The 54959-nt window shown below is 60.9% G+C and carries 60 protein-coding genes, 1 tRNA gene and 2 pseudogenes (2 of these 63 only partly in view); 38 read left to right on the forward strand and 25 right to left on the reverse strand.

The features are described 5' to 3' along the window. On the forward strand, positions 1–102 hold the 3' portion of the coding sequence (locus NKI69_RS02180) for a biotin/lipoyl-containing protein (RefSeq protein WP_352719841.1). Its footprint begins 156 nt before the window's first position; only the last 102 of its 258 coding nucleotides appear in the window; its start codon lies off the left edge, out of view; the stop codon is at positions 100–102. Positions 103–156: 54 nt separating this feature from the next. Continuing rightward, on the forward strand, positions 157–543 hold the full coding sequence (locus NKI69_RS02185; protein ID WP_352719843.1) for a translational machinery protein: 387 nt from the start codon (positions 157–159) through the stop codon (positions 541–543). Positions 544–673: 130 nt separating this feature from the next. On the opposite strand, the gene NKI69_RS02190 is transcribed toward NKI69_RS02185, so the two are convergent. Both NKI69_RS02190 and NKI69_RS02195 read right to left on the reverse strand, forming a co-directional pair. Continuing rightward, the gene (locus NKI69_RS02190; protein ID WP_352720103.1) at positions 674–949 is read right to left on the reverse strand and encodes a c-type cytochrome; all 276 of its coding nucleotides are present in this window, start codon (positions 947–949) and stop codon (positions 674–676) included. A 137-nt stretch (positions 950–1086) separates the two neighbouring features. Continuing rightward, on the reverse strand, positions 1087–1428 hold the full coding sequence (locus NKI69_RS02195) for a phasin family protein (protein WP_352719845.1): 342 nt from the start codon (positions 1426–1428) through the stop codon (positions 1087–1089). On the opposite strand from NKI69_RS02195, the gene NKI69_RS02200 reads away from it, so the two are divergent. From NKI69_RS02200 to hemA, 3 genes are all read left to right on the forward strand, one after another. Then, a complete protein-coding gene (locus NKI69_RS02200) occupies positions 1427–1564 on the forward strand; it encodes a hypothetical protein (RefSeq protein WP_352719846.1) in 138 nt (45 codons plus the stop codon). The two genes, NKI69_RS02195 and NKI69_RS02200, sit on opposite strands and share 2 nt — an antisense overlap. A gap of 80 nt (positions 1565–1644) precedes the next feature. Further along, positions 1645–2469 (forward strand): universal stress protein, encoded by an 825-nt coding sequence (locus tag NKI69_RS02205; RefSeq protein WP_352719848.1) that lies wholly within the window; start codon positions 1645–1647, stop codon positions 2467–2469. 254 nt (positions 2470–2723) lie between these two features. Continuing rightward, positions 2724–4001 carry a 5-aminolevulinate synthase gene (hemA, locus tag NKI69_RS02210; RefSeq protein WP_352719850.1) on the forward strand — a complete coding sequence of 426 codons (1278 nt, stop codon included), beginning with the start codon at positions 2724–2726 and terminating at the stop codon, positions 3999–4001. 59 nt (positions 4002–4060) lie between these two features. Here hemA and NKI69_RS02215 read toward each other — a convergent pair whose 3' ends face one another. After that, positions 4061–4183: a hypothetical protein gene (locus NKI69_RS02215; protein WP_352719853.1), complete on the reverse strand. Its 123-nt coding sequence runs from the start codon at positions 4181–4183 to the stop codon at positions 4061–4063. Here NKI69_RS02215 and NKI69_RS02220 point away from each other — a divergent pair. The 3 genes from NKI69_RS02220 to NKI69_RS02230 are packed head-to-tail and all read left to right on the forward strand — an operon-like array spanning position 4182 to position 5812. Beyond that, positions 4182–4616, forward strand: a complete 435-nt coding sequence (locus NKI69_RS02220; RefSeq protein ID WP_352719855.1) for a DUF2267 domain-containing protein — start codon at positions 4182–4184, stop codon at positions 4614–4616. The genes NKI69_RS02215 and NKI69_RS02220 overlap by 2 nt on opposite strands. 3 nt (positions 4617–4619) lie before the next feature. Further along, a complete protein-coding gene (locus tag NKI69_RS02225) occupies positions 4620–5354 on the forward strand; it encodes a phosphoribosyltransferase (protein ID WP_352719857.1) in 735 nt (244 codons plus the stop codon). A gap of 11 nt (positions 5355–5365) precedes the next feature. After that, the gene (locus NKI69_RS02230; RefSeq protein ID WP_352719860.1) at positions 5366–5812 is read left to right on the forward strand and encodes a pyridoxamine 5'-phosphate oxidase family protein; all 447 of its coding nucleotides are present in this window, start codon (positions 5366–5368) and stop codon (positions 5810–5812) included. Between the two features lie 81 nt (positions 5813–5893). Here NKI69_RS02230 and NKI69_RS02235 read toward each other — a convergent pair whose 3' ends face one another. Beyond that, positions 5894–6730, reverse strand: coding sequence for a universal stress protein (locus tag NKI69_RS02235; RefSeq protein ID WP_352719862.1), 837 nt, complete (start codon positions 6728–6730; stop codon positions 5894–5896). Between the two features lie 107 nt (positions 6731–6837). Between NKI69_RS02235 and NKI69_RS02240 the strand changes: the two genes are divergently transcribed. Both NKI69_RS02240 and NKI69_RS02245 read left to right on the forward strand, forming a co-directional pair. After that, complete coding sequence (locus NKI69_RS02240) at positions 6838–7302, forward strand: c-type cytochrome (protein WP_502900144.1); 465 nt, start codon at positions 6838–6840, stop codon at positions 7300–7302. Between the two features lie 53 nt (positions 7303–7355). Next, positions 7356–8909, forward strand: coding sequence for a bifunctional aminoglycoside phosphotransferase/ATP-binding protein (locus tag NKI69_RS02245; protein ID WP_352719864.1), 1554 nt, complete (start codon positions 7356–7358; stop codon positions 8907–8909). Between the two features lie 23 nt (positions 8910–8932). Here the strand turns inward: NKI69_RS02245 and NKI69_RS02250 are convergent, their stop codons facing one another. Then, on the reverse strand, positions 8933–11614 hold the full coding sequence (locus tag NKI69_RS02250) for a bifunctional acetate--CoA ligase family protein/GNAT family N-acetyltransferase (protein ID WP_352719866.1): 2682 nt from the start codon (positions 11612–11614) through the stop codon (positions 8933–8935). A gap of 166 nt (positions 11615–11780) precedes the next feature. On the opposite strand from NKI69_RS02250, the gene NKI69_RS02255 reads away from it, so the two are divergent. From NKI69_RS02255 to NKI69_RS02270, 4 genes and pseudogenes are all read left to right on the forward strand, one after another. Beyond that, entirely contained in the window at positions 11781–13634 is a 1854-nt protein-coding gene (locus tag NKI69_RS02255) for a heavy metal translocating P-type ATPase (RefSeq protein WP_352720106.1), read from the forward strand. Between the two features lie 26 nt (positions 13635–13660). Beyond that, positions 13661–14110: a thioredoxin TrxC gene (trxC, locus tag NKI69_RS02260; protein WP_352719868.1), complete on the forward strand. Its 450-nt coding sequence runs from the start codon at positions 13661–13663 to the stop codon at positions 14108–14110. After that, a pseudogene (locus NKI69_RS02265) lies at positions 14074–14289 on the forward strand (hypothetical protein); the annotation flags it as partial. The gene trxC and the pseudogene NKI69_RS02265, both read left to right, overlap by 37 nt. A gap of 87 nt (positions 14290–14376) precedes the next feature. Further along, positions 14377–14763, forward strand: a complete 387-nt coding sequence (locus NKI69_RS02270; RefSeq protein WP_352719870.1) for a hypothetical protein — start codon at positions 14377–14379, stop codon at positions 14761–14763. A 123-nt stretch (positions 14764–14886) separates the two neighbouring features. Here the strand turns inward: NKI69_RS02270 and NKI69_RS02275 are convergent, their stop codons facing one another. Together NKI69_RS02275 and NKI69_RS02280 are read right to left on the reverse strand one after the other, a co-directional pair. Then, on the reverse strand, positions 14887–15363 hold the full coding sequence (locus tag NKI69_RS02275; RefSeq protein WP_352719872.1) for a plastocyanin/azurin family copper-binding protein: 477 nt from the start codon (positions 15361–15363) through the stop codon (positions 14887–14889). A 172-nt stretch (positions 15364–15535) separates the two neighbouring features. Continuing rightward, positions 15536–16033 (reverse strand): sulfocyanin-like copper-binding protein, encoded by a 498-nt coding sequence (locus NKI69_RS02280; protein WP_352719873.1) that lies wholly within the window; start codon positions 16031–16033, stop codon positions 15536–15538. A 257-nt stretch (positions 16034–16290) separates the two neighbouring features. Between NKI69_RS02280 and NKI69_RS02285 the strand changes: the two genes are divergently transcribed. From NKI69_RS02285 to arcC, 6 genes are all read left to right on the forward strand, one after another. Next, positions 16291–16569, forward strand: coding sequence for a PepSY domain-containing protein (locus NKI69_RS02285; protein ID WP_352719875.1), 279 nt, complete (start codon positions 16291–16293; stop codon positions 16567–16569). A gap of 43 nt (positions 16570–16612) precedes the next feature. Then, on the forward strand, positions 16613–17143 hold the full coding sequence (locus tag NKI69_RS02290) for a cytochrome b/b6 domain-containing protein (protein ID WP_352720108.1): 531 nt from the start codon (positions 16613–16615) through the stop codon (positions 17141–17143). A gap of 234 nt (positions 17144–17377) precedes the next feature. Further along, positions 17378–18844: an arginine-ornithine antiporter gene (gene arcD / locus NKI69_RS02295; protein WP_352719877.1), complete on the forward strand. Its 1467-nt coding sequence runs from the start codon at positions 17378–17380 to the stop codon at positions 18842–18844. 14 nt (positions 18845–18858) lie between these two features. Then, on the forward strand, positions 18859–20073 hold the full coding sequence (locus NKI69_RS02300) for an arginine deiminase (protein WP_352719880.1): 1215 nt from the start codon (positions 18859–18861) through the stop codon (positions 20071–20073). A 17-nt stretch (positions 20074–20090) separates the two neighbouring features. Continuing rightward, complete coding sequence (argF, locus tag NKI69_RS02305; protein ID WP_352719883.1) at positions 20091–21092, forward strand: ornithine carbamoyltransferase; 1002 nt, start codon at positions 20091–20093, stop codon at positions 21090–21092. A 1-nt stretch (position 21093) separates the two neighbouring features. Further along, on the forward strand, positions 21094–22056 hold the full coding sequence (gene arcC, locus NKI69_RS02310; protein WP_352719885.1) for a carbamate kinase: 963 nt from the start codon (positions 21094–21096) through the stop codon (positions 22054–22056). On the opposite strand, the gene NKI69_RS02315 is transcribed toward arcC, so the two are convergent. After that, positions 22011–22532: an SRPBCC family protein gene (locus tag NKI69_RS02315; RefSeq protein ID WP_352719887.1), complete on the reverse strand. Its 522-nt coding sequence runs from the start codon at positions 22530–22532 to the stop codon at positions 22011–22013. The genes arcC and NKI69_RS02315 overlap by 46 nt on opposite strands. 77 nt (positions 22533–22609) lie before the next feature. Between NKI69_RS02315 and NKI69_RS02320 the strand changes: the two genes are divergently transcribed. The 10 genes and pseudogenes from NKI69_RS02320 (at position 22610) to NKI69_RS02365 (ending at position 31118) form a co-directional block, all read left to right on the forward strand. After that, positions 22610–23086, forward strand: coding sequence for a hypothetical protein (locus NKI69_RS02320; protein ID WP_352719889.1), 477 nt, complete (start codon positions 22610–22612; stop codon positions 23084–23086). A 19-nt stretch (positions 23087–23105) separates the two neighbouring features. Further along, the gene (gene copM, locus NKI69_RS02325; RefSeq protein WP_352719891.1) at positions 23106–23840 is read left to right on the forward strand and encodes a CopM family metallochaperone; all 735 of its coding nucleotides are present in this window, start codon (positions 23106–23108) and stop codon (positions 23838–23840) included. Between the two features lie 12 nt (positions 23841–23852). Beyond that, positions 23853–24131 carry a DUF5676 family membrane protein gene (locus NKI69_RS02330; protein ID WP_352719893.1) on the forward strand — a complete coding sequence of 93 codons (279 nt, stop codon included), beginning with the start codon at positions 23853–23855 and terminating at the stop codon, positions 24129–24131. 257 nt (positions 24132–24388) lie between these two features. Continuing rightward, positions 24389–24691 carry a DUF2933 domain-containing protein gene (locus NKI69_RS02335; protein WP_502900145.1) on the forward strand — a complete coding sequence of 101 codons (303 nt, stop codon included), beginning with the start codon at positions 24389–24391 and terminating at the stop codon, positions 24689–24691. 2 nt (positions 24692–24693) lie between these two features. After that, positions 24694–25361, forward strand: a pseudogene (locus NKI69_RS02340) (methyltransferase family protein). 46 nt (positions 25362–25407) lie between these two features. Then, positions 25408–26838, forward strand: coding sequence for a multicopper oxidase family protein (locus NKI69_RS02345; protein ID WP_352720112.1), 1431 nt, complete (start codon positions 25408–25410; stop codon positions 26836–26838). A 52-nt stretch (positions 26839–26890) separates the two neighbouring features. Further along, positions 26891–29329, forward strand: coding sequence for a heavy metal translocating P-type ATPase (locus tag NKI69_RS02350; RefSeq protein ID WP_352719895.1), 2439 nt, complete (start codon positions 26891–26893; stop codon positions 29327–29329). 134 nt (positions 29330–29463) lie between these two features. Continuing rightward, the gene (locus NKI69_RS02355; protein ID WP_352719897.1) at positions 29464–29766 is read left to right on the forward strand and encodes an amino acid kinase family protein; all 303 of its coding nucleotides are present in this window, start codon (positions 29464–29466) and stop codon (positions 29764–29766) included. A 131-nt stretch (positions 29767–29897) separates the two neighbouring features. Next, on the forward strand, positions 29898–30536 hold the full coding sequence (locus tag NKI69_RS02360) for a helix-turn-helix domain-containing protein (RefSeq protein WP_352720114.1): 639 nt from the start codon (positions 29898–29900) through the stop codon (positions 30534–30536). A gap of 66 nt (positions 30537–30602) precedes the next feature. After that, positions 30603–31118, forward strand: a complete 516-nt coding sequence (locus NKI69_RS02365; RefSeq protein ID WP_352719899.1) for a GNAT family N-acetyltransferase — start codon at positions 30603–30605, stop codon at positions 31116–31118. Between the two features lie 32 nt (positions 31119–31150). Here the strand turns inward: NKI69_RS02365 and NKI69_RS02370 are convergent, their stop codons facing one another. Further along, the gene (locus NKI69_RS02370) at positions 31151–32317 is read right to left on the reverse strand and encodes an acetate/propionate family kinase (RefSeq protein WP_352719901.1); all 1167 of its coding nucleotides are present in this window, start codon (positions 32315–32317) and stop codon (positions 31151–31153) included. A 71-nt stretch (positions 32318–32388) separates the two neighbouring features. Beyond that, a complete protein-coding gene (locus NKI69_RS02375; protein WP_352719903.1) occupies positions 32389–34782 on the reverse strand; it encodes a phosphoketolase family protein in 2394 nt (797 codons plus the stop codon). 583 nt (positions 34783–35365) lie between these two features. Between NKI69_RS02375 and NKI69_RS02380 the strand changes: the two genes are divergently transcribed. Then, positions 35366–36826 carry an ABC transporter transmembrane domain-containing protein gene (locus NKI69_RS02380; RefSeq protein ID WP_352720116.1) on the forward strand — a complete coding sequence of 487 codons (1461 nt, stop codon included), beginning with the start codon at positions 35366–35368 and terminating at the stop codon, positions 36824–36826. Then, positions 36823–38457, forward strand: coding sequence for an ATP-binding cassette domain-containing protein (locus tag NKI69_RS02385; protein WP_352719905.1), 1635 nt, complete (start codon positions 36823–36825; stop codon positions 38455–38457). The genes NKI69_RS02380 and NKI69_RS02385 overlap by 4 nt, the downstream gene beginning before the upstream one ends. Before the next feature lie 462 nt (positions 38458–38919). Here the strand turns inward: NKI69_RS02385 and NKI69_RS02390 are convergent, their stop codons facing one another. From NKI69_RS02390 to NKI69_RS02420, 7 genes are all read right to left on the reverse strand, one after another. Continuing rightward, positions 38920–40014, reverse strand: a complete 1095-nt coding sequence (locus NKI69_RS02390; RefSeq protein WP_352719907.1) for a hypothetical protein — start codon at positions 40012–40014, stop codon at positions 38920–38922. A 6-nt stretch (positions 40015–40020) separates the two neighbouring features. Then, the gene (locus tag NKI69_RS02395) at positions 40021–40542 is read right to left on the reverse strand and encodes a ubiquitination-like system serine protease family protein (RefSeq protein WP_352719909.1); all 522 of its coding nucleotides are present in this window, start codon (positions 40540–40542) and stop codon (positions 40021–40023) included. An 18-nt stretch (positions 40543–40560) separates the two neighbouring features. After that, entirely contained in the window at positions 40561–42042 is a 1482-nt protein-coding gene (locus NKI69_RS02400; protein ID WP_352719911.1) for a phosphotransferase, read from the reverse strand. Positions 42043–42052: 10 nt separating this feature from the next. Continuing rightward, positions 42053–43408: a ThiF family adenylyltransferase gene (locus tag NKI69_RS02405; RefSeq protein ID WP_352719913.1), complete on the reverse strand. Its 1356-nt coding sequence runs from the start codon at positions 43406–43408 to the stop codon at positions 42053–42055. Continuing rightward, positions 43405–43782: an E2/UBC family protein gene (locus NKI69_RS02410; protein WP_031245464.1), complete on the reverse strand. Its 378-nt coding sequence runs from the start codon at positions 43780–43782 to the stop codon at positions 43405–43407. The genes NKI69_RS02405 and NKI69_RS02410 overlap by 4 nt, the downstream gene beginning before the upstream one ends. After that, positions 43782–44018 (reverse strand): multiubiquitin domain-containing protein, encoded by a 237-nt coding sequence (locus NKI69_RS02415; RefSeq protein ID WP_023750596.1) that lies wholly within the window; start codon positions 44016–44018, stop codon positions 43782–43784. The genes NKI69_RS02410 and NKI69_RS02415 overlap by 1 nt, the downstream gene beginning before the upstream one ends. Before the next feature lie 308 nt (positions 44019–44326). After that, a complete protein-coding gene (locus NKI69_RS02420; RefSeq protein WP_352719917.1) occupies positions 44327–45172 on the reverse strand; it encodes a hypothetical protein in 846 nt (281 codons plus the stop codon). A 356-nt stretch (positions 45173–45528) separates the two neighbouring features. Between NKI69_RS02420 and NKI69_RS02425 the strand changes: the two genes are divergently transcribed. Both NKI69_RS02425 and NKI69_RS02430 read left to right on the forward strand, forming a co-directional pair. Further along, complete coding sequence (locus tag NKI69_RS02425; RefSeq protein WP_352719919.1) at positions 45529–46215, forward strand: hypothetical protein; 687 nt, start codon at positions 45529–45531, stop codon at positions 46213–46215. Next, positions 46212–46559: a hypothetical protein gene (locus NKI69_RS02430; protein ID WP_352719921.1), complete on the forward strand. Its 348-nt coding sequence runs from the start codon at positions 46212–46214 to the stop codon at positions 46557–46559. The genes NKI69_RS02425 and NKI69_RS02430 overlap by 4 nt, the downstream gene beginning before the upstream one ends. 258 nt (positions 46560–46817) lie before the next feature. Here NKI69_RS02430 and NKI69_RS02435 read toward each other — a convergent pair whose 3' ends face one another. Both NKI69_RS02435 and NKI69_RS02440 read right to left on the reverse strand, forming a co-directional pair. Beyond that, a complete protein-coding gene (locus NKI69_RS02435) occupies positions 46818–47564 on the reverse strand; it encodes a metallophosphoesterase (RefSeq protein WP_352719922.1) in 747 nt (248 codons plus the stop codon). 97 nt (positions 47565–47661) lie between these two features. Then, positions 47662–48189 carry a M41 family metallopeptidase gene (locus tag NKI69_RS02440; protein ID WP_352719924.1) on the reverse strand — a complete coding sequence of 176 codons (528 nt, stop codon included), beginning with the start codon at positions 48187–48189 and terminating at the stop codon, positions 47662–47664. On the opposite strand from NKI69_RS02440, the gene NKI69_RS02445 reads away from it, so the two are divergent. Further along, positions 48176–48448 carry a hypothetical protein gene (locus NKI69_RS02445; RefSeq protein ID WP_352720128.1) on the forward strand — a complete coding sequence of 91 codons (273 nt, stop codon included), beginning with the start codon at positions 48176–48178 and terminating at the stop codon, positions 48446–48448. The genes NKI69_RS02440 and NKI69_RS02445 overlap by 14 nt on opposite strands. On the opposite strand, the gene NKI69_RS02450 is transcribed toward NKI69_RS02445, so the two are convergent. From NKI69_RS02450 to NKI69_RS02460, 3 genes are all read right to left on the reverse strand, one after another. Continuing rightward, positions 48443–48661 (reverse strand): hypothetical protein, encoded by a 219-nt coding sequence (locus tag NKI69_RS02450; RefSeq protein WP_352719926.1) that lies wholly within the window; start codon positions 48659–48661, stop codon positions 48443–48445. The genes NKI69_RS02445 and NKI69_RS02450 overlap by 6 nt on opposite strands. A 333-nt stretch (positions 48662–48994) precedes the next feature. Then, positions 48995–50584: an AAA family ATPase gene (locus tag NKI69_RS02455; protein ID WP_352719928.1), complete on the reverse strand. Its 1590-nt coding sequence runs from the start codon at positions 50582–50584 to the stop codon at positions 48995–48997. Further along, complete coding sequence (locus NKI69_RS02460; protein WP_352719930.1) at positions 50553–50894, reverse strand: DUF6634 family protein; 342 nt, start codon at positions 50892–50894, stop codon at positions 50553–50555. The genes NKI69_RS02455 and NKI69_RS02460 overlap by 32 nt, the downstream gene beginning before the upstream one ends. 195 nt (positions 50895–51089) lie before the next feature. Between NKI69_RS02460 and NKI69_RS02465 the strand changes: the two genes are divergently transcribed. Then, positions 51090–51350: a helix-turn-helix domain-containing protein gene (locus tag NKI69_RS02465; protein ID WP_352720118.1), complete on the forward strand. Its 261-nt coding sequence runs from the start codon at positions 51090–51092 to the stop codon at positions 51348–51350. Between the two features lie 326 nt (positions 51351–51676). After that, positions 51677–51895 carry a hypothetical protein gene (locus tag NKI69_RS02470; RefSeq protein ID WP_352719932.1) on the forward strand — a complete coding sequence of 73 codons (219 nt, stop codon included), beginning with the start codon at positions 51677–51679 and terminating at the stop codon, positions 51893–51895. Positions 51896–52327: 432 nt separating this feature from the next. On the opposite strand, the gene NKI69_RS02475 is transcribed toward NKI69_RS02470, so the two are convergent. After that, positions 52328–52412, reverse strand: a tRNA-Tyr gene (locus NKI69_RS02475). 198 nt (positions 52413–52610) lie between these two features. On the opposite strand from NKI69_RS02475, the gene rlmB reads away from it, so the two are divergent. Next, positions 52611–53459, forward strand: a complete 849-nt coding sequence (gene rlmB / locus NKI69_RS02480) for a 23S rRNA (guanosine(2251)-2'-O)-methyltransferase RlmB (RefSeq protein ID WP_023812090.1) — start codon at positions 52611–52613, stop codon at positions 53457–53459. Between the two features lie 107 nt (positions 53460–53566). Here the strand turns inward: rlmB and NKI69_RS02485 are convergent, their stop codons facing one another. Both NKI69_RS02485 and otnI read right to left on the reverse strand, forming a co-directional pair. Continuing rightward, complete coding sequence (locus tag NKI69_RS02485) at positions 53567–54484, reverse strand: 2-hydroxy-3-oxopropionate reductase (RefSeq protein WP_352719936.1); 918 nt, start codon at positions 54482–54484, stop codon at positions 53567–53569. Positions 54485–54528: 44 nt separating this feature from the next. Then, a protein-coding gene (gene otnI, locus NKI69_RS02490; protein ID WP_352719938.1) for a 2-oxo-tetronate isomerase crosses the window boundary here: on the reverse strand, positions 54529–54959 show its 3' portion. 367 nt of this gene lie beyond the right edge of the window; only the last 431 of its 798 coding nucleotides appear in the window; its start codon lies beyond the right edge, outside the window — the gene reads right to left on this strand; its stop codon occupies positions 54529–54531.

Raw genomic sequence — 54959 nt, forward strand, 5'->3', positions numbered from 1 at the left:
CCGGCAGGTGGTCGCGCGACGATTGTCGCCACAACGAATGCCCGTCATCGAACCCGGCTCGATCCTGGCGACTCTGGATTTGCAATCATCGTAAAGGCTTGACGTCTCAGCGGGCGGTCGCATCCATTTCAACAACAACTTCAAGGACATATTGCTTTGCACACCCAACACGCTGTCGTCTGGCTGGATCATCTTGAAGCCAAGGTGTTTTTCTTCAGCCGCGACTCCGCCGAGGGTATCAAGCTCACCACCAGCCTGGCGCATCATCAGACGCACAACAAGTCGGGAACCAGCGACGGCAAACGCGCACCTGAAAACCAGTCCTTCTACCAAGAAATCGTCAGCGCATTGCGGCCGTCGCAGGAATGGCTGATCGTCGGGCCGGGGTCAGCAAAGGATGAGCTGGTCAAGCATATACACACCAACCACCGCCACTTGAAGGAACGCATCGTTGGTGTCGAAAAGGTTGATCACCCCACCGAAGCGCAGATGATCGCGCATGCGCGCACATTCTTCCGTGCTGCCGACCGCATGTTGCCATAGCTCATTTGGTGGCTGCTTTTGCTTGCCTCGACCGACCTGAGGTCGATTGCCTGTCTCGATGCCGCCACCAACATGAAGTCGGATCGTGCAACGGTCCGGACCCAGCCGCCGGCCGTGCCTGTGGGATCGTTCACGGCTGTTGCAGGCTGCTGATATAGGCGATGATCGCGTCAATCTGATCGGGGCTCGCGACCCACTGCGGCATGTCCGGATGGCCAGTCGAGATGCCTTCGGCGAGCGCTTCCTCAAGGTCGGTAATCGGATAGCGCTTTGACAAGGTGCGGAAGGCTGGCGCGTCTGGATGAGTGCTCTTGTCGGTTTTGCCGACAGCGTGACAGCGTGCGCAATTCAGCTCGACCAATGCCTTGCCATGGTCCGTCAACGCATCGGCCAGCGCTGGCACCATGGAACCGAACAAGGCCGCGGCGACGATGAAAACGCCTGCGTGGCGACATCTGCAATCGTCATTGTCGATAAGGACCTTCATGACCGTGCGCCTCCGCCCTTTGATCTACGCCACTGTCTTTGCAGCTACGTCCTCGATTACGGTTTTGGCTTCCTGCGTGCACACTTGGCCGTTTCCGGCGCGAGCGTCGAGGTCAGTGCCACGACCTTGGCGGCTTCACTGGTATAATCCGATGTCGCATTCTGCACGAAAACGCTGAAAACGTCGAAGGCGTCATTGAATTCGAAGCCGGCGATGAGATCGTCGGCCAACCTCACATCCTGCTTGATTCGATTTTTCAGAAACTCGAGCGTTTCGATCTGATAGCGCATCATTGCCTTGAAAGACCGCGCCTGACTAGACGCCGCGGCGAGCATGACCCTTTGGCCGCTTTCCGCCATCGAGACGCCGAAATGCGATCGATCGAGATGGATTTGCATGATCGGTTACTCCATTGTGAGCGGCTCAGGCAAAATGTCCGCAGGCAAGGCTATCGCTATTCGCCGTCGGGTCGTTGATCAGGATCAACATGAAGCCATGACCTTTGCCGAATACGCTCAAGACCGCGCCATTTGATCTCGTTGCGTTTGATGCGCATCAAGGCCTTGGCTCGATCTTTGTGGCCAGCTCGCTTCACCGGAAGAAGGGCAGCATCGATGGCTTTCAAGACGATCATGGGTCAACTGGACGTGGATTCCATCGCCGCGCCGCGCACCGCGATCGCGTGGGATCTCGCGCAACGGCACGAAGCAGATCTGATCGGCTTTTGTGCAGCCGAGCCGCATTTTGTCATGCCAACCGGGACCGACGACTGCGCCGCGGCAAGGGCAATCTGGGCTCAAGTGGAGGAGTTGGAAGGCCGCCTCAACTGCTTGGAAGAGGAATTTCTAAGCACCGTCAACGGCAGCAACCGCGCCTCCTGGCGCGGCGAAATCGGAAATCCCAGCCGGCAGCTGGCGATCAACGCACGCGCTGCCGACCTGATCATAACTGGCCCGCCGATCGGTAATCTGGTTTTCGACCGTCATCGCACCCTGGACACGGCAAGTGTCATCCTTGCTGCCGGCCGCCCGGTTCTCGTTGCCGCGAAAGGCACCGCCCCGATCAAGGCTGATAGCATCTTGATTGCGTGGAATGATACACGCGAGGCGCGACGCGCCGTCGCCGATGCCATGCCTCTCCTGATTCATGCCCGAGATGTTGTGATCGCCACCGTGGACCGAGGGAGCCCCACGCATTCGGGAACCACCGCGGACGTCGAGCATTTTTTGGCACGTCACGGCGTGAAAGCGCGATCGGAAGTGTTGGATGCTCGTTGCTGCGAGCCCGCGGACGTTCTGGGTCGAATTTCGCAGGAGATGGCTGCTGATCTCATCGTCCTGGGTGGTTATGGCCACAGCCGGATCCGGGAAAGAACCTTCGGTGGTGTCACGCGCTCACTTCTGCGGACCGGATCAATTCATCGGTTCATCTCGCACTGAGCACAAAGTCATCAAGAACTCTGGTGTTTGATATGAATCAAGGTCTTCAATTCCGACAAACGGTTATCTCCAATTCTTGCCATGGTGAACGCAGCCTATGACGCGAGGCGCAAGAAATCGTGGCGAACACTGTATCGCGACGCGGCATACCCTCGACGCGACAAGCCTTGGCAAGAGCCGCCTGCACGATTGGATCAAAATCCGAATGCGCAGACGTGCGGTGGCAGCTGCAATCGCTCAAAGGGAGAGCCGACATGAACTATCAGCGGTTCTTCGAGGAAGCGATCGACCAGCTCCATGCAGAGCGTCGCTACCGCGTCTTCGCCGACCTGGAGCGTATCGCAGGCAAGTTTCCGCGCGCCATCTGGCGCTCCAACGGCCGCGCCGAGGAAATCACCGTCTGGTGCTCCAACGACTATCTCGGCATGGGCCAGCATCCCGACGTCATCGCCGCGTTCCAGAATGCGGCGGGGAAGATGGGTTCGGGCGCTGGCGGCACCCGCAACATTTCCGGCACCAGCAACCCGCTGGTCGAGCTCGAGCTGGAACTTGCCGACCTGCACGACAAGGAAGCGGCACTGGTCTTCACCTCCGGCTTCGTCTCCAACGAAGCCTCGATCTCGACCATCGCGCGGCTTTTGCCCAATTGCCTGATCATCTCGGACGAACTCAACCATGCCTCGATGATCGAAGGCGTGCGCCGTTCGGGCGCCGAGAAGAAAATCTTCCGCCACAATGACGTCGCGCATCTGGAAAGCCTGCTGCAAGCGGCCGGTCGCGAACGCGCCAAGCTGATCGTTTTTGAGTCCGTCTATTCGATGGATGGCGACATCGCGCCGATCAAGCAGATCGTCGAACTCGCCGAGCGCTACAACGCCATGACCTATATCGACGAGGTCCATGCCGTCGGCATGTACGGGCCGCGCGGCGGTGGCATCACCGAGCGCGAAGGCCTGGCCGACCGCATCGATATCATCGAAGGCACGCTGGCCAAGGCGTTCGGTACGCTGGGCGGCTACATCACCGGCACCAGCGCTGTTATCGATGCCGTGCGCTCCTATGCGCCGGGCTTCATCTTCACCACGGCGCTGCCGCCGGCGATCGCCGCTGCCGCGACCACGTCGATCCGCCATCTCAAGCGCTCGCAGGCCGAGCGCGATGCGCAGCAGCAGCAGGCAAACCGAACCAAGCAGATCCTCTCCGCCGCCGGCCTGCCGGTGATGGAATCACCAACGCACATCGTGCCGCTGCTGGTCGGCGATCCGGAACTCTGCAAGATGGCGAGCGACCGCCTGCTTGGCGTGCACGGCATCTACATCCAGCCGATCAACTACCCGACCGTGCCGCGCGGCACCGAGCGGCTGCGCATCACGCCGACGCCGTTCCATTCCGACGCGCTGATCGCCGAACTGCAGGACGCGCTGGTGGAGACCTGGGATGCGCTCGGCATTCCCTATGGCTCGGCAGGACGGCCTTCGGTCGCGAAAAGCGATCGGATCGTTCCCCTGCTGGTGCAGAAATCCGGCGGCTGAAACCCGCCGTCTGCCCAAGCGGTCTTCGTCCCCTTTACCAGCCGGGGCGGCTCCTCGAGTTAATCGAGGCGACCGTTAAAAAGAAGCGGGGCAGCACACTCTTGAGCGATTTGATCCTGCTCAATGCTCAAAGCTTTTCGATGACCGAGAATGAAGTTCAAATCTTCGAGGAGCATCGCCATGGGTCATATTTCCCACACGTCCTTCGCTGACTTCACGCACGCTGGCCAGCAGGCGCAGCAGTGGGTCAAGGAGCTTGCCAAGGATCTTTGCTGGAGCGAACCGAGCGCGTGCCGCCTCCTGCGATCCGTTCTGCACACGGTGCGGGACTGGTTGTCGCCAGCGGAAATGGCCGATCTTTCGGCGCAACTGCCTGTTTTGGTTCGCGGCATCTATTTCGAAGGCTGGAACCCCTCGGTGCCTGCGCGCGAGCGCACGAAGCGCGACTTTGTTCTCAGCGTCAGAAACAGTTTCGGCTACGATGAGGAGATCGATTTCGATGTCGCGATCAACGCGGTGTTCAAGCTTCTCGACCGCCATATTTCACATGGCGAGATCGTGCAGGTCAGAAACTCGATGAAGAAGTCGCTTAGAAAATTGTGGCCGGTGGATTGACGCATGTTCCGCGACAGGGAAGACGCTGGAGTGAAGCTTGGCCTGGAACTGAGCAAGCTCCAACTGCATCAACCCATCGTACTGGCATTGCCGCGTGGCGGGGTGCCCGTCGCAGTAGAAGTGGCCAAAGCCCTCCACGCTCCTCTTGATCTGCTTATCGTCCGCAAGGTGGGCGCCCCCGGCAATGCCGAGCTGGCTGTTGCCGCAATCGTCGATGGTGACCCTGGAGAGGTCGTATTGAACCGTGAGATTGTCGAGACCTATTCACTCGACGAAGACGCGCTACGTGTCTTGATTGCCAAAGAACGTCCCGAACTGGAACGTCGGCGCATTGCCTATCGAGGTAAGAACAAACCGATGTCGATCGCGGGAAGGACCGCGATCATCGTCGATGATGGGGCCGCTACCGGTACGACCATGAAAATCGCGATCCGCGCCCTCAGGCGCCGATCACCGAGGGAAATCATCGTGGCTGTTCCTGTTTCACCGCAGGAGACGGCCGCTGAATTGGCACGAGAAGCCGATCGTGTGGTTTGCCTTGTTCAGCCAGGGCAGTTCCGTGCGCTGAGCTACCACTACTTACGCTTTCCTCAGCTTTCGGACGGCGACGTCGTCGCTGCGATGGGCGAGACTGTTCAGTCGCAAACGGCCGGGCCACACCGAAGTGGGCAACACTCCACCGGCCCTGCTTCAAAAGCAGCCACGAAATCCATGACACGGAACAACCGAGAGAAATAGGAGATCACGTCATGCTGGTCCGCGAGCTTTCTGCCTCGGAATGCACGAAAATTCTGACGGCCAATCGCGTGGGCCGCCTGGCATGCGCAAAGGATGGGCAGCCCTACGTCGTGCCCTTCCATTACGCCCATTCGGATGCTCATCTTTACGCGTTTTCAATGCCGGGAAAAAAGATCGAATGGATGCGTGCCAATCCACTGGTGTCCGTCCAGGTTGACGAACATGGCCAGGGTCGAGGATGGAGAAGCGTCGTTGTTGATGGCCGATACGAAGAACTGCCTGACCGGATCGGCCACAAGCTTGAGCGAGATCATGCCTGGTCGGTCTTGAGCAAGCACTCCGACTGGTGGGAACCTGGCGCGCTCAAGCCCGTCGTTCCACCCACAGCCGACAGTGCACCGCACGTTTTCTTTCGGATCCTGATCGAGCAGGTATCCGGACGAGAAGCGAGCGAGTAGTCGCCCCATCAAGTCTTGCGAAAAATGAAAAAAGGGCCGGCGCACAACCTGCACCGGCCCTTTTCTCCTACCGTTGATTTGCTATCGCGCCATCAAGACCGGCAGCGATTGACCCGCAAGCATCGACTTGGTGACCCCACCGAAAATCCGCTCGCGCAACCGGGAATGGCCATAGGCGCCCATGACCATCAGCTCGGCCGCAACGTCGCCGGCATGCTGGCGAAGCACGTCGGCAACCGAATGGTTTGAACTCGGCAGCCGGTCGACCGTAACCTTCACGCCGTGCCGCGCGAGATAGGCTGCGGCATCTGCACCCGGCTCTTCGCCATGATGAAACTCATTTTCAATGGGATCGACGATGACAAGGCGCACATCTTCGGCGCCTTTCAGCATATCGAGCGACTCGCGGACGGCGCGCGATGACTCAAGGCGGGCGTCCCATGCAACGAGGATGCGTTTGGGCTTCAATGTCGGACGTGAGCCCTTGGGAACGAGCAGAATGGGCTTTCCCGATGAGAACAGCGTGCCCTCGATGACTTTATCCTTCAGCGTATGGCTCGCCAGCAGATCTGGTCCGAGAATGGTCAGATCCGCGTAGCGGGCACGCCTTCCGATGACGTCGTCCGCCCATCCCATGTCCGGATAGTCGTCGCTCAGATCAGCCGATACGGGGCTCTGGGAGAGAAAGCCGGCGACGTCAGAAATTCGTTTCTCGAGCCTTTTCAACTCGGCCTGACGTTCCTCCAGCCAGGCTGGTGAGACGACGGCAGCATACTCGCCGCCTGAGGGCGGTGCGGACAATTCGAGAACGAGCACGGAGAGATGAGCACCGATCTGTTCGCACAGCGAGGCGGCTAGCTTTAGATCGCCCTCACCCTGGTTCGGCCCGGTAACCGTAAGCAGTGTCCTGAAAGTCACGGCGGCAGCTCCTGATTTCGATTGAAGGGTCAATCGTGGTTTCAGTCGTTAGCAAGAGCGCCCGGTGCGTTCATTGCGCTGAATCAAACGCCTTGGGGCGGCACCATTTGATCCGCATCAACGTGCTCGCGAACCAAGGCTGTAGCTTCAGCCAGTCAGTTGAGGAAACGCAGATGAAATTCCTGGTCGCGGTAGCTCTCGCAGGCTTAGCTTTGAATGCGGCCACCGCCCAGGAACTCGGCAACGGCAAGGCGGAATATATGAACTCATGCGCCGTCTGCCATGGTCCCGAAGGCAAGGGCGATGGCCCCTTGGGTGACGAGCTGTTGAAACGCCCGGCCGACCTGACGCGCCTCTCCAGGCGCAATGGCGGCGAATTCCCTTATTGGCGCGTCTTTGCCATGATCGACGGCCGCGCCATGGTGACGGCGCATGGCGAGCGCGACATGCCGGTCTGGGGCAGCCAGTTCCTACCCGGTGACGTGAAGAAATATGGCCCGAATGCCGGGGAAATCGTCACCAGGGAACGGATCCATGATCTGGCCGGTTATGTTGAAACGTTGCAGCAATGAAAGCAGAAGCCGCAAACAGTCTCCGCACGACGCAGGCATCGAAGAGGCCGGACATGGTGGTCGACGACCAGCAATCCGTTATCGCATTCCTGCTTGATCCCGCCTCATATGGCGCTGCCGCACCGGTAGAGGCGATCGAGACCCATATCTCGCGCATTTTTCTGACAGGCAAACGCGCCTACAAAATGAAGCGGGCGGTCAAGCTGCCCTATGTCGATTTCTCGACGCCAGCCCTCAGGCTGGCCGCTTGCGAGAAAGAGGTGGCGCTCAATTCGAAAACCGCCCCCGGCCTCTATCTGAGGGTGCGTCGCATCACGCGGGAAGCCGACGACAAATTGGCTTTTGACGGCACCGGCCAAATGGTCGAGGCGACGATCGAGATGGTTCGCTTCGACCAGTCGAAACTTCTCGATCGTATGGCAGCCGCGGGAGAATTGACGCCGGCGCTGATGACCGCCGTAGCACGCATGATCGTAGGACATCACCGCGCCGCGCCGGTAGTCCACAATGGCGCCGGCTCGTTCAATTTGACGGGCGTGCTCGACATCAACGAGGCCGGCTTTGGCAGCAGCCATGTTTTTACAAAACGGGAGATCGAGACATTTGCCTGGGCCTTTCGCACCGCGCTTGCCCGGCATGCCAGAGTGCTCGACCGTAGGGAGGCCGCGAACAAGATCCGTCGGTGCCATGGCGATCTGCACCTACGCAACATCTGCCTCTTCGATGGCGAGCCTCGCCTCTTCGATTGCATCGAATTCAACGACCAGATCGCCAGCATCGACGTTCTCTACGACCTTGCCTTCCTGCTGATGGATCTTTGGCACCGGGGTTTTCCCGAACTCGCCAACCTTGTGATGAACCGCTATCTCGACGAAGCCGACGATGAAGACGGTTTCATCCTGCTGCCTCTCTTCATGGCAGTGCGGGCTGCTGTACGCGCTCATGTCACGGCAACGCAGGTCGAGGAAGGCAGCGCCGATTCCGACAAGTTGACTGCCGAGGCCAGATCCTATTTCGACCTTGCCAGAACATTTCTCCGGGAAACATCGCCGCGGCTTGTTGCCATCGGCGGCCTCAGTGGCTCCGGCAAGACAACTGTCGCCGAGGCGCTCGCCGCCCATGTCGGAGCGCCTCCCGGCGCCCGCATTGTCGAAAGTGACCGCATCCGCAAAGCCATGCACGGTGTGCCGGCCGAAACTCGGCTGCCGGGCAAGGCTTATCGCCCGGAGGTTTCGGAGCAGGTTTATCGCGAAATGGCATGGCGGGCCGGCCTGATCCTTGCGGAGGGTGGATCGGTTGTCGCAGATGCCGTGTTTGACAGGCCTGCCGACCGCGATCGAATCGAAAAGGCGGCGAGTGACAGGGGCGTGGCTGTCGCCGGGTTCTGGCTGGAAGCGGATCCGCTTGTTCTTTGGCAACGGGTCCGCGAGCGCAAGAGTGGCCCTTCCGACGCCACCATAGATATCCTGTCGCGGCAGTTGCAGCGAAATGCCACCCAATCTACGTGGCGCAAGATCAATGCCGATCGGAAGCTTGCCGACATCGTCGCAGAGTTGAGAAGGTCCTCCGAGAGCAATGCACCCGAAACCCTGCGCACAGCCTCCTGAGTGGTGCGGCAAGGCGATAGGCCTCAAAGGAATTCGAGAGTTGCCTCGACAAGGCCGGGTTCACTTGGATGACGCCTTATCGAGAAGCCGAACTCGCGACACATGGTCAGCATCCTCGTGTTCTCGCTGAGCATTATCCCTTCGATTCGACCAATCCCATCGGCCTTCGCGTAATCGACGAGTTGCCCCAGCAATTCCCAGCCCAGACCATGACCTTGTAGATCCGTGCGCACCAGCAAGGCGTATTCGGCGACAGCGTGGTCCGGATCGCAAGACAGGCGGCTGATACCCGCCAGCGCGCCGGTGCTCGTCTCCAGTGCGACGAAAGCCATGTTGCGATCGTAGTCGAGTTGGGTGAGCCGCTTCAACATCTGGTCGGAGAAGCTTTTGCGCGGCGACAGAAAACGCAGGCGCAGATCATCAGGTGAAATCCTGGCAAGGAAATCCGGATAGAGCGCGATGTCGGCCGGCTTGATCGGCCGGATATGGTAATGCATGCCGTCGGTCGAAAACTCTTTTTCCCAACCCGACGGATAAGGCCTGATGGCAAGCGCCCGATTAGGCCCCGGCTCCTCGACGCGTTCCGGCTCGATCTCGATGCGGGCATCGACTGCGATCACGCCGGCGGCATCGGCGAGCAACGGATTAATGTCCAATGAAACAAGGCACGGAAAATCGACGATCATCTGCGACAGGCCGTTCAGCGCCGCAATGATCGCCTGCCGATCGGCCGGCTTACGATCGCGGAATCCGGCCAGCAGGCGGCCGATCCGGGTTTGCCCGATCAGGTCGCCGGCAAGAACGTCGTCGAGCGGCGGCAGCGCGATCGCGGTATCGTCCACCACCTCGACCGCGACGCCGCCAGCTCCAAACAGGATGGCCGGCCCGAAGATCGGATCCCGGTTCATGCCGAGAATGAGTTCCTGAGCCTGTTTTCGCACCACCATCGGTTGAACGGCATAGCCTTCAATATCGGCTTGCGGTGCCTGTTTGCGTACACGCGCCTCGATTGCCCGCGCGGCCTCCCCGGCGGCAGCGGCATTGCCAATATTGAGCACCACCCCGCCAATGTCCGACTTGTGTGAGATCGCCTCGGACAACAGTTTGACAACGACCTGCTCGGACGTCTTGAGGAGGCGGCCAGCCGCCGCTTCCGCTTCGGCAGGAGAATTGGCAACGATCGTTTCGGGTACCGGGATGCCGTAGGCGGAAATTGCTGCCTTGGCTTCGGGCTCGGTCAGCATTCGCCGCCCCTCCCTCGCGACCTGCCTGAATATGGCGAGCACGGCCTCCCGGTCGCTCCTGACGTCCTCGCTGCGGCTCGAAGGCGTGCGCATCAATGCCCGTTGGGCACGCGACCATTCGCCGAGATAGGAGACGGCCGTTGCCGCGTCAGCCGGCGTTTCAAAACTGGCAATGCCGGCATCCTGAAGGATTTGCCGCCCGGAGCGCGCCGTGTGCTCCCCGAGCCAGCAGGTCAGGACCGGTTTGCCGGCGATCATCCCTTCCCTTGCGAGTTCCGCAACCGCGCTTGCCGCGGCAAGCGGCGAAGCCAGCCCCGTTGGACAATTCATCACCAGGATGACGTCCGTTCCGGGGTCGGCCGCCACGGCTTCGACAGAGGCCCTGTAGCGCTCCGGCGGAGCGTCACCGATGATGTCGACCGGATTAGCGTGCGACCATGTCGGCGGCAACACGGCGTTCAGGCGTTCGATGGTGGCCGGCGAAAGCGTCGCCGATTCTCCCCTGCAGTCGATGAGCTGATCGATGGCGAGTACCCCTGCCCCGCCACCATTGGTGACGATGCCGACACGGGCTCGTTTGAGCGGAGTGAAGCGGGCGATCGTTTCAGCGGCATCAAACAGCTCGGTCAGGCCTTTGACGCGCAGGATGCCTGCACGCAGCAATGCCGCATCGACGACACGATCGGCCCCCGATAACGCACCGGTGTGGGTCGCAGCCGCTTTGGCCGATTGCTCGTGCCGGCCCGATTTTATCGCGATCACCGGCTTGATCCGCGCCGCCGCACGAGCGGCCGAGATGAATTTGCGCGGATTGGGAATGGTTTCGAGATACATTACGATGGCGCGCGTGTGCGCATCCCCCGCCAGCATGTCGAGACAATCGCCCACATCGACATCCGCCATGTCGCCGAGCGAGACGATCTGCGAGAAGCCGACATTGTTGTCAGCCGCCCAGTCGATCAGCGATGTGGCAATGGCGCCGGATTGCGACAGCAGCGCGATGTTGCCAGGCTTGGGGGCCATATGCGCAAATCCGGCATTGAGCTTCAATGGCGGGATCATCAGCCCGACTGTGTTTGGCCCGATGATCCGGAAAAGCATGGGCTTGGCAGCGTCGAGCATCGCCTGACGCAAGCCGTTTTCGCGCGTCAGCCCGGCGGTAATGACCACGGCCACTCGCGTACCCTTGTCACTGAGGTCGCGCACGATCCGGGGAACGGTCTCCGGCGGCGTGACGATAACTCCAAGGTCCGGGACGCCTGGAAGATCGGCCGCTTTCGCATAGCAGGGGCGACCGGCGACTTGCGAATATTTCGGGTTGACCGGCCAGACCGCGCCCTCGAAGCCGCCGCTGACGATGTTGTCGAAGACGACACGGCCGACGGAGCCGTCGCGCACCGACGCCCCGAAGACCGCAACCGACTTCGGGGCGAACCCATGTTCGAGATTTCGGATCGTCACCGCTAATGTCTCCTGTTCGTGGGCGATCATCGCCAGTCGACCTTGCCCGTTCGTTGCGTTGGATCAAAGCGTTCTCCGGTTATCGCGATTAGCTATTGCACGAGTTCGATGCGCCCGTCGGCGCTGGCGAAAATTGGCGAGCATCGATCAGACCGGAAGGCATCGCATGAACGAGTCCACCCTGCGGCGCGCACTGCTGGTCATTGCCATCCTGGGTCTCGCCGCTGGAATCGGAGCTTGGCGAACCGGGCTCGGTCCCCTTGAGGCCGACACGATCTGGACGGTGGCGACCTTGCCCTTGGTGGTGGCTCTCGCCATCTCCATCCTGCGCGATTTCTGGATAGGCCGCTTCGGAGTCGATGCGATTGCACTGGTGTCAATGTCGGCCGCGCTCTTGCTTGGCCAGCCTCTAGCTGCCGTAGTGGTTGCGATTATGTATGCTGGCGGCACCGTGCTCGAGGATTTTGCCCGCGGCCGCGCCGAGCGGAACCTCAAGGCATTGACCGACCGGTCGCCGCGTGTCGCGCATCGAACATCAACACTGGGGACAGAGACAATCTCCGTCGAAGACGTAGCTGTCGGCGACCAGCTTCTGGTCCGGGCCGGCGAACTGCTCCCCGTCGATGGCATCCTGCTTGATGCTTCGGCCTCTCTCGACGAGTCCGCGGTGAGCGGAGAACCCCTGCCGGAACGGCGGAGCGCAGGGGATGTGCTGCGCAGCGGCACCGTCAATGCGGGCGAGACCTTCAGCATGCGGGCCTCGGCTCTGGCGGAACAGAGCACCTATGCGGCAATCGTGCGCATGGTGGCTGCAGCGCAAACCGCGAAATCCCCGTTCATCCGCATGGCCGACCGCTTTGCCCTGTTCCTGCTGCCAGCCACTTTGCTGGTTTCCGGAACTGCCTGGTATGTTTCCGGCGACCCAATCAGAGCGCTCGCGGTGCTGGTCGTCGCGACGCCTTGCCCGCTTATCCTTGCTGCCCCCGTAGCCTTCATCGGCGGCGTGTCGCGCGCCGCGCGCGCCGGGGTCCTGATGAAAGGCTCGGCTGCGCTGGAGGCCCTTGCGCAAGTCCGGACCGCGATCTTCGACAAGACGGGCACTTTGACCATTGGCGGCGCCGAACTCATCGAAATCGAAGCGGCACCCGACCGCGACGCGAATCTTTTGCTGCAGCTGTTGGCATCCCTGGAACAGGCGTCGCACCATGTGCTCGCCGACTCGATCATCCGGGCAGCGCGTAGCCGACAGCTGATGCTGTCGCATCCGTGCAATGTTCGCGAGTATCGCGGGGCCGGACTGAACGGCGAAGTCGAGAACATCCAGATCGCGGCCGGATCGAAGACTCTCGTGCTCGCCGACAAGCCCCTCCCCAGCTGGGCCAAAGATGGCGAAGAACGATACCGGGACGAGTCGGTGCTGAGGGTCTTTGTCGCGCTCGACAAACGACTTGCCGGCGTCTTCACATTCGGCGACGCGCTGCGCGTGGACGCAGGTGAGGCATTGGGCGAACTGCGGCAGGTCGGCATCGGCCGTTTCGTCATGCTGACGGGCGATGACGGCCGGGCGGCCGAACGCATTTCCCGCTTGCTCGACCTCGATGTGACGGTCGCCAACGCTACCCCTGCCGCAAAGGTCGCGGCGGTCGAAGCCGAGAAGGCGCTGGCGCCGACGATGATGGTGGGCGATGGCATCAACGACGCGCCCGCCCTTGCCGCCGCAACGGTCGGTGTCGCCATGGGCGCACATGGTGCCACTGCCTCCTCCGAGGCAGCGGACGTCATCGTGCTGGCCGACCGGCTGCAGCCTGTCGCCGATGCGGTGCGGATTGCCCAACGCACTCGCGCGATCGCGCTGCAGAGCATCGTTGCCGGGCTGACGCTCTCGGGGATGGCGATGGCTGCCGCGGCCATGGGGCAGATCACGCCGGTGGCAGGCGCTTTGCTTCAGGAAGGGATCGACGTTGCGGTTATCCTCAACGCGCTGCGCGCCCTTGGCGACGGACGGCTCGGGCGTGCATAGTGGACGACCGCAATCGGTGAATGGCCATGGCACAGCACAATTTGGTGGTTTGCAGCAAATGCGGCGGGGTCAACCGCCTGCCGTCGGCCCGCAACGCCTTGGAGGCGAAATGCGGGAAATGTGGGGCCATGTTGTTCTCGGGACACCCGCAAGATGTCGATGCCGAGGCATTCGATCACCAGATCACGCGCAGCAGCCTTCCCGTTGTGGTCGACATCTGGGCGCCCTGGTGCGGGCCCTGCAAGATGATGGCGCCAGCGTATGAGGCGGCGGCCAACGAACTGGAGCCGCATTTTCGTCTGATCAAGCTCAATTCCGACAACGAACAGGCCGTTGCGGGAAGGCTTGGCATTCGCGGCATCCCGACGATGATCCTCTTCCATGGCGGTCGCGAAATCGCGCGCACGTCCGGCGCAATGACGTCAGGGCAGATCGTCAGATGGGTTCGCGACCGGCTGCCGACTGTCGCCGCCTGAAGGCAGCGTCAAACCATGGATCCCTCATCGCGCGGCTCTGGCTGGTCCGGGCAATTGGTCTGCTGGTCGGCCTGGAGCGTGGTTGGCGGGAGCGGGATACTCCCGATCGCAGCCGCGCGGCCGGCATTCGCACCTTGCCAATATCCGGCTTGCTAGGCCGCATTCTGGCAGCGTTAGCCCGATTTCGAGCTCTCGAAGCATCCTTTGATGCGGATCAAGGCCCTGCCTGCAGGCAGCGCTATGGAACTTCGTGAAAGGAGTTCACGATGACCAGTTCGAAGGACCTCACCCCGAAATTCCGCCACGTCCGGTTGTTGCTTGCCCGCGAGAAGGGTCACCCTGGAGGTGATCACGAAGCAGGCTATGACGTACTCGCTCCGTTGACCGGCGAAGGCCGGCTCGACGCGGAGGAGTGGAAATTGCACAAGGCCTCTTGCCGCGTCCGTCGCTTTAGCACCGGCGAGGAGGATCTGATCGGCCGGCTACGTCGGAAGCCCGGCGGGCAGTGGTATTTCGACTATGCCGAAGGCGATCGCGACGACGAGATCGGCTTTCATCTCGGCGATGAGCGGTTCGTAACCGGCGAATATGTGTCGATCGCGCGCAATGGCGCCATGCACACCTACCAGGTGGCTCGGGTCGAACGGCCGTGATGGCTTAGCTCCAGGCGGATCGCGCGAGTTGGGTTTTTCGATCGTGCGGGCGATAACGACGTAATACGAAATCAAAAAACCCGCCGCACCTTTGGCGCGGCGGGTGCTTCATCAAACCACGGCCTATTTGACCAGGATTGTCGCCCACATTCCGTTCATGAAGTGGCCGGGAATGTTGCAAAAGACGGCATAGTTTCCAGGCTTGAGATCGAGCGTCAGCGATCCGGTCTTGCCCGGATCAAGTTCAGAGACCTCGCCGAGATGGCCTGCCGCATCCTCGTTGACACGATTTTCATTTGGCACATATGGCAGAGTGGCCTTTTTGACATCGGTCACCGGCACCACAATCATCTCGTGGACCGCGTCCTTGGAGCTGTTTTGAACCTCGAAGGTCACTTTGCCCGCGGGCACGACGGTTTGATCCAGCTTGATCCTCATCGTTGCCATGCTCATGTTTGCCGGCATGCCCATGCCCATCTTTGCATCGGCGTTCACGGCGCCTTCCTTGTCCCATAGCTTGACGTTCACGGTCGTGTTGGCGAAGGCGGGTGCCGAGGCTGTCAATAGGACGAGGAAGAGGCCGGTCTGGAAAGGCTTCATGTCTAAATGCTCCTGATCGCTCGCGGCGACCCCGCAAGCGCTGGTTTGGGGAATCATTCCTGGTCGCGGCACCCGGCTAGAACAGCCAAGCTGACAACACGCTGACAGCGGAGACGGGCGGCGACCAAGGATGAGGCGGGGCCTTCATCCGAAGCGCTGCCTGCTTCATGGCCTATGGATCGACGGTGAATTCAGCCCACATACCGGCCCCATAGTGACCTGGCACGTTACAGATAAGCAGGTATTTCCCAGCCTTCAGCTCGATGGTCAATGTGCCTGATTTGCCGGGGTCAAGCTCGGAAACCTCGCCCTTGTCGCCAGCCTTATCTTCGTCGACCCGGTTCTCGGCCTCGATGTAAGGAAGCGGTTTGCCGCGATCGGCAAGGTACATCACGATCATTTCGTGGACGGTGTCCTTGGAGTCATTTTTCACATTGAATGTGACCTCCCCGGCCTTCACCGCACCAGGCAAAGCTTTGATGCCCATAGTCGCCTTGGTGAGATCGAGGCCCGGCACCGCATAGGCGAGCCCCATCGGCATCTCCGTGCTCGCGCCCTTGTCCCACAGCGAGATCTGGACAAGCGCTGCAGCTTTGACGGCACCGGCACTGCCGGCCATGAGCATTGCGGCAGCAAGCCCGAGCGCCGCTCTCCTCGATATGGTTTTCATGGCAATCCTCCTTCAGGACGGCAGCAGAAGCGCTCTACATCCCGACCGGCATCCTGCTCGCGTGGTCACCCGCCGTCCTTGCGCCAGATCAACCAACCGGGCGCGGGTGCGATCGGTGGCCGACACAGCTGTCAGCCAGTTGTCAGGTTGAGTTGGTTATGCCGCACCAATGGCGGGTGATATCGCCGTCTGACTGAAGCCGATCAAATCCCACTCACAGGCGCAACATCCGCGCCATGCCTCAGAATGGAGCCATCATGTACCGTACTCTTGTTCTAGCCGCCCTCGCGGGCTTGCTTGCAGGGCCAGCACTCGCCGCCGGCGGCAGTTGCAGCGCCGCCCCGAAGTCACAGTTCAAGCCCAAGGCGACGCTCGAGGCACAATTGACTGGCGAAGGCCTGACCGTCCGGCAGATCAAGGTCGAGAAGGGCTGCTACGAAGTCTACGCCGTCGACAAGGCCGGCAAGAAAGTGAACCAGGCCTACAATGCCGAGACCCTTGAAAAGCTCGACAATGCAGAAGCCGGCGAAAACTGATCCGAGCGTTTCGGCAGCCACGGACGCACAGCCATCGGCAGAGATGGTGCGCGTCTGGGATCGGGTCGTGCGGAGCTTCCACTGGGCGCTGGTGCTCAGCTTCGTCACGGCTTGGCTAACCTCCCACTCATCTGAGAGCATTCACCATTGGGCTGGCTACGCCGCTGCCGGGCTGGTCGCGATGCGGCTCTTGTGGGGCGTTCTGGGCACGCCCTATGCGCGCTTCTCGCAATTCGTGCACGATCCGACGACGGTGCTGCGCTATCTCTCGGCAATACTGCGCGGCCGCGAAGCCCGCTACATCGGCCATAATCCGGCTGGCGGCGCAATGGTGATCGCGCTGATTGCGGCGATGGGTTCAACCGCGCTGACCGGATGGCTGATGACGACGGACGCCTATTTCGGCGTGTCGTGGGTCGAAGCGGCGCACAGCCTGGCTGCGCACGGCCTGCTGCTGCTCGTCTTGCTCCACATTGGCGGCGTCGCGCTGGCAAGCTTTCGCCATCGCGAAAACCTGGTCCGGGCCATGATCACGGGGCGAAAACGCAAGGCCGAGCCGGCCGACAAGGCCTGACGATCTGCCGATGCAGCAGTCCAGCTCGCTCCCAACGATCAGGCGGGCGCAAGTCGACCGCCCCTTGTTCTGCTTGGTCGCGGACGCCAGCGCCCGATAGTCCGTTTGAAGACCGTTACGGCACCAGTACTGCGGCGCCGCTCAAAAAAATGGATTTGACCCTCGTCAAAGCTGCCTCCCCCTTTTTCCGGTTCATTGCCTCCCATCAGAGCCTTCAAAATTTGGGAGAGCATCATGACCACGGCCGGAATCAACATCTCTATTCCGAAAGTTACCACCACAGCCCCGACGAAGCTTCGACTGGGTTCGCTGACCGCATTGGTGATCGGTTCGATGGTCGGCTCCGGCGTGTTCAGCCTGCCGCAGAATATGGCGGCTGGCGCTGGTCCCCTCGCAATCCTGATCGGCTGGGCGATCACCGCGGTCGGCATGCTGGCGCTTGTCTTCGTTTATCAGTCGCTTGCGACCCGCAAACCCGAGCTCGACGCCGGACCCTATGCCTATGCCAAGGCAGGCTTCGGTCCCTTCATCGGCTTCAACAGCGCCTGGGGCTACTGGATCAGCGCCTGGGTCGGCAACGTCTCCTACGCGGTGATCGTGTTCAGCGCCCTGTCCTATTTCTTTCCGGCCTTCGGCGACGGAAACACTTGGCAGGCGGTGCTCGGCGCATCGATCCTGTTGTGGTTGATCCACGTCCTGGTTCTCGCCGGCATCCGTCAGGCGGCGATCATCAACCTCATTGTAACGGTGGCGAAGATCGCTCCGATCGTCTTGTTCGTCGGGGTTGTTGCCGTAGCCTTCAAACTGCAGGTCTGGTCTCTCGACTTCACCGGTCTCGGTAACGCCAGTCTCGGCTCGATCACCGCACAAGTGAAAAGCACGATGCTGGTGACCCTGTGGGTGTTCATCGGCATCGAGGGTGCCAGCGTATTTTCCGGTCGGGCCGAGCGCCGCAAGGACATTGCCACGGCGACTGTTCTCGGTTTCTTCACCTGCCTTGCGCTCTACGCCCTGGTGTCGCTGCTGTCGCTCGGCATACTCAGCCAGCCAGAGCTCGCCGCGCTGAAGAACCCCTCCATGGCGGGGGTGTTGGAGGCGGTTGTCGGCCCCTGGGGTGCTATCCTCATCAACATCGCGCTTGTGGTGTCGGTGATCGGCGCTTTCCTGAGCTGGACGCTGCTTGCGGCCGAAATTCCGCATGTCGCCGCCAAGGATGGCACGATGCCGAAATTCTTCGGCCGCGAAAGCGACCGCGGTGTGCCCTCGATCTCGCTTCTGATCACCAATCTGCTCGTCCAGGCGTTCCTGGTGATCACGCTCTTCGCCCAAAGCACTTACCAGGCGCTGTTCTACATCGCGTCGGCCGCGATCCTGGTGCCTTACATCTTTTCCGGAGCCTATGCGGCCAAGCTCGCTCTGACCGGCGAGAGCTACGAGATTGGCGAGCAGCGCACCGGTCCGCTTCTTGCGGGGTTGCTGGCGACGGTCTACGGGCTGTGGCTCGTCTACGCGGCGGGGCCGGCCTACCTGTTCATGTGCGCGATCCTTTATGCGCCGGGCATCATCTTTTATGTCTGGGCGCGCCGCGAAACCAATCAGCGCGTGTTCCATCCTGCCGAAGCAGCCCTCGCTGGAACCCTCATCGCTGTCGCCATCCTCGCCGTTTACGAGATGTGGACCGGCGCCATCAGCCCGCTGTGAGAGGATTGACAGCGATGACAAGCCTGGGTGTCCACTCCGAAGTCGGACGTCTGCGCGAGGTGATGGTCCATCGTCCGGATCTCAGCCTGCGCAGGCTGACGCCGGAGAATTGCAAGGCGCTGCTCTTCGACGACGTGCTGTGGGTCAAGCGCGCGCGCCAGGAGCATGATGTCTTCGTCGATGCGTTGCGTGAACGCGGCGTGCTGGTGCATTCCTTCGGGGAGCTCCTGGCCGAGACGATGAGCCTGACCAAGGCTCGTGACTGGCTGCTCGACCGCCGGGTTCATCCCGGTGTCGTCGGGCTCGACATGGTCGACGAGCTGCGCGGATGGCTCAACGAGATGCCGTCAGAGCTGCTTTCGTCGTACCTTGTCGGTGGCATTGCCAGGGCAGAGCTTCCTTTCGAGCCCAAGGGCCTGACCGGAAGGACGCTCGCCCCCCAGGATTTCGTGCTGCCGCCGCTGCCCAACCAGCTTTTTACCCGGGACAGCTCCTGCTGGATCTACGGCTCGGTTTCGGTCAATTCGATGTACTGGCCCGCCAGGCGTCCGGAAGCGGCCAATGTCGAAGCCGTCTACCACTTCCATCCGCGCTTTCGCGATAGTGGTATTCCTTTCGTCTCGCCAGATTTGGGCACCGGCACCAGCCTGGAAGGCGGGGATGTCATGCCGATCGGCGGCGGAACAGTACTCGTCGGCATGGGAGAGCGCACCACGCCGCAAGCCGTCGGCGACCTCGCGCGCAACCTGTTCGCGGCTGGCGAAGCGACGCGTGTGATTGCTGCCCTAATGCCAAGAGACCGCAGCTTCATGCATCTCGACACCGTCTTCACCTTCTGCGATCGCGACCTTGTCACCCTGTATCCGCCAGTGGTGGACCGGTTGCGCACCTTCTCGCTCCGCCCGGGCGATGGAGCGGCAGCAGTCGAGGTCACTGACGAGACGAAACTCTTCACGACCGTGGTTGCTGAAGCCCTTGGACTGAAGTCGCTGCGGATCATCGCCACCGGTGGCGACCGCTACGAGGCCGAGCGCGAGCAATGGGATGACGGCAACAATGTCGTGGCGGTCGAGCCCGGCGTGGTCATCGGCTACGACCGAAATGTCTACACCAACACGCTGCTGCGCCGTGCCGGAATTGAAGTGATCACGGTCGAAGGCGCTGAACTCAGCCGCGGGCGCGGCGGCGGTCACTGCATGACCTGTCCGATTGTCCGCGATCCGACTTGACCCGAAAGGAAATCCGCATGTCGATCAATCTTCATGGCCGCTCCGTACTCACCCTGGACGATCTCACGGCCGACGAGATCCGCTTTCTGCTGAAGCTCGCCGCCGATCTCAAGGCCGCCAAGCTCGCCGGTCACGAAATACCACGCCTTGTCAGAAAGAACATCGCGCTCATCTTCGAGAAAGACTCGACGCGCACGCGGACGGGGTTCGAGGTGGCAGCCTACGATCAGGGTGCCCACGTCACCTATTTCGGCCCCACCGGCAGCCATATCGGCCACAAGGAATCGATGAAGGACACCGCCCGCGTGCTCGGCCGCATGTATGACGCGATCGAGTATCGCGGCTTTGGCCAGCACCAGGCCGAACTGCTTGCCACATATGCCGGCGTGCCGGTCTACAATGGTCTTACGGACGAGGCGCATCCGACACAGATCCTCGCCGACCTCATGACCATGCGAGAATTCACCCACAAGCATCTTTCCGACATGACCGTTACATTCGTCGGTGAGGGGCGCGACAATGTCGCCTTGTCGCTGGCGCTGGGTGCGGCAAAGGTCGGCATCGACATGCGCATCGTTTCGCCGAAGGAGCTTTGGCCGGACGAGGAATTCTGCAACCACATCCGGGACCTGGCTGAACGCAGCGGCGGCCGTTTCCGGCTCGACGAAGACGTGACAGGCTGCGTTCAGGATGCCGACTTTGTCTACACCGATGTGTGGATGTCGATGGGCGAGGACAAATCCGGATGGGCTGAGCGCATTCGCCTTTTGACGCCCTACCGCGTCACCAGTGAGGTGATGGCTGCCGCTGGCAACCCCCATGTCAAATTCATGCACTGCCTGCCGGCGTTTCACGACACCGATACCGAGATCGGCTCCTTCATTTCGAAGGAATACGGCATCGACTGCATGGAGGTTTCGGACGAAGTGTTTGAATCGGCAGCGTCGATCGTCTTCGATCAAGCGGAAAACCGCATGCATACAATCAAGGCCCTGCTCGTTGCGACGATTGGAAACTGAGATGCGTATCGTCGTTGCGCTCGGCGGAAACGCGCTGCTGCGCCGCGGAGAACCGATGACGGCCGAAAACCAGCGCGCCAACATCGGGCGCGCCGCATCCGTGCTGGCGGCACTCGTCGACGAAGGGCACTCGATCGTAGTCACGCACGGTAACGGCCCACAGGTGGGCCTGCTTGCGCTGCAGGCGGCAGCCACTCCCGATGGCGGCACATTCCCCCTCGACGTGCTCGGCGCCGAGAGCGCTGGCATGATCGGCTATGTGATCGAGCAGGAACTCGGCAACCTCCTGAAGGAGAGGCTGTTCGCGACGCTGCTGACGCAAGTGAAGGTGGACCCACGCGATCCGGCGTTCGCTCTCCCGACGAAGCCGATAGGCCCGGTCTACGACGAGGCCACCGCACATCGGCTTGCCACTGAGCGCGGTTGGAAGATCGCACCCGACGGCGACAAATGGCGCCGCGTTGTCCCCTCACCCAAGCCGCTGGAAATCCTGGAAGCTTCCGTACTCTCGTTCCTGGTCGAACGTGGCGTCATCGTCATCTGCACCGGCGGTGGTGGGGTTCCGGTGATAAGCCGGGACGACGGCAGTCTGTGCGGCGTAGAAGCCGTTATCGACAAGGATCTGGCGAGTTCGCTTCTCGCGCGCCAATTGAAGGCCGACATGCTGTTGTTGCTGACCGACGTCGACGCCGTCTATGTCGACTATGGAACAGCGGCTGCTCGAGCGCTCCGGCGAGTGACCCCCAACGAGATATCCGGAAGGAATTTTCCGGCTGGCTCCATGGGGCCGAAGGTCAGCGCTGCAATCGAGTTCGCTGTGGCGACAGGCAAGCCTGCCGCAATCGGCAAGCTCGATGATGCCGTCGAAATTGTCAGGGGTGGACGCGGCACATGGTTCGGAGCCGATGCTCGCCTCGCTCAGCCTATCGAAGGGACTGCCTGCCCGCCCGCCGTCTCGAAATAACGGGCTGCGTCTTTAGCCATCCGGCCAGTGCACCAGCGCGCGTATGCGTTCGCAAAGATCAGGCCAAGCCAACGGGCCGGCGCCGCTTTCGGGAGGTCGTATTCGATGAAGACCCGAAGCCGGGACCATCTCGTCTCAGGCACTATTTCGAAACCCATGCGATACCGGCCGATTACCCAGAGATTTGGTGCTCCGATGGTCTCCCAGACCTTCAGTCTGGGAGACGTCCGGATTGCAACCACCTGTTCCGCCGCCATCGCAATGCCGAGTATTTTTCCATGGAATCCAAACTTGGAGCCGACCAAACGAGCTTCGCCCGCATCGAACTCATAGTCCATTTTCGAACCAAGCATCATCCACGACGAGGCGCTCATGTGAGCCCCTAGATGCCTGTGGTCGTCGAGATAGGCGAACACGGTCTTGGCCGCGGAGTCTATCCTCACGATAGCCTCGGTGGAACGCGACATTGCTGGCATGATCTCGTCTCCTGTTCACCCCCCATCCGTTCAAGGGAGATCTGGGAAAACATCCGATACGTCTCGGATGAGACCTGATGAACAAAGCACTCACTAGGGGTCACGACATTGATTTACGTCAAAGAGGCGATGCGCAATTGTGCCATGCTAAACAAATGAAACCAGGGCTGGCCCAACTTCGCACCTTACTTTCCGTGATCGTCCTGGTCGCGGGCAGCATCGTTGCGGTGGCTGGCTTCGCCGGGCAGAGTTCGGGCTTGGGCGCGAATTTCGGGGCCGTTGCCGACGTTGCAGCCAGTTCCATCAATGGCTCGAGCCAAGCGGCAGGCCATGTCGCAGCAACTGCCCAGCATCACCACGATGGCTGTTGCGAGCACCCTGACTGTGCGTACTCGTCCGGATCCGGCTGTTGTGCTGCATATATTTTTGCGGCCGGCGAATGTGCGGTCATCCATTGCGCGCCAAGCACCACCCGTTTCGTGGCGGGCAAGGCGTTCCTGGCAACGGGCATTGACCCCGAGGCGCTCCTGCAACCTCCCCAGATCTTCGTCTGAGATTGCGCCATCGCGGCTGTTGAACTCGGCGCCGCTCGTCAGGGTCGATTCAGCAAGAATCCGCGAAACCAAACCGGTATCGGCGATCCGGTCTGCCTTTGCGCACCCAATTCCAGATTTCGCCTGTCCGTTCCACATCAACGACAAGGAAACAGTTGTGAAAACCCACCTTCGATTGATCACGCTTGCGGTATACGTGACCGTTTCGGGCGCGGCATTTGCCCAGACCGATCCGCACCATCCGGCGGCCGATGCGCCGCAAGCCACGACAGCTGCTCCGGCCGCACAGGCGATGCCGGGCGGGTTGCCCGAGCAGTGCATGGCGATGACGTCCACGATGCAGAAGATGATGCCCATGATGGAGAAGATAGCTCCCATGATGCAGCAAATGATGCCGATGATGCAGCAGATGATGCAGGGCGGGATGATGCAGGGTCAGGGCGGCATGGCGCAGGGCGGCGGCATGACGAACATGCCGATTGACACCGGCAACATGTCCGAGGCCTCCAGAAATTATATGGAGGCGATGAAGCGAATGGACGCACCGATGATGCAGGGCCTCCAGGCCGCCGATCCCGATGTCGCTTTCGTCCAATCAATGATCCCTCACCACCAGGGCGCCATCGATATGGCACGGGCGGTCTTGCAATTCGGCAAGGATGATCAGGTCAAGGTTTGGGCCAACCAGATCATCACGGCTCAGCAGGCCGAGATCGCCGCCATGCAGGAATGGCTCAAGCAACACGCGAAGTGACAGGAGGAAGACATGGACAAACTCAGCCTCCTGTCCGTCGGCATTGCGCTGGGCGTGACGTCGGCCCTGATGAGCATGCTCTGCGCTTTGGCCGTCGCTATCTGGCCAGAGGCAACACTCGATTTCTTCGGCGCCATCATGCACGGACTTGATCTCAGCGCGGTCAGATCCACCGCGCCGATGAGCCCTGGCCGCGTTGTCTATGGTGTCGTTGGCCTTGGTTTCGTTGGGCTGCTGGCGGGTGTCGTTTACGCCTCGATCTACAATGTCGTCGCCACCGGTCGCCGCTAGGGCAAGGCGAGGTTCCGCTCATGAAAGCCTGGTAGCGCTGGCAATCACCGCGTTCCGCGCGCGCCATCCGGCCGCGCTGGCCGGTGCTCTGATCGGAGGAGCGTCGTCCATCGGCTTGATGTCGGTGGTCAACTTCACGATCGGCTCCGACTCATGTGGCCACTGTTGGCCTGCGCGCTGGTCTGGGCCGTAAGCCTCGTCGCCTATGGGCTCGAAAGCTCCCGCAATGACAATCGATGACAAAAGGAACCCATCCCATGAATACCAACGACGTTCACCGCATGTCCGATCCGCCGACTGGGTCCGAACCAGAACCTGAGGCAGGCGGATTTTGGGCCTCGAAAACCGGCTTGGTCACGATCGCCTTCCTGCTGATCGCCGCGTTTTTCCTTCTCATTGAGCACCGGGCGCATACCTTTGGTGTGCTGCCCTTTCTGTTGCTGCTCGCGTGTCCTCTGCTTCACATGTCTCACCACGGGCATCGCGGTCACGGCAGTCATACGCACAAGGAAACTAAGCCGGGAGCACAAGACGGCACCAACCACCTCAAGGGAGCATGATCATGGTAGAGCAATCTCCCGCCTACGGCCTCTGGGGCCTGGCAATAATCAATTCGGCGGTTTTCATCCTGTTCGCATTCAGCTTCTTCAAGCCGCGAACCGGTCGTGACTGGCGCTCCTTCGGTGCATTCAGCGCCTTCCTGGTGGCGCTATTTGCCGAGATGTATGGGTTCCCGTTGACGATCTACTTGTTCTCGGGGTGGCTGCAGTCACGATACCCCGGCATCGACTGGTTCTCGCATGATGCCGGTCACCTCCCGAAATGATGTTCGGCTGGCGTCTCAATCCGCATTTCGGCCCGTTTCACGTTCTCAGCTTCTTCCTGATCGGCGGCGGTTTCATGCTGATATCGACCGCGTGGCGAGTGCTTTACGATGCGCTGCATCACAATCGCCTCGCAACGGACGGTCCATATGTCTTCATCCGGCATCCGCAATATGTCGGCTTCGTCCTCGTCATGGCAGGGTTCCTCGTGCAGTGGCCGACGCTCCTGACGCTGGCGATGTTCCCCATTCTGGTCGGCATGTATGTGCGGCTTTCTTTCATCGAAGAGCGTGAAGCAAGAAAGGAATTCGGCGACGCATACGACCGTTATGCGGCCCGTGTGCCGGCCTTTTTTCCGCATTTGGCCAGGCTGTTCGGTTCCAGCCGCGAGCGCCGCGCGCCCTGAGTGTGCTGAAACAGCGAAATTCCGAAGCGAAGCGAAGGAAACCATTGTGAAACGTCGAGATATCCTGAAGGCCGCAGTTGCGGGCGCCGCAGCTTTTGCAATCCCATCAACCTTGGCCGCAGCAGCTTCCTCCAGTCAGTCGGGCGGCCAGACGCTTGGTATCTCGCGTCGCACGATCGAGGTGAACGGCAAAGCTGCAAGCGTCTTCGGCCTGCGACGCGCCGACGGCGGCCCCGGCCTGCGTTTCCGGGCGGGCGATGCCTTCAATGTCCTGCTTCGAAACGAGACTGACGAACCGACCATCATCCATTGGCACGGACTGACGCCGCCCTGGCCGAGCGACGGCGTCGCCGACGCGCCACTGCCGCTCATCGGCGCCAAGACCGATCGCAGCTTCGATTTTCCGGTCGGCGGGCCAGGCACCTTCTGGATGCACGCCCATACCTTGCAGGAGCAATTGCTGCTCGCTGCTCCGCTTATTGTCGCCGATCCTGCCGATGACGCGAAAGACGAGCAGGAGGCTGTCATCCTGCTCCACGATTTCTCGTTCTCGTCGCCTCAGGAGCTGCTGGCTGGGCTGCAGAGTAAGAACACCGGCGGCTCCATGCCGATGGACGGCATGGATATGTCGGGAGCGCAAACCGACGCCATGGCAGGAATGAAAGATGGCGGCATGGTGATGGATATCAATGACATCGAGTATAACGCCTATCTGGCCAATGACCGGTCCCTGAACGACCCCGAGATCGTGCCGGTCGAACGGGGCGGACGCGTGCGCGTGCGGATCATCAACGGCGCGACGGCGACGGCGTTTACGATGGATTTCGGGGAACTTGAAGGCGAACTGATCGCGGTCGACGGTCAGCCTATCGAACCGGTCAGGGGTCGGCGATTTCCGATGACAATGGGACAGCGCCTCGACGTGCGCGTGCAGTTGCCGCGCGACCTCAGCTCCTCCTTTCCGATCCTGGCGCTGCGCGAGGGAAGCAAGGAACGGACCGGAATTGTCCTGCGTCCGGCGGGGGCGGCGGTCGCCAAGCTCGGGCCGGCGGTGGATGTTGATGCTCCGGTTCTTGACCTGGCGCTCGAGGCACAACTTCGGGCAATGGCGCCGCTAGCATCACGCCCTGCGGAAAAGACGTTCGAAATGGCGCTCACCGGCGATATGGCTGCCTATCGCTGGGGACTCGAAACCAGTGATCCCATCCTTGTGGACAAGGGCGATCGCGTCGAGGTCACGCTGCGCAATGACACCATGATGGCCCATCCAATGCATTTGCACGGCCATCACTTCCAAGTGGTCGCGATTGATGGGCAGCGCTTTCAGGGCGCTGTTCGCGACACCGTGCTGGTGCCGCCGATGCGCTCGATCACTATCGCCGTCGATGCCGTCAATCCCGGCAGATGGGCGTTCCACTGTCACCATCTCTACCACATGGCGAGCGGCATGATGTCGACCTTTGCCTACCGAAGCTGAGACACCGCGGATGGTGCGATCGCTGCCACGAACCGCTGCACGGAGAACGATGATGAAAAAGGTCAATCTGGAAGTGCGCGACCTTGTCGGGACGATGGATTTCGCAGCCGTCGAAAAACGTCTCGCGGCGTTGCCGGGTGTCGCGGGTGTCGCGATGAACGCGGGATCGACCACAGCGACCGTTGAGTTCGATGAAGAGCGGACGAACCCCCAGACCCTTGCGCGGGAAATCGAGGTCTGCGGCTTCCATTGCCGTGGCGAGACGGTGCCGCGGCATCTGTGCATTGCCGATAACACGACCGCTCCGCCGGGGCATTCGCGCGCGACCGCTGGGCACACCGGCCACGATCATGGCGGGCACGATCATGGGGGGCACGCCGCCATGACCGAGCCGGCTCCGGCGGGCGAGAGGACGGTTGCTGACAAGGTGCCACACGACGCCATGGCTCATGAGATGGGACACGGTGCCGGCATGGACATGCAGGGCATGGTCAAGGACATGCGCAACCGTTTCTTTGTCAGCCTGGTCTTCGCCCTGCCGATTTTCGCCATGGAGCCGATGGGCCTGGGCGAGCCGTGGCTGCGCCCGCCTTTCGGGCTGAGTGAAGACCTTGCAATGTTTTTCCTCGCCAGCGCCGCGATCCTTTATCCGGTCTGGCCCTTCCTGATCGCCGCCTGGCGAGCCCTTCGCAACGGCGTCCTCAACATGGCCGTGCTGGTGGTGCTGAGCGTCGGCACCGGCTACCTGTTCAGCGTCGGCGCGACCTTCTTCTTCGAGGGGCAGCAGTTCTATGAGGCCGCGAGTGTTCTCCTCGTGTTCATCCTGCTCGGCCATTGGCTGGAGATGCGCGCCCGCGCCGGGGCTTCGGCAGCAATCAGGGCCCTGCTCAACCTCGCCCCGCCCAGGGCGTCCGTTTTCCGTGGTGGCAAGGAGGTCGAGGTTGCGACTGCGGATATGGTGCTCGGCGACATCGTGGTCCTGCGGCCCGGCAACAAGCTCCCCGTTGATGGCGAGGTGATCGAGGGCGCCTCGACCATTGATGAATCGATGCTGACCGGCGAGTCGATGCCGGTGACAAAGAAGGTCGGCGATAAGGTCATCGGGGCGACCATCAACAAGAGTGGCACGCTGCGCTATCGCTCCACCAAGGTGGGTGCCGACACGGCTCTTGCCCAGATCGTCAAGCTGGTCCAGGAGGCCCAGAACTCGAAGGCGCCGGCGCAGCTGCTCGCCGATCGTGCTTCGCAATGGCTGGTGCTCGCCGCGATCCTCATCGGGCTTACGACCTTCGCCGTCTGGTTCTGGTGGCTCGGCCAGCCCCTGCTGTTCGCGATGACCTTGACCATCACCGTTTTCGTCATCGCCTGTCCCGACGCGCTCGGTCTCGCCACGCCCATGGCTGTCATGGTCGGCACCGGCCTTGGCGCCGCAAACGGGATCCTGTTCAAGAATGCAGCCGCTCTCGAGGAGGCGACCAAGCTCAACGTGATCGTCTTCGACAAGACCGGCACGCTCACGATGGGGCAGCCGAAGGTCGTCGAAATCGTTCCGGCTGCCGGCGTTTCACCAGACGAGGTTCTGCAAGTCGCTGCCGCCGTGGATCAGGGGTCGGATCATCCCCTGGCTGTCGCCATCGTCGAGCGGGCCAAAGACCTGAAGCTACCGAAGGTTTCGGACTTTCTGAACATCGAGGGCAAGGGCGCCAGCGCCGCCATCGGTGGAATTCCGGTTTTCCTCGGCAACCGGCGTCTTATGGACGAGCAGAAGATCGATCTTCTGGCGCTCGGCGAAAAATCCGAGGTGCTCAAGGGCGAAGGCCGCACCGTTATCCATGTGGCACGGTCCGGCAAGCTGCTCGGGCTCATCGCGATCGCGGATACGCCGCGCCCGACGGCCATCGCAACGATTGCCAAATTGCACGAGCAAGGCGTTCGCGTGGCGATGCTCACAGGTGACAACGCCGGCACCGCCAAACGCATCGCCGACGCACTCGGCATCGACATCGTTCTGGCCGACGTTTTGCCCGGACAGAAGGCCGAAAAGATCAAGGAGCTGCAAGGACAGGGCCTGAAGGTCGGCATGGTCGGCGATGGCGTCAACGACGCGCCAGCCCTGACCCAGGCCGATGTAGGGTTCGCCATCGGCGCAGGCACAGATGTCGCCATCGAAAGCGCTGACATCGTGCTGATGAAGAGCGATCCCTACGATGTGGTCGGTGCGATGGCGCTCTCACGCGCCACGCTGCGCAAGATGCACCAGAACCTGTGGTGGGCAGTCGGATACAATCTTATCGCCTTCCCGATCGCGGCAGGTGTGTTCTACCCGTTCCTTTTGAGCCCCGAGCTTGCGGCGCTGGCAATGTCTGGCAGTTCAGCTCTTGTGGCGGTCAACGCTCTTCTGCTGAAGCGAACCAGGCTCGAAGGCATCCGACCTGCCGCCCCGTCGATGACCGAAGGCGCCGCCCAGCACCCAACCGGCGCCCAGGTATGAGTCCATTCGCGAAAGCTTCCCTGCCCGCGTTGCCAAGGATCCTGAACGTGCTTCTGAAGAAGCCGCTGGCGAGCGAAGCACTTTCCAACTCGACGTGCTTGGCGCCGAAAGCGCGGGCATGATCGGTTACGTCGTTGAGCAGGAAGCTCGGCAACCTTCTCAAAGAGAGGCTGTTTGCGACCCTGCTGACGGTTGTTGACGCCGTCTACTTCGACTACGGCATCACCGCCGCTCGTGCGCTCAGGCGGGTTGCCCCGACCGAGTTGCCGGTCTGGGATTCTCCTGCTGGCTCCATGGGACCAAAGGTCGGCGCCGCAATTGAATTCGTTGAGGCAACTGGGGAGCCTGCCGCAATCGGCAAGCTTGATGATGCCGTAGAAATTGCCGATGGCAGGCGTGGCACAAGGGTCGATGCCGACACTCCGTTTCACCCATGATATCTGACTTCAAAGGGGGCGGCTGCCCCATCGAGTACTGGCGTAGGTAGTTTCCCGTAGGGATATAACCGAATTTCGCATCAGCCGATTTGGAGCGATTGCTGTCGCACGGATCAACCGGGGAAACAGCCATGCACGCCCACATCGCCTCAAGGATCGAGCTTCCGTCACACCCTGACCAATCGTTGGCGTCCAGTTTTGCACCCCTGCAACCGGTTAGCTTCTTTCCCGCCGGTGCCGAAATCTATGCCCAGGGCGAAAAGGCCGGGGCTCTGTACCAGGTCGAGTTCGGCGCCGTCCGGATCTACCGCCTGCTGGCCGACGGCCGCCGGCAGATAAGCGCCTTCCATCTGGCTGGAGAGACATTCGGCTTCGAGGCTGACACCACGCACCATTTCTTCGCCGAGGCAATCAACGCGACAGGTGTGCGGGTTCTCCGGATCGCCGCCGGCGCGGACATGTCACGCCAGCTTCTGCCACTGGCACTCAAAGGTTTGACCAGAGCCCAAGAGCATCTCCTCGTGCTCGGCCGTCAGAATGCCATCGAACGCGTCGCTGCGTTCCTGGTCGACATGGCGGAGCGGCAGGGCGGCTTGCGACAGGTTGAATTGCCAATGTCACGGATGGATATCGGCGATTATCTCGGCCTCACCATCGAGACAGTGTCGCGGGTCTTCACCCGCCTGAAGGATAAGGGCGTCATCCGCCTGCTCGGCCTGCGCAGCATCGAGATTTCCAAGCAAGATGTGCTGCAGGTCATGGGCGAATAAGGCTATTGCCTCCAAAAACAACAAGCAAACAACGCCCCAGGGGGCTCAAGTTAGGACCAGACGCCGATGACCAGCACACTCACCACCCGCACCGGATTTCGCTTCGAAGTACGCGGCGCACGCCCTGCGGATGAGCCGACCCTGGCCGAGTTCTTCACGCACGTAACGCCCGAAGATCTGCGCTTCCGCTTCCTCGGCGCCATAAAAGAAGTTTCGCACGAACGACTGGTGGCAATGACCCGTTCCGACGATGCGCATATCCATAACTTTCTTGCGTCGGCGACAGACGGGATGCTGATCGCGGTTGCGACGCTTGCCAGCGATCCAGCTGATCGGCGCGGCGAAGTCGCTATCTGCATCCGCGCGGACCGCAAGCATCTGGGTATCGGTTGGGAGTTGCTGGCCTACATCGCACGCTATGCCGAGGACCATGGTCTCGAAATGATCGAATCGATCGAGAGCCGTGAAAATCATGCCGCGATCGAACTCGAGCGCGACATGGGTTTCACGGTCATAACGGATCCTGATGACGCGACGCTTGTCATGGTTCAGCGCATGCTCGGCGCCAAGGTGACAAGCTAGTCGCCACAGCGCGATCGAGCCGCTGATGCGGTTCAGAACTTGGAAAGTGCTGCGGCCACGGCCCGCTCCTCATCGGCGGGGATGACGAGAATGTCTACCCGCGAAGTCGGAGCACTGACCAACTCCCCGCCGTCGTGGTTCAAATCATTGTTGAGCGCGACGCCGAGCCATTCGGCGGTCGCGCAGATTTTTTTCCGGACTTCGGCTGCGTGCTCGCCAATGCCCGCGGTGAACACCAATGTGTCGATCCCTCCGAGTGCAGCTGCAAGCGACCCGATCTCCCGTCCGATGCGATAGACGAAGAGGTCAATGGCTTGAGCCGCAGCGGAATCCTTCGAGCCAAGCAGGTCTTGCATGTCTCCGGAAATGCCGGAAACGCCCAGCAGACCGGATCGCTCATAGAGAATCTCTGTAAGCTCATCACAAGACAGCTTCCGGTCCTGCAGAAGATGCAGGATCACGCCAGGGTCGAGCGCCCCGCAGCGCGTGCTCATGACGAGGCCGTCAAGCGTCGAAAATCCCATTGTCGTGGCGACGCTCACCCCTGCCCTCATGGCGCACAGGCTGGCTCCGCTGCCGAGATGGGCAACGATGGCCCTGCCACCTGCGCCGACGCCGTAGCGGCTGCGAAGCTTCTGCGCGATGTGACTGTAGGAAAGTCCGTGGAAGCCATAGGAAACGATGCCTTGTTGCGACATCTCACGCGGCAGGCCATAGAGCTTTGCCAGCTCCGGGCGTGCTGTGTGGAATGCCGTATCGAAGCAGCCGACCTGGATCGCCTCAGGCAGAAGGTCGGTCGCCAGCGCTACGATCTCAAGGTTTATGGCTTGATGGATTGGGGCCAGCGGCTCAAGCCGTTGCAAGGCCTGGATTGCGCTCGCGTCAAGCGGCACAGCCTCGGCGAAGTTCCTTCCGCCATGAACAATCCGATGCCCAACCTTGCCGATCAGCCGCAACAAACCGCGATCAGCGAGCAAGGAGGCAACTACAGAGAATGCCTTCGCAATATCGACTGGTCCCTCGCCCATGCTTCTATCGATTTCAGCCGATATCGCGGTGGGCGCGACACGCAGTCGTGGATGATGTCCCATCGAGGACACACTGCCGCGCGCCACCAGGTGAAGGTCGTCGCGCTCCTCGAACACGGCGAATTTCAAACTCGAAGAGCCCCCGTTGAGGACAAGGGTCGCATCCCTCATAGTCTACTCGCCGCTTCCGCCATCAGCCCGACGTCCAGGGTCATTTCAGTTGGAGCGTGCAACGCCATCGGCTACTGCTCCCACGCCCAGCCGAGGATTTCCGGCATGTCCTGTCCATGGGCTCGGATATAGGCTCTGTGCTCGACCAGCTTGCCCTCCATGGCTTGTTTCAATCCGACATGCGCGCCGGTTGGCTCGGGAAGACGGTCAAGAACGCTCAGCACGAGATGGTACCTGTCGAGCCCATTCAGCACGGTCATGTCGAAAGGTGTCGTTGTCGTCCCCTCCTCATTGTAGCCGCGCACATGAATGTTGTCGTGGTTGGTCCTGCGATAGGTCAAACGATGAATTGTCCACGGATAGCCATGGTAGGCGAAGATGACGGGCTTATCCTTAGTGAACAGTGCGTCGAAGTCGCGATCCGACAGGCCGTGCGGGTGATGTTCCTTGGGCTGCAACGTCATCAGGTCGACTGCATTGACAACTCTGATCCTCAGGTCTGGCGCGTGATGTTTCAGAATTTGAACAGCGGCCAGTGTCTCAAGCGTCGGCACATCGCCGGCGCAAGCCATGACCACGTCCGGCTCGGCCCCGCGATCCGTTGATGCCCACTCCCATATACCGATGCCGGCATTGCAATGAATGATCGCATCATCCATCGGCAGCCACTGCCACGACAGCGCTTTGCCGGCCACGATGACGTTGATGCGGTTCCAGGTCTTGAGCACATGGTCTGTCACGCACAGCAAGCTGTTGGCGTCCGGCGGCAGATAGACACGCACGACATCGGCCTTCTTGTTCAATGCGACGTCAATGAAACCTGGATCCTGATGGCTGAAGCCATTGTGCTCCTGGTGCCAGACGTGGCTGGACAAAAGGTAGTTCAATGATGCGACCGGTTGCCGCCACGGCAGCTTGCGGCAAGCATCCAGCCATTTCGCATGCTGGTTGAACATGGAATCGATGATGTGCGTGAAGGCCTCGTAGCAGGAAAAAAAGCCATGCCGGCCGGTCAAGAGATAACCTTCGAGCCACCCTTGGCAGGTATGCTCCGAAAGGATCTCCAAGACCCTGCCGTCGCGCCCGAGATGCACATCTTCGGGCAAAATCTTCTCCATCCAGCCACGCTCGGTCACGTCGAACACGTCCTGCAGCCGGTTCGAAGCAGTTTCATCCGGGCCGACAATGCGGAAGTTCTTCGTCGCCTGGTTCAACCGCATGACGTCTCGCAGGAACGCGCCCATGACTCGCGTCGACTCGGCCTTGATCGCCCCGGGCCACTCGACCGTTATGCTGTGGTCATGCAAGGCGGGCAGATCCAGCGATCTGCGCAACAGGCCGCCGTTGGCATGCGGATTGGCGCTCATGCGCCGTGTCGCCTGGGGTGTGGTGGCGCGGATCGCCGCGACAGGTGCGCCATTGGTGTCGAACAATTCTTCGGGTCGATAGCTCTTCAGCCACTCCTCAAGCAGTTTGAGATGCGCCGGGTTTTCCGCAAGGCCCGACAAGGGTACCTGGTGCGAACGCCAGAAGCCCTCCGTTTTCAACCCGTCCACTTCCTTCGGCCCCGTCCAGCCCTTGGGAGTGCGCAGCACAATCATCGGCCATTTCGGCCTTAGGCTGGCTGCGGGGGCACCATCGCGAGCGTCACGCTGAATAGTGCCGATACGATCCAGCGCATCGTCGATCACGGTCGCCATCCGCTGATGCATCAATGCCGGTTCGTGCCCCTCGACGAACAGCGGCTCGTAACCATAGCCAATGAAGAGCGCTCGCAACTCTTCTTCCGGAATGCGCGCCAGAATCGTCGGATTGGCTATTTTATAGCCGTTCAAATGCAGGATTGGCAGAACCGCGCCATCGCGAACCGGGTTGAGGAACTTGTTGGAATGCCACGCCGCTGCCAGCGGTCCGGTTTCAGCCTCGCCATCGCCGACGACGCAGGCGACGACAAGGTCCGGATTGTCGAAGGCCGCGCCGTAGGCATGAGAAAGGGAATAGCCGAGCTCACCACCCTCATTGATCGAACCCGGGACGTCTGGCGCCGCGTGGCTCGGAATCCCACCCGGAAACGAGAACTGTCGAAACAGCTTGCGCAACCCCAGCTCATCCATCGAAATGTCTGGATTGAGTTCGCTGTAAGTCCCCTCCAGATAAGTGTTCGCCACCATAGCCGGACCGCCATGACCGGGGCCGCAAACATAGATCACATTTTCATCTCGGAGCCTGATTGCGCGGTTGAGATGCGCGTAAATGAAACTGAGCCCTGGCGATGTGCCCCAATGTCCCAGCAGACGTGGTTTGACATGCTCCAGCCGCAATGGTTCGCGGAGCAGCGGATTGTCCAACAGGTAGATCTGGCCGATCGTCAGGTAGTTGGCGGCGCGCCAATAGGCGTCGATGTCATGCATTTCCCGTTCAGACAGCCTACTTGCCTGGCCGGATCCTGAGGGGTGTTCGATCATGTCTAACTCCAATGACTCGTGGCCCATGTCGACAACCGCTACTGGCGTGCGTGTGATCGATCTGCAGCCAATGAACCCAGAAGCGGTCGCGGGCCATTCGGTTCCATGCTTACCGTAGCTGGGAACAATTGAAGGCTAGCTCTAGCGGCTGTTCGTGACACCGTAGTCACCATGCACTGGCGGCGCCTTGATCCATCGCAAACACCGAGCCTCAGCAGCAATCCGCCCCACACTCAATCATCGGCACCCAGACGGCGGAGGATCCAACGATCGTGGGCTGGTCATGCCACAAACTGACGCGCAAATGTCTTCCACGATTGCGCCCTTGATATGCGTCAAAGCACGCATGGCCGCGCGATGCGATTGAACTGTCATGCTCAAAGTCGCCCTGAACCGCCGAGACAAACGCCCAACGGGGGCAAATCCGCCGGTGACGGCCGTCCAGGCGGCCAATCCAGTGGCGCCCACCCCTAACAAGACTCTCTGTGCCGCGCGTGGTCTTGCCGCTCCCGGCTTGCGTTCCACCCTTGCATTGCAGGCGGCGCGCGCTGTGCTGCGGCTTGCCTTCATAGGTCTGGTCGCAATGTTCGTGGGCCGTATGATCTCAGGGAATGCAAGCTGGCCGCTGCTTGGCGCCGCGCTGATCAACCTGATCCTCGGCTCTATCGTCGGTCTCCTGGCCGACCGGGCTGTCGCCGGTACGGAACTGAGGGTCGCCAACGGCCTGCTTGAGGCGGTGCGTCGTGCCCTCGCTTCGGCTTCTCCCGGCGAAATCCAGACCATGCCGATCGGAACATTGATTGCAGGACTTCAACGCTATCCGAAGGCCGTGGCCGGCCTGGCGGTCGGACACCGCCTCGCTTCGATGATGCTGGGGCTAGGCCCTGTGTTTGCCGCAACAGCGATCGTGGCAGTCTCCTGGGAGGCGGCACTGGTGCTCATCCTGCTGACCCCGGTGATGATAGTCTTCTTCGCCCTGATTGGCGGGGCAATCCGAAGCGGCGCGGAGGCGCAGGAGAAAGCCTTCGGCCGTCTTGCCGCCCAGTTCGCCGATCGCATCCGCACCTTGCCGACCATCTTGGGAAACAACGCGCTGACCCGGGAAAAGGGAAAACTCGCGGCGCGGATGGACACCTATGCGACGGGCACGATGAGCGTACTCAGAATCGCATTCCTTAACGCTGGCATCATCGACTTCCTTTCGTCGCTGTCGATCGCGATCCTCGCCGTGTTTCTTGGCCTCGGACATCTCAAGCTCATTAGCACCCCGGGCTTCGCTGGCCTTCAGCTCTGGCAAAGCCTGTTCATCCTGATGATCGCGCCGGAGTATTTCGCCCCGTTTCGCCGCTACGCCGAGCAGTATCACGCCAAGGCCGAGGGCTTCGCCGCCGCCACCGCTCTCGACACGATGGTTCTGGATGCCCGTCCGGGATCCCCGGCCTTCGAAGCCGCCAGGCTGACCCAAGACCTGGCCGATGCAGCATCGTCCCTGCCACGGACCGGGCTGGTGGCCATCACCGGACCGAGCGGATCGGGCAAATCCACCCTGCTGCGCCGTCTTGCCGGGATTGGGTCCGTGCCTTCCGTCCAACCAGACCTCGACGCCCAGCCAGGCATCGCATGGTGCTCCACCGACATTTATATGCCGGAGGGCACCCTTGCCGACGCCATCGGCTGGGGAAACGGCTCCTGTTGCCGGACCCGACTGCTGCTCGTGGCGGGCAATGTCGGGCTTCTCGACGACGCGCTTCTGCCGGGCGGACTTGAAGCGATGATCAAGGCTGGCGGTGAAAACCTCTCGGGCGGGCAACGGGTGCGTATCGGCCTGGCGCGTGCGCTGATCTCGGGCCGGTCCATCTTCGCCGACGAGCCGACGGCCAAGGTTGATCCCGCCAACGCCGTGATGGTGCGCCATGCACTTGCGGATGCGGCATGCAGCCGGCTCGTTCTGGTGGCCACGCATGACAGGAGCCTGGCCATGCTGGCCCGCACAACCATCAACCTCGGCGTGGACAGCAGCCTGGCGCGGGAGAACGTCGCATGACCGGCCCCACGTCCTCGGTCGCCACCGAAACGCGACCCAGCCCACCGCAAGAGCCCATCCAAAACAGGGCGCCGTGGCACCTCGCCTTTCTACTGGCGTTTGTCGCCCTGGCGAGCGCAATCCTGCTGACCGGCGTGTCAGTGTGGTTTCTCGGCGCGGTCGCGCTAGCGGGCCTGACGCCCGCCGCGCTGACGTTCAACTTCCATGTGCCGGCCGCGTTGATTCGCCTGTTCGCGCTGACGCGGACGGCGGCCAAATATGGCGAGCGCATTGTCGGCCACCGGGCGGCACTCGCCGACCAGGTGCTCCGCCGCTCGACTCTATTCGCCGCCATGGCTGCCGCCCCTGCCGTGCGCAAGGCTAGCTGGCAGCTTGGCAATCAAGACCGCCTCGCCGACTATCTCGATGACGTCGAAGACGTGGATTATGCGCGCCTGCGCGTCGGCCTGCCGTCGGCAACCCTTGGCGTCGCCATTCCACTGCTTGTCGCCGCGACTCTATGGATGACGCCGCTGGCAATCGTGCCGATCCTGTTCATCATCGCGGCAAACATGGCCGGCGCCCGTTTCCTCGCAAGGCAAGGGCAAGGCGACCTGACAAGCATTCGCGAAAGTAGGCAGCAGGCCTCCCGCCTGCTTGGCGCCGCGATACAGGCCGTGGTACCGTTGCAAGGCGAACGCCGCTGGGACGTCACGCTCGACGAGCCGTTCGACGGCTACGCCAGTGCCCAGACACGCGCGCGGGTGCTTCACCACAGGCAGGCCTTGTTCGACACGTTGGCCAACTGGCTGGCGCCATGCGCCATGCTGAGTGTCCTGGTCTCCGCCTGGTTGTCGGGCCTGCGCGGCGAGGCCCTTTTGGTGCCCGCCCTGCTGGCCTTCGCCTGGCTAGCCGTCGGGGAATCCTTGTTGGGCACATCGAAGATCGTTGTCGCCTTCGCGCGCGAGAAGGCAGCTCGGTCGGCCCTTGCTAAGTGGAATACCCCGGACGGCGTGTTGCGCCGGCATGTCCCGGAGCGCATCTCGTCGTTGACGCTGGACCGATTGCCACGCCACGCCCCGGATGGCCGGTTGATCGGAAGGCCGGTCAGCGCGACCTTCAAGGCCGGCAGGCCAACCGTCCTGCATGGCGCCAGCGGCTGCGGCAAGACCTCCCTGCTGAAGCAGATCGCTGGCTGGCTTGACACCGGTGACGGATGCATCCTGGGCGACGGCGTCGGGCTCGGCGTGGATTCGCGCCGCGCCATGAGTTGCTTTTGCCCCCACGACGCGACGGTTCTCGCTGACACCGTGCGCGAGAACCTGTTTGCCCCGCACGCTGGCGACGGCGAATTGTGGAGCGCATTAAGCGCTGTGGAACTTCAGGACCGTGTAAAGGCGGCGGGCGGGCTGGACGGCTGGATTACGCAGGATGTGCTGTCGCTCGGAGAGGCGCAAAGGCTGAACCTTGCTCGCGCATGGCTTTCCGACAGGCCCGTAGTGCTTCTCGACGAACCCACCGAGCATCTCGATGCTGAACAAGGCAAGCGCATTCTCGGGGCTCTGCTGCACCAGCTACGGCAGCGTATCGTTATCGCGTCGAGCCATGACGAATTGGCCCCCAACACGTCAGCGGCGATCAAGTTGCAATAATAGCGTCAACGTGCGCTCCGCGCTGCTGCAAAAGGCCGGCGCATCCGGCTTCGACGCAACTGACGCGTCTTGGAGGAGCTCTGAGCCTGTGTCCGCTTTGGGGCCTTACCGTTCCCGTCCGGAAGGATTCGAGCGGGCTAAATCCTTCGACTTCCGGCAAGGACGCTCATGCACCACGAGCGGCTATCTCAGCCTGCGCTGGAGAATGACCGAGTTGGGGCCGACTGCGGTCCGTCCGGTTTCGGCCGCGATTGGATGGAAAGCCGCCTATAAGGAACCGACGCCCTTTCGGCCGCTCGTAAATAGCGAAACCCCGATAACGGTCATTGCCCGTAATAATATCAATTCGCTTCGCTGCGCATGCGCAGCGATTTCGGGCTCCACTCCGAAGCGCCAAATCGCGGCGGAACCGACCGCTGTGGAGATTATACCTCGGGCGCGGCAGCCTTCGGGACGAGCGCATTACGCCCCTTCCTCGGCCGCGGCCGTTGTCTGCGCCCGTGCAGCGCGCTCCACCATCTCGCGCGTAACCACTTTGTTGTGATCCCGCTCACGGTAGAGACACGCATACTCGGAGTCGTCGACATCACCCGGGCCATAGTCATGGTAGTCGAGATGACGCCAACCCTGTTCCGTGAGGTCCATGCCGTACTCTACGCCGACAAATCCGCTCAAGGGCACGATATAACTCCTTACGAAGGGAACGTCCTCGTATGTCCGCTTGATGAACTGCGCGCCGGGCGTGTTTTCGATAAACCATGGTTGCCGGCCGAACCCGCCAAACTGCAGTTGGATGATGCGGCCGAGCGTTATCAATGCCGATAGAGCGTCCTCCCGCATTGTGGAGTAGGTCGCGGGATTAAAGTGGACCGAGCGGTTGCGCAGCGTCGCGAGCTCCATGAAAGCTATCCCAACATCAGGCAAGAGCACGCCCCAGTCTTCCAGCACGCGCACGGCGAACCGCCAGTCATCGAAAGACTCGCTGCGATAGACACGGCGGTAGTGCGGCGACGCTTTGTAGTAATCCCGAAGGTCCAGGATGAGGTGGTTCAGGATGCGCTCGCCGAGGGCGCACGCGGCGACCAAGGCTGGGAAGTAGAGCCCTGATACAAAGGCGCGGCGCGCCTGTTCATGCATCAGGTTATGATAACTGACGATGGAGAACGCCTTTGCGCCAAGGTCCTTAGTGTCCTGGATCACTTGCGCATGGCGGCGTTCGCCGTACTCAGCCTTGAGCCTCTCAATCGCCTTGTTGCGGTTCTCGATATGTAGCGCCTTCACTTTCTCCTCCCAGTGCTCGCTCGGATCGTCGAGACTCATCGGAGTGGAGTCGAAATCATAGGCAAACGGGTGATACCGCCGCCGCCCACGGTCTCGCAAGGATTCGTGCCCCTCATGGTCGTAGAGGCCGCGCGCCAGGTCGGCGACCGTGATGAACCCTTCTGATACAGTGCTCTCCGCGTGGCCGTTGCTCTCGGTCTCAGCGGCTTCCCGGCGCTTGGGCGCCACCTGCACAGGCTTTTTATCTTCGACAGCAGTCGGCTCTTGGTCGGCCATGGTCCGTCAGCCTGTCGTCGCGGGTGCCCGCCGGAAGCTTGCCTGCCTCTGCTTGGTTTCTTCGATCGCTTTGCCAGCATCCACAAGCGACCGGCACGCATCAAGAACCGACCAAGGCACTTCGTCGAGCACTGCAGCTATGTCGACGAAGCTCACCAGCTCGTTGGTCAGGACAGCTTCCACGACGGCTTCAAGGGATGGATTGCGCCGAAGAGACCATTTGTCGTTGGTCCAGTGTATAGTGTCGTCCCAGACGATGAAATGGGCGCCGCAGCCGGTGTCCCTCCAGACCGAGGGGAACAAAGTCAAGCCATCTTCGCGCCGGTAGAAACGCCAAGCAGGCCCGGCACGACGATCGAGATTGACTGTTAACACGTCTCCGCAACCATCAGGGCACTTCATTACGAAGGCACGCGGGACGCCACGTTCCACCAGCACGACATCGCCCGGCCGTTCGACCAAGTTGATGGCCTCAGACTGGCGTTCAACCGAGCCTTTGAAATGGACAGCGTGCGATTTCCTGAGCAACAATGGAACTCCAGACCCTTACCAAAGCGAGGGGTTTGTTACACGTTCGAGAAGGTTGCCGGCGCACTGGTAGGCAGTGCTGGCGTCCCCGTTCTTGGCTTTCGCATAATAAAGCAGCCCTACGCAGATCGCTATTGTATACTCCCGTCGCAGGTCGACGGAGTGGACCTGCCCCTCATCGAGGATTGTCGAGCGCAAGGCCGTGATCGCATTGAGCCGATGGGATGCGGCCTTGCCCTTGAGAAGATGTTCGAGCGAGACAGCGAACAGGTTACCGCTATAGAAATCTTCGAGCACATCGGTCGGAATCCGTTGAGTTGCCTGCAGGTCGGGATCGAAGCCAAGGCCCAACTCCAAGCGCGCAACGTCGTGCGAAAGCGGGCGCTTGGCCGCTCGTGTGAAATCGATCAGAACCGCCTCGGCGTCCTGGCCGCATACGAACACGTTGCGCAGATTGAGATCGTCATGGGCCCGGCACATCAAGTGGTCCTCTACCGGCAAGTTGGCGAGGCGGTCAAAGAAATCATGCGGCGAAGGGCCTCCGTAACCGGCATCGCTGAGGTCCTTGTAGGTGCGTTCGAGCCCCTTCAGGTATTGCTCCTGCCGTATCACGGGCAGGAACTCCGGAAGCAAATCGAGCTTCTTCTTTTCGGGCCGGTCTCGCCACCGGCCCAACACTGTTTGATAGATTGCCTGGACGACGGCGTTGACGTCCCTTTCCGGCACGACATAGTCTAGGCGCACAGCGTGTTCGACGAAGCGGGACACAGCCAACTGTGAACTGGCCCCCAACACGCATCGCTCCAGGCATAAAGGAGCGCATCCTCGAAAGGGAATTCGGTCAGCGACGACATCCCTGTAGGTCTTGATATGCTCCTCCATCTCCGCCGCGCCGCCCGATTTGACGATGAATGGCGTGTGCTGCTCCAGACCCTGTGTTTCGACCTTCCACACGGACGCTGAGGATTTGCCGCCATTCTCCTTAGAGATGTGTATCGCCGGGTAGTCGTGAAAAGCACGTCGGAATAGCAACTCGAGCTCGAGCGACAATGGTTCTAGTAGCGGGGCACCGTTCTTGCTGCGGATCGCAAGACTGTCATTGCTCGAGGGCCCGCAACGGCAGCGAGCACAGAGTTCCGCGATCCGATCCCCATGAGAATCCGCAAGCACGACCAGTTGCTGCAACACGACTCCGGGAGGCTGGGCCCACTGCGCCAGCTGACCTGCACCTGACCTCGCGACAGCCATTGCGCTCGCCTCGTCGCCCGACTTCGCCACGACAACGATGAAAACGCCCCGCGCTGCGGCAGGAGCGGCGAGAAGACGCAAGCGCTTAACAAGATCTTGTCGATCCGTCTGCGACGATAACGCACCGGCGAGCACGATTAATGCACGGGCGCTGCCGTCGGTAAGATCCGCGGGCGAATGTAGCTTCTTGAGCGCGAGTTGTCGGCTGTCAAAGGGCCGCCTGTCGACCGTTCCGCCATCGACTAGGACCATTGTGCGCTCCTCAGCCTTCATGACGACGCCAGATCATGGGCCAACTATCTCCTTTGGCCAGCGCGTTGCCCCGGGAACAAACGATGCAGTTCGGGTCCGGTACCGAACTGACGGGCCGCACCGATCCATCGATGGGTCGTCCGACTAGGTGGCGTGCCGAGCCAGGAAAGCCGGTGACCGCCGATAGGAACATTGAGACAGCCATCGAAGACGTTGCGGCATTGAGAGAGATTACGGCCGGTTGCGGTTCAAAATGGCCGACAAAATACGGATCAGACCGAACGTCAGTCAGAAGGTCGCGGCGCACGGAAACGGGATTGAGAAGAGGATGGCAGTTGAGGCAGGCGAGCGGCTCGGCGAGCATCTGCACGCGAGTCGACATTGCCGTGACCATCTCATCGCGGGCGTCGATACGTACGCCGACATCGATCATAGGAAGGCGATACTGGTAGGCCATTTGGTTCAGGACAGCCCGGCTGCCATGGGAGTCTGTGCAGCACATCACGAAATCGCTATCGAGCAAAGCTCTTGCGACGGGTTCATCTATGACCGTATCTGCGATCGCCTCAACGTCCATCTCGCCTTGCGCACGTTGCACGGCAGCGCGCGCTATCAAGACCTTCGGCTGGCCAACATCGCCCGGCGTGGCTCCGAGCAGACGGTTGAGATTGGTCGGTTCCACCTCCTCCGGGTCTATCAGGAGGAAGCGGCCAACACCCAGCCGCGCGAGTTCTTCAACCACCACGGATCCGGTGCCGCCGACGCCGACGATGGCGACAGTAAGGCCGTTGAGTATCCGTTGACCCTCAAGGCCGAAGGCCCGAACATTGCGGTCGAACACGTCCGACAGGGGCGCCTGATTGCGAATACCGGATTCCCTTTCGTATGTGCGGAGATCGCGGTCGACTTCTTGGATGCGGTCGATCGTAAATAGGGTTTCCCCCTCGGCATCAAATAATCTTCCCCGGAACCCTGTCGGCCCGGCGACGAGGAAACCATGCGGCCCGGATGGGCATCGAAAATGCTGGACGGGCGCCAAAATCTTCTGCGACGCATCGTCGACCCGCGAGAAGGCGAGTTCCTCTTGCATCGGATGCGAATGAGCCAGAATAACGCCGACACGGTCCCGGCGCGCCCGTTTGAGCACACTGGCAAGAAACGCGGGCGTCAAAGTCGCCTCGACCGAACTACGGGTCATATAGTCGTCCGGGCCGGGGAGTATGACGTCCCGGACAACCAGTCGCATGCCGCCATCGAAGCGGCCACCCGCGACGATCAGCGCAGCCGCTGTCTCAATCGGGGAATGCGCAAGAAGGTCGTCGCGAAGCGCCGACCACCCGCCTGCGGCAAAGACCAGCCGATTCATTTGGCCTCGCCGAGTCGCCGCCGGATCACGTTCAAATAGGTGTGCAGGTTATCGCTGTTGGGTTGCCACGTGGAAGGATGCCAGGAAAACCAGAGCCACTCTGACGGTATTCCTGGAGTAGCCTGCTGGCCGGTATTTTGCGGAGCTCCACCGTGAGCGAGCGCGAGAGCCGGCTCCGTCCAAAAACAGTCAGGTGCCGCCTGCGGATATCCGCCGGGAACCACGAACTTCACATCGACCGCGGCCTTGTTCCATCCCGGTGGAAGGCGCACCGCCGGCAAACTGACGACCGCCGTCCCACCCGCTTGCTCCTCAAGGGTCGCATTGGGGTATCTTTTATTGAAGTCTTCGAAATGACGGGCGAGGATGGACATCAGCCAAACGTCGCAGGCGGAACCGTATAGAAGTGCATGCCGTTCTTCAGCGCGACTCCCTCGCCGTCGCCGATCTGCCGGTCGGCGTCATGACCGTGCCCCTCAAGGAACAACTGATATTGCTGATCTTTTCCGGCAAGCTGTTTCAGTTCAGCCCCGGTCATGCTTTCACTGGCCGCCTCAAAATGTACACCATCGATATTGATGGAAAATTTCGGATGATCGTCTTTAGCCATCGTTTCCTCTGCAAATGTGCGTGTGATCGCGAGAACCCGCCCCTAAGGAATTGAGGTACAAGCGTTACTTACCTTGAAACATACCGCCGCAGAAGCACGAATCGCCGCCTTCCCCTGCTCGCTGACTGCACCGCTTCGTGATCCCGATATAGGAACTACCTGAGGGTTTCTCATCCTTTGGCTTATTGCAGATACTGCGAGCCATGCGGCCCAATGTGGGACGCCGGCCCGACACCGGTCGGTGCCCAAATCGGCGGACCGGCAGCTTAGAGGATAAATTTTGCAGTTCCTCAGCCCGAATGCCCCACCTATTGACCCAAGCTTTTCTGGAGCAGAAGCAAGTTCAGGTCGTTTAGCAGTTTCTCCTTGGCAGCAGGATCGACCGGCGGCGGAGCAGGAGGATTCTTCTCGTGTTGGCCTTCAGGCAGCTTGGTCGCGCGCGCGGGCGCCGGCGCGGCTTTAGGCTTCTCTTCGGGCTTGGGAGCGAACACGATAGAGATTTTATTGACGTCCTTCCACGTAGTTTTCCAGCCGATGCCCAGGCTGGCCTGCCCTGTGTCGAATGGTATCGTGATGATCTTCACGCTCGCCGACGCGCCTTCGTCCAGCGTAAAACCCATCACGTACGAAACTGAATCTGGCGGCGTCTTTGTATCCGCGTAAGAATCCTGGACCTGTGCAAGCCAGTTCGCGATTCCCAGGTTTCCGGTAAGCCGAGAACCGTGCGCGCGCCTTTCGTTGACGGTTGGTGTGTCGCACTTGATATCGTCCTTTTGACCCAAGCCTATGGTGAACTTGTAGCCCACCATCCTGTCTGCGGTTCCGGTGGCGTTTGTCGCCAATGCAAACGTGCCTGTCTGCGGAATGTAGGGTACCTCGTTTCCGGCACTGCCGTCTCCGCCGCCCGTCGCTACGACATTCAGCGACAGTTCAACTGCCGCATTCCACTTTCCCTTGTCGGTCAGGAAGGTAGCAGGCCCGATTGGAGGCTTTGCCTTGGGCCGCCCGTCGCGTCCGTCTTTCAGGTCGCACCGGATGTTGTCGACAATGTCTGAGATGCGAAGTAGACCGACTTCGGTTGGCAACTTCGGAACGCTGGCGCAACTCGAAAGAGCAAAGCAAACTCCTAGCGAGCCCCGAACGAAAACTTTCATGATTCCCCCATCTTCCCACCTCCACAGGGATCATGCCTACTACGAAGATGAAATGGTAAAACTATACTTTCCACAGATAATATTGGTAAGACGAAATTATTCTAGCTGCTGATTGAGAACCAAACCCTACCAAGTTGAGGCCCAGGGGTCACTAGTGTCCATTCGGCGGCGACCAACACAAAGCAAAGCATGAGGGAACCCGCCCGCGGCGGCTTGCCGAGGAGAGACGGCCCGCGCGCCTCTCTTCCCAGGCCCTAATCAGCGACCTTGTCGCTCAATACGCCGATTCTCTCGACAAGACGTTTGGTCAGCTCGACGCGCAGCAACGGAAAGCCTTTGATGATCTGCGTGTCCTAGTGAACCAGAACCAGCGATGGATTCACGGCGATGTTCAGGAAGGCCTGCAGACAGTCCAGGACCTCAACGTAGAGATCAGCAACCTAGCGATTTCCTCGTCGAAGCCGGTGGTCACAAGATTTACGCCCACTTATATCGCGCCGGCGAGTCAATCGGACGATGTGCTAATAGAGGTAGAGGGCTTTCACCTCTACGACGCGGAGAGTGGGCATAAGCCGAGTCTTCGGTTGGAGGCCAAGGAGTTTAACGCCAGCGGCGCCACTGAGAATCACCTCTCTTTCTTCATTCCCAGAGACAGTGTTCCCGTTTTCGATCACAAGCTGGTGTATGCGAGCTTCGAGCTTACTCTATTTCAGAATACAAGCGGTTGGGTAGTCTCATTTTTTTATAAGAAATACGAATGGATGCACTATGGTTTGCTTTTTACGATTTTGCCAGAAAAGCTCGGAGAGTACTTTGTTGCCACGACAGCTACGATAGATCTCCTAGAGAAGGACTTCTTAACTCCTAAGATCACCGTAAACGCCCCCAGTGACGGCGGCCATAGCAATGACCCACCGCACTCCTATGTCCCTGACATGGGATACAAATTCGAGGTGAATACGTTCTCGGCGGTCTATGATGAGCATCTCGGGTGGTACAGAGGCAACCGAGATGACGATACAATCACGGCCAATGCGTCTTGAGCGATCCGGTCTTGCCGACTTCGGTCACAATAAAAGTTTCTGCCGATTCCGGAGCAAAGGAGGACGCTGCGCGCTCGACCTGCCATGTCTATGGAAAGGAATTCAAATCAACGCCGACTCCCAAGAAAACCACCTCGGATCCGGCTGAATTGAAGTGGGGCGAGGAGACGCATTTTGAGCTTGTGGCGGGAGCTTCGCAACTGGTCCAGGTCAAGCTCTTCGGGGATATTGTCTATGAAACTTCGGGGTCTGAACCTAGGGACCTTCCGTTCTTGAAAATGGAGCCGAGTGTGCGAGATGGCGTTTACTTCCTGCGGGCCCAGCGGGAATGGGAGCCGAGGTAGAGGCGCTGCGCACTCATGCGCCACATGGGTGCATCTTATTAAAAGCTGATCTCCGGAAATCTGATGCGCCACCTGTTCTGAGGACGTGCCGAGCAGGCCTAGTCATATACAGCGTCGCTCCGGAACATCTGCACAACAGCGTCAGCTTTCAGGCCTCGACAGCCGTTCGAGGAATGACTGAGATTGGGCGCGAAGCAGTCATCCGTTATCTGGCGTTCAAATGTCAGATACGGTTCATTCTTCGCCTTCATCCATGAGCTACACTCCCACGACCAGCGCAGGATCAAATGCGATGTTCTCGTCATCGTAGCCGCGCGGATTACAGAGAATGCGCGTGCTGCCGACCCGATAATCGCAGGTGTCGTGAGTATGCCCGTGCACCCATAGAGCAGGTCGACCACTCTCGATCACCTCGGACAGGTCCGACGCAAAGGCGGCATTCAGCAGGTCCCCCATGAATCTCGGAGGAATAGATTTCGCGTGAGGGAGGTGGTGGGTGACGACGACGGTCTCGATCGGATCGGCCTTCAGGGCAGAATCGATGAACGCGCGTGACTCGCGGTGCATCCGAAACGCCGTCTCCGGCACGAATCTTTGCCAGGGATTCCTCTGTTTCGCGATCAGCCTGTGGTCGTTCATGCGTTCGCGCGCGTAGGTCATGGCGAGTTCTGTATGGCCCTCGATCCGATAGTCAGTCCACAGCGTCGCGCCGACGAACCGAACGCCATCGATGACGACGGAATCGTTCTCCAGGAAATGCACATTCGGGAATTGGGTGGCGGCGGAGCGACCGTCCTCAAGTCCTTCCCTGATCGCATTTTTGTAGAATTCGTGGTTGCCGGCAACGTAAACGCACGGCATCGCCGGAGCGATATTCTTTGCGAGCCAAAAAACACCGTTCGCAGGCGCGCGACACAGGTCTCCGGCGACGACGCAGACATCGGCGTCCGGAATAGCCAGGGCCTGGCGCAAATCAGCGACTTCAAGGTGCAGGTCAGAAAACAACCATACTTTCATAACATCGAAACCTTGATTTCATTCACATGGGCGCGCCAAGCTCAACGGATCCTGGAACACGCGATGTTTCTTTCGAGCTGCGCGATCAGTTTGGCGACGCGACGATCCGCTCCCTGACCTGACCCAGCACAGCGTCGAGTTCGGGTCCCTCCAACGTCTTTCGCTCCAGCAAGATCTCGCCAAGGAAATCGATCGCGACTTTCTGGTTGATGACCATTTTTTGGGCGACGGCATAGGCGCTCTCCAGCCGGGCGTTCACCCGCATCGCGAGTTCGTGGTCGGTCGCGAGAAGCGATGTCCGGTCCTCGACCTTGCGGTAAAGCAGCGGCCATTTCTTCGAAAAGCCCATCACGGTCTCCATGTCGAACGCCAATGCGGTCGCAGCAGCTAGATCGCAGGACTCAGAGCCGGATCCGGCGGCGACCGACCCCACGATCACTTCCTCCGCAGCTCGACCGGCGAGTGCTGCGATGAGAACGCGGTGAGCACCGCTTCGGTCTGCTCTCTCGGCATGGTTCCGGTGACATAGCCACCTTCCGGCTCCTCGATCGTGATCTTCGCGATGGTTCCAAGATCGAGATGGAGGCGCGCTACCGCGCATGGGCGGCTTCATGGACGGACGTCCGGAACTGGAACTGCAGCAATTGGAGCAGAGAATCCCCGAGAAGGCCCACCGCGCCGCCAACAGCGTCTGCAGCCCTTTCAGCAGAAATGCCGGAGTCACCCGCAGCCTCGACAGCTCTGGTCTTCTTATTACGACGCTGTCGCGAGAAACGTGGTATGCGACGCTTTTTCATCTTCCAATCCTTTCGATCGTTGCCGTGCCCGTGGAACTGGCTGGCCCAGACGAGCTTCCCGACGATGGTTCATGAATGGTCCGCACCCTGGTGATTGTTCGCCTGCGGCGGGAGGTCGAGAAGACCAGCCGCCTCAAGCCATTCCGCCAACTCGGTACAGGCAGGGTCTGCGTCCATGACGTGGCAGGTCAGAAGCTCGAGGATCACCGTCGGGATCAGCGACCCGGTCGCGATGGCTATACGGGCATAATGCCTCGTCACCTCGACGGCGATCGCTGGATCCTCCATGTGCGCGGTTCTGCAGTCGCAGGAACCGATGGGGCCGGCCCTGATGAGAGCGAGGCAGCTTTCACTATGGCCAAGAAGCCCGAGCAACGCTTCGCTCGCCACGTACCTGCCGAACGCGAGTAGCCGCTGTGATGCAGGTGCAGAGGGATTCGCCATAGGAATCCCGCGCGTTATCAAGTTCTGCTTCGATCTGCCCCCGGGCGGATGATCCACATGTAATGATCCTTCCACCTCAGTGCGGGGTCGGTGCAGAAAGCCTCTCGCTTCGCGAGCTTTCATTCAGCTGCCTCCTGTGTCAGCCCTATCGCTGCCGATCGTTTTGCCGGCGCCAACTCATTGCCGGCCCCAATGGCGTTCACGTGCCTCGACAAGCTTCTCGACGAGCCGCTCCAGTTTCCTGACCGACCCGCCCGGCCAGTTGCTGGCCAGCGCTGCGAGCTCGAATCCTTCGAGCGGCATCGCCCAACGCAGGTCGTGCCCCGCCTCGACGTAGAGCCGTTCAAGAATGCGGGATGCCAGGAACGGCAACTGGTCGGGGCCTGGCTCCGGAAATCGCAGGATTCGACATCTGTCTCGCATCACCGCCGGGACGCTTCCCACCTCGTTCGCCGTCATCATCCAGGATATATGCGAGAGATCGCAGTTCGCCTCGACATAGGGATCGAACCAGCGCGACGATGTTTCCTTCTCGAGCAAACCGATTAGGACATCGTGCACATTGCCGTTCTGGCGACCGGTGCCCACCTTCTCGATCTCATCGAGGATGATCGCTGGTCCGGCGCATTCATGCCGGCGCACTGCCATGATGGCCAGGCTCGGTTCACCCGACGACCATCGCCGCGGCGTGCCGCCGATGGCACTGTCGCTCAAGCCGCCACAGGGAACCAGCTCGTATGGGATCCGGAGTTCCTCGATCAGCCGTCTCGCGAAGCGCGTCTTGCCGCATCCGGGCGGGCCGACCAGGATTGTTGGTCGCACGTATACATGTCTCCCGCCGACGAGACGGTTCAGGATATCGTCGGCCACCGATGCGACCCAGGGGAATTCGGACACAAGCTGCGTGCGAGGAATGGAGAGGTCGGATGCAGCTGGAAGCGGCAGTCCGCGCTGCACGAATTTTTGGAATTCTAGCGATACGCGCTTTCCTTCCGAGGTTGTTGCGTTGCCGATGGACGGAATGACGACCACGGCAGCATTCGGCGCGGGTTTGGTTTCCGCTTCGTCCTCGAAGAGGTCCTCGATGTCGTCATCTTTCGACGCCTTCTCCGCCGCCTTCTTGTTCGTCGGTTCGTCCGCCAGCCGTGCGTGTAGGATTGCAGACTCGAACTCGGCTTCATTGTTCATAAGCATCCGGAACAGCGAATGCTGCGGGACATCGAAGACGTCGACGTAGCGCATAGAGAAGAGACTGCCTGACAGCAGGCTCCACGCGAGCGCGCGCCAAAGCATTCGCGGGCCTCTGCTCTCATTGAAGTCGCGCATCGCCATCGATGCCGTTTCGCTCGCTACCGCAGCTGCCGCCTGCGGATCGCCAAACACCGCAAGGTAGAATTGACAGCGCAGGCGGCAGGCCTCGGCCGGGATTCCCTTTACGGCTTCGGCGGTGACGAGCGCGGCCTCGACACTTTTGATGCCGTCCTCAGATTGCTCGGTGGCGAGGTCGTCAAGGCAGTTGGCAAGGGGCAGAAGTTCGACACGACCGCGGTTCCTCATCCGCCGTGACAGGCGGCTTGCGTATTCCCGGATATCGTCTTCGAGACGGTCGCCAAAGAACGCCATTCCGCGCACCAGCTCTTCCTCACTCGGAAGATGCAAACCGGCTTTCGCAGCCTTCTGGCGTCGGTCGAAATGACGGTCGAAAGTAGAATCCCTGAATGTCATGGCCGGGCAGTCAAGAATCGAGGCCGGACTGTTCGACAGCACGTCCGAGTCTGTACCATCTTGAGAGCGTCCTCGCCCAAGCCCGGTCTTCGGACAGCAGCCAGAGATCCGACGTGTTGATGAGCCGCCCCTGGCCGACGAGTTGAGGATGGCCGGTCGAGAGCCCGGCAAGGGAGGGAACAATCCTTTGGGCAAGGATCCATCGATCGAGGATGGGGGCTTCCTCATTGGCCATTGCCTCCGGAGGCGCGCCACGGCGGACGCGCTCCAAATCAGCGGCCAATGCGAGAAGGCGGTCGACCTGGAAGATCAACATCTCGTCGGTTGGCGTTGCGCGGCCAAACAGCAGCATGCGGATGCCCCTTTCCGTTCCAAGGATCCGCTTGGTTCGAATCCTTTGATTCGAGCGGATCAACGGCGCAATTCATAGGGCGTCCACATATCGGCGTCCAGAGCGCCATATTTTGGCGCCGCTAGCGTCAATTTGTGGCGATTGGCTGCTTATGCTCGAATGCGCATTACGACCAATCCTGTACCGTTTCGAAAAATGATCGTTCCGAACGAAATCCTGCGAGCCGCTCGCGCCGCGTTGGGCATGACGCGAGCCGAGCTCGCGCACGAGTCTGGTGTCGGAAAACGGACAATTCTCCGCATCGAGCAGGACGAAAGAGTTGCAGTTCGCACACTTCAACGAATCCAAGCCGCCCTCGAAGCCAGAGGGGTCGAATTTATGGCAAGTGAGCCCGGACACGGACCAGGGCTTCGCCTTCCTCTGTCGGTCATCAAGCGAGACGACTTGCGATTCTGAAGCGGGTATCGTCAAATCTCGACGAGTCACAGTTTAAGGGGATTAGTGGCGCCAGAAATACGCCGTCGTACAAGCCGTGTTTGAAAGCTACGAAGTTGAGCTCATTGCTGGACGAGCACGGAAGAACCCTGCGATCCGCCTTTGGAGAAAGGCTCCGCGAAAGCATCGGCTACGTACGCCTGTCATCGAGCAACGCCTCGAACGCGCCCCACGACGTGACCCTTGGGCGGTCTTCGCGTCCTAGAACAGCCTTCTCCACTGGAGTCGGCGTCCCTACCAGCACACACTGCGTACATCAAGATCCCCGCGGTTCGGGAGGACTTGGGTTGCCGCACAGGAAGGTCCTGAACGCTCGACCCGGAGATCAATCATACAGGAACGATTTCGTTCAGCTGGTCGAGAATATCCCGAACAACTTCCCGGGCCTCAACGAGCTTATTCTCGCCAATCAATCTGGAAGCTTTCGTCAAGCCAGCGTGGTGTTTGAAGCGGTTAGTCGTCTGCCGCACAAGGTCATTCACGGCACGTTCGCGGGTCTCGATTGAACGGGGTTGCACCTTGCCGTCCTTGCTGGCACGACGCTGCAGGATTTCGTTGAGCTTTTTTTGATAACGCGTTTGCTGAAACTGTCGGACGTCAGGCTCTCAAAGCCCGCCCCCCAAGGGGGTCAGGTCCGGGAGCCTGCTCATCTAAGCAGTGTTGCCGGGCAAGGGCGGCAGCGAACTGGAGTCACTGGCGGGGCCGGCGACCAGCTATATGAAAAGCGCGCCGCCCCCGCCAGTTCAAGGTTGGCGTTGCACCTCCCGTAAGTGCCCCACCTATGCTCAGCTTGAACATTCTGCGGCGGCGCGTATTAAGGCTGCTGCTCTACCACTGAGCTATACCCGCGCCGTTCCTGAAGTACCGGATTCATCCGAAAAGCGCCATGCACTTTTCGGTCCGATTCTTGTCACGTTTCAGGGCTTCCGGGCCGGCAGTGGTGGAGAGGGTTGGATTCGAACCAACGTAAGCTAAGCTAACGGATTTACAGTCCGTCCCCTTTAACCACTCGGGCACCTCTCCAGTCTGCCGCCGGAGCCATGCAACGAGGCATTCACGCCGATCCGGACCCGAGTTATGTGTTCTCCGAAACCAGCGCAGCGCCTTATGGCGGCAAGCCCATTGGGTGTCAACCGCGCAACCATGGTTTTTCGTTTCTGTTCGCCGGCTGTGACGGCGGGCCATATCCTTGGCCGGAGGACACAGCTATAGAAGCCAGCCATGAGCGACAAAACCAACACCCCCAAAGACACCCATTACGCCAAGCTGCGCCGCGCCTATCGCGACGAGAAAAGCGGCGGCGCGCCGGCGTTCCGGCCCCGACAGCCGGTTCCGCCGGGCGAAAATGCCGCGGATGGCCTGGTGCGGCTCTACGGCCTGCACACCGTGCGCGCCGCACTCGACAATCCGCGCCGCAAGATTAGGAAGATGCTGGTGACGCGCAACGCGGCCGAGCGACTGGAAATCGCCGATCTCGCCGCCCTGCCCTTCAAGACGGAACTGGTCGAACCCAGGGACATCGACAAGATCACCGGGTCGGACGCCGTGCATCAGGGTGTGCTGATCGAGGCCGAGCCGCTGAAAGCCAAGCGGCTCGATGCGCTTGGCGACGCGAAGCTGGTGCTGGTGCTCGACCAGATCACCGACCCGCACAATGTCGGCGCTATCCTGCGCTCGGCGGTCGCCTTCGGCGCCGGCGCGCTGATCACCACAGCCCGCCACAGCCCGCAGGAATCGGGCGTGCTGGCGAAATCCGCCTCCGGCGCGCTGGAGCACATCGACCAGATCGAGGTGAAGAACCTCGCCGACGCACTCGGCCAGTTGCACGAGGCCGGCTTCCGCACCATCGGACTTGATTCGGACGCGCCGGCCGAACTCGAAAAGAGCTTTGCCGGAGAAAAGATCGCCTTGGTGCTGGGCGCCGAAGGCAAGGGCCTGCGCCAGAAGACGCGCGAGACGGTGACCACGCTGGCGCGGCTCGACATGCCCGGCGCCATCCATTCGCTCAACGTGTCGAATGCCGCGGCGATCAGCCTTTACGTGGCGCGGGCGTTTTTGAAGCGCGGCTAAGCCAAAAATATCTCGAAACGAGAAACGGGTTCCGACAGACGCCGGAACCCGTTCTTCGACGGGCCAAGAGTTTGCGGCTTGGGAACGTTGCGCCGCCCTCTCCTGACCTATGCCGCTTTGCCCCTGGCGTCGGCTGCCTCGCTGCCGACCTCGAAATTGGCCATCCGCTCCAGCGCCCTGACCAGCGCCGAATGATCCTCCTTGGCGCCGCCATTGGCCGCGCAGGAATTGAACAGCTGCTGAGTCGTCGAGGTGTTGGGCAAGGAAACGCCGAGCGCCTTCGCGCCCTCCAGCGCGAGGTTCAGATCCTTCTGGTGCAGTTCGATGCGGAAACCAGGCGCGAAGGTGCGCTTGACCATGCGCTCGCCATGCACTTCCAGAATGCGCGAAGCCGCCAGCCCGCCCATCAGCGCCTGCCTGACCTTGGCCGGATCGGCGCCGGCTTTCGACGCAAAAACAAGCGCTTCGGCGACGGCTTCGATGGTCAGCGCAACGATGATCTGGTTGGCCACCTTGGTGGTCTGGCCGACGCCATTCGGTCCGACCAGGGTGATGTTCTTGCCCATCTTCTCGAAGAGGGGCTTGGCGCGCTCGAAGGGGGTTTCCTCGCCGCCGACCATGATGGTCAGCGACGCCGCCTTGGCGCCGACTTCACCGCCCGAGACCGGCGCGTCGAGATAGTCGCAGCCCAGGTCGTTGATGTTCCTGGCAAAAACCTTGGTCTCGATCGGGGAGATCGAGCTCATGTCGACGACCAGCTTGCCTTTTGCCAGGCCGGACGCGACGCCGTTGTCGCTAAACAGCACATCGGCCACCTGCGGCGTGTCGGGCACCATCAGGATGATGATGTCGGCAGCCTTGGCCACGGCGGCGTGGCCGGTAACTGACTTCAGCCCCTTGGCGACGAGGTCGGCCGGCGGCTTGGAGCGATGGTCGCTGGCGATGACATGATAGCCCGCATCCAGCAGGTGCCCCGCCATCGGCGCGCCCATGATGCCGAGGCCGATGAAGCCGGTGGTTTCCATTGTGGTTCTCCAAATGACTGTGTGAAACGCCCCCCCTCTAATGCTTACGCCGCAGCACTTCCCTGCCCGGCCAACTCCCGAAGCCACCCCAAGCCAGCCTCCGTCCCAGCCTTCGGCTTGTACTCAGCCCCGACCCATCCGGCATAACCAATGCGGTCGATATGCTCGTAGAGGAAGGGATAATTGATCTCACCCGTCCCCGGCTCGTGACGGCCGGGATTATCCGCAAGCTGGATATGCGCGATGCGGCCAAGGTTAGCCTCGATGGTCCGGGCGAGATCCCCCTCCATGATCTGCATGTGATAGATGTCGTATTGCAGGAACAGGTTTTTCGAGCCGACGCGATCGATCAGCGCCAAGGCCTGATCGGAATAGTTGAGGAAGAAGCCCGGAATATCGCGCGTGTTGATCGGCTCGATCAGCAGCCTGATGCCGGCCTGCTCCAGCTTCTCCGCCGCGAAGGCGAGGTTTTCGG

Source organism: Mesorhizobium sp. M0491, from assembly GCF_040321265.1.
Taxonomy (GTDB): Bacteria; Pseudomonadota; Alphaproteobacteria; order Rhizobiales; family Rhizobiaceae; genus Mesorhizobium.

Coding starts and splice junctions, on each gene's coding strand:
- NKI69_RS02385 (WP_352719905.1), top strand. CDS start 36,823: ATGACCGGCCCCACGTCCTCGGTCGCCACCGAAACGCGACCCAGCCCA.
- NKI69_RS02225 (WP_352719857.1), top strand. CDS start 4,620: ATGTTCCGCGACAGGGAAGACGCTGGAGTGAAGCTTGGCCTGGAACTG.
- NKI69_RS02400 (WP_352719911.1), bottom strand. CDS start 42,042: ATGGTCCTAGTCGATGGCGGAACGGTCGACAGGCGGCCCTTTGACAGC.
- NKI69_RS02280 (WP_352719873.1), bottom strand. CDS start 16,033: ATGAAAACCATATCGAGGAGAGCGGCGCTCGGGCTTGCTGCCGCAATG.
- argF (WP_352719883.1), top strand. CDS start 20,091: ATGTCGATCAATCTTCATGGCCGCTCCGTACTCACCCTGGACGATCTC.
- NKI69_RS02420 (WP_352719917.1), bottom strand. CDS start 45,172: ATGAAAGTTTTCGTTCGGGGCTCGCTAGGAGTTTGCTTTGCTCTTTCG.
- arcC (WP_352719885.1), top strand. CDS start 21,094: ATGCGTATCGTCGTTGCGCTCGGCGGAAACGCGCTGCTGCGCCGCGGA.
- NKI69_RS02320 (WP_352719889.1), top strand. CDS start 22,610: ATGAACAAAGCACTCACTAGGGGTCACGACATTGATTTACGTCAAAGA.
- NKI69_RS02450 (WP_352719926.1), bottom strand. CDS start 48,661: ATGGAGGATCCAGCGATCGCCGTCGAGGTGACGAGGCATTATGCCCGT.
- NKI69_RS02300 (WP_352719880.1), top strand. CDS start 18,859: ATGACAAGCCTGGGTGTCCACTCCGAAGTCGGACGTCTGCGCGAGGTG.
- rlmB (WP_023812090.1), top strand. CDS start 52,611: ATGAGCGACAAAACCAACACCCCCAAAGACACCCATTACGCCAAGCTG.
- NKI69_RS02335 (WP_502900145.1), top strand. CDS start 24,389: ATGAATACCAACGACGTTCACCGCATGTCCGATCCGCCGACTGGGTCC.
- NKI69_RS02200 (WP_352719846.1), top strand. CDS start 1,427: ATGATCGGTTACTCCATTGTGAGCGGCTCAGGCAAAATGTCCGCAGGC.
- NKI69_RS02205 (WP_352719848.1), top strand. CDS start 1,645: ATGGCTTTCAAGACGATCATGGGTCAACTGGACGTGGATTCCATCGCC.
- NKI69_RS02390 (WP_352719907.1), bottom strand. CDS start 40,014: ATGGCCGACCAAGAGCCGACTGCTGTCGAAGATAAAAAGCCTGTGCAG.
- NKI69_RS02465 (WP_352720118.1), top strand. CDS start 51,090: ATGATCGTTCCGAACGAAATCCTGCGAGCCGCTCGCGCCGCGTTGGGC.
- NKI69_RS02290 (WP_352720108.1), top strand. CDS start 16,613: ATGGTGCGCGTCTGGGATCGGGTCGTGCGGAGCTTCCACTGGGCGCTG.
- NKI69_RS02375 (WP_352719903.1), bottom strand. CDS start 34,782: ATGATCGAACACCCCTCAGGATCCGGCCAGGCAAGTAGGCTGTCTGAA.
- NKI69_RS02245 (WP_352719864.1), top strand. CDS start 7,356: ATGGTGGTCGACGACCAGCAATCCGTTATCGCATTCCTGCTTGATCCC.
- NKI69_RS02460 (WP_352719930.1), bottom strand. CDS start 50,894: ATGCTGCTGTTTGGCCGCGCAACGCCAACCGACGAGATGTTGATCTTC.
- NKI69_RS02410 (WP_031245464.1), bottom strand. CDS start 43,782: ATGTCCATCCTCGCCCGTCATTTCGAAGACTTCAATAAAAGATACCCC.
- NKI69_RS02255 (WP_352720106.1), top strand. CDS start 11,781: ATGAACGAGTCCACCCTGCGGCGCGCACTGCTGGTCATTGCCATCCTG.
- NKI69_RS02270 (WP_352719870.1), top strand. CDS start 14,377: ATGACCAGTTCGAAGGACCTCACCCCGAAATTCCGCCACGTCCGGTTG.
- NKI69_RS02350 (WP_352719895.1), top strand. CDS start 26,891: ATGAAAAAGGTCAATCTGGAAGTGCGCGACCTTGTCGGGACGATGGAT.
- NKI69_RS02275 (WP_352719872.1), bottom strand. CDS start 15,363: ATGAAGCCTTTCCAGACCGGCCTCTTCCTCGTCCTATTGACAGCCTCG.
- NKI69_RS02220 (WP_352719855.1), top strand. CDS start 4,182: ATGGGTCATATTTCCCACACGTCCTTCGCTGACTTCACGCACGCTGGC.
- NKI69_RS02360 (WP_352720114.1), top strand. CDS start 29,898: ATGCACGCCCACATCGCCTCAAGGATCGAGCTTCCGTCACACCCTGAC.
- NKI69_RS02445 (WP_352720128.1), top strand. CDS start 48,176: ATGGGCGGCTTCATGGACGGACGTCCGGAACTGGAACTGCAGCAATTG.
- NKI69_RS02405 (WP_352719913.1), bottom strand. CDS start 43,408: ATGAATCGGCTGGTCTTTGCCGCAGGCGGGTGGTCGGCGCTTCGCGAC.
- trxC (WP_352719868.1), top strand. CDS start 13,661: ATGGCACAGCACAATTTGGTGGTTTGCAGCAAATGCGGCGGGGTCAAC.
- NKI69_RS02230 (WP_352719860.1), top strand. CDS start 5,366: ATGCTGGTCCGCGAGCTTTCTGCCTCGGAATGCACGAAAATTCTGACG.
- NKI69_RS02330 (WP_352719893.1), top strand. CDS start 23,853: ATGGACAAACTCAGCCTCCTGTCCGTCGGCATTGCGCTGGGCGTGACG.
- NKI69_RS02440 (WP_352719924.1), bottom strand. CDS start 48,189: ATGAAGCCGCCCATGCGCGGTAGCGCGCCTCCATCTCGATCTTGGAAC.
- NKI69_RS02365 (WP_352719899.1), top strand. CDS start 30,603: ATGACCAGCACACTCACCACCCGCACCGGATTTCGCTTCGAAGTACGC.
- NKI69_RS02285 (WP_352719875.1), top strand. CDS start 16,291: ATGTACCGTACTCTTGTTCTAGCCGCCCTCGCGGGCTTGCTTGCAGGG.
- NKI69_RS02380 (WP_352720116.1), top strand. CDS start 35,366: ATGTTCGTGGGCCGTATGATCTCAGGGAATGCAAGCTGGCCGCTGCTT.
- arcD (WP_352719877.1), top strand. CDS start 17,378: ATGACCACGGCCGGAATCAACATCTCTATTCCGAAAGTTACCACCACA.
- hemA (WP_352719850.1), top strand. CDS start 2,724: ATGAACTATCAGCGGTTCTTCGAGGAAGCGATCGACCAGCTCCATGCA.
- NKI69_RS02195 (WP_352719845.1), bottom strand. CDS start 1,428: ATGCAAATCCATCTCGATCGATCGCATTTCGGCGTCTCGATGGCGGAA.
- NKI69_RS02190 (WP_352720103.1), bottom strand. CDS start 949: ATGGTGCCAGCGCTGGCCGATGCGTTGACGGACCATGGCAAGGCATTG.
- NKI69_RS02215 (WP_352719853.1), bottom strand. CDS start 4,183: ATGGCGATGCTCCTCGAAGATTTGAACTTCATTCTCGGTCATCGAAAA.
- NKI69_RS02415 (WP_023750596.1), bottom strand. CDS start 44,018: ATGGCTAAAGACGATCATCCGAAATTTTCCATCAATATCGATGGTGTA.
- NKI69_RS02370 (WP_352719901.1), bottom strand. CDS start 32,317: ATGAGGGATGCGACCCTTGTCCTCAACGGGGGCTCTTCGAGTTTGAAA.
- NKI69_RS02315 (WP_352719887.1), bottom strand. CDS start 22,532: ATGCCAGCAATGTCGCGTTCCACCGAGGCTATCGTGAGGATAGACTCC.
- NKI69_RS02485 (WP_352719936.1), bottom strand. CDS start 54,484: ATGGAAACCACCGGCTTCATCGGCCTCGGCATCATGGGCGCGCCGATG.